This window comes from Pseudoalteromonas sp. SG41-5, from assembly GCF_014164495.1.
GTDB classification, from domain to species: Bacteria; Pseudomonadota; Gammaproteobacteria; order Enterobacterales; family Alteromonadaceae; genus Pseudoalteromonas; species Pseudoalteromonas rhizosphaerae.
Window position 1 is genome coordinate 57,672 of record NZ_JACJFH010000004.1, and the last position, 57,671, is coordinate 115,342.

Consider the following 57,671-nt stretch of genomic DNA (forward strand, 5'->3'; position numbering starts at 1 on the left):
ATGGTTCACAAAGTAAGCCGAGGCAATAAGTAACAGCACACTGATAGTGCCACCAATTAATAACAGGATTTTTTTTCGTAATGATAGATTTTGTAACATAAGTGCACACATTCTTATTATTTAGTAGAGTAAGCACTCTTATCTAATCATATCTTTATCTTAATCGCTATTGTGTGCGATGAGAGAAGTGAACAAATTTCTATTTAATTGTAAGGGTGATGTTACGTGGCGGGTAAAAATAAAGACCAATTAATAGTATTGGGCGCAGGTTGGTTGGGTCAGCCATTGTGCTTACAACAGCTCGCAAAAGGTTGGGATGTTCAAGGCACCCATCGCAGCGCAGAGCATCAATATGCTTTTCAGCGCCAGTTAGTATTTGCAGATCAGCAATTAGCTCATCAACTAGATTTACATAATGCGTGGTGGGTGTGTGCTATACCACCACGTAGTCGCCACGCTGATAGCCATTATTTAGCCACGTTAAAATTAGCCATTGAACTGGCAGGCACCATGAATGCAAAAGGCTTTTTGTTGTGTTCATCAACGGCTGTGTATGCTCAAGATAATCTAACCTATACAGAGCAAAGTGAGATTAAAGTAAGCACTGCACGCCAACAGCCATTAATTGATGCTGAGCAACTGGTATTAAATGCGGGTGGAAAAGTACTTAGACTCGGTGGTTTAATTGGGCCAGAGCGAGAGCCTGGGCGTTTTGTGGCAGGCAAAGAACTACAAAGTTCGAGCAACCAAACCGTTAATATGGTGCAGCAACAAGATGTTATTAATGCGATTGTTACTGTGTTGGAGAATTGGCAAGTTGCAGCGTCAATTTACAATGTAGTCAACCCAGCTCATCCAACCAAAGCAGATTACTATCAGCAAAAATGCCAGCAATACGGAACAACCCCCCCTACATTTACGAGTGACGAAAGCGCCGAACGCATCATTGATGGTTCGGCTATTGAATCACTTGGTTTTAACTATCAGTTTGCTATTTAAAACGACGGTAATACGCCTTTAGGTAATAAATTACACAACTCACCTTGCTGTAATAATAAATTAGCTGCTTCGATATCTGGGCCAAAATAACGGTCTTTATCGTAGTAGCTCACTTTTGTACGCAGTGTTGCTTTAGCTTGTTCAACTTTGGCTGATGCCTGCAATGGCTTTCTAAATTCTAACCCTTGTGCAGATGCCAACCATTCAATTGCCAGTACGCCTTGCGTGTTATCAGCCATTTCTTGCAGACGACGTGCTGCAAAAGTTGCCATAGAAACATGGTCTTCTTGGTTCGCTGAAGTTGGTAAGCTATCCACAGAAGCAGGGTGCGCCAATGATTTATTTTCAGACGCTAATGCTGCTGCGGTTACTTGTGCAATCATAAAGCCTGAATTAACGCCGCCGTTTTCAACTAAGAAAGGTGGCAACTTTGATAAGTTTGAATCAATCAGTAACGCAATACGACGCTCAGCTAGTGCACCAATTTCGGCAATCGCTAATGCTAAATTGTCGGCTGCCATAGCCACAGGCTCGGCGTGGAAGTTACCTCCCGAAATAATATCGCCTACATCAGCAAATACTAATGGGTTGTCGGTTACACCATTAGATTCACACAACAACACTTCGGCGGCTTGGCGAATTTGTGTTAAGCATGCACCAAGTACTTGTGGCTGACAGCGTAGGCAATACGGGTCTTGTACTTTTTCACAATCCACATGAGCTTCGCTGATCTGTGAATGTTCACCGAGCATATCGCGAAACATTGCCGCGGTATCGATTTGACCAAGTTGGCCACGAATTTCATGAATACGTGCATCAAATGGCGAACGACTCCCCATTGCAGCTTCAATACTAATTGAGCCAATCGCGCAGCTTTGTGCATATAAATCTTCAGCCCGAAATAGACCTTGAAGCGCAAATGCGGTAGAGGCTTGAGTGCCATTTAACAAAGCCAAGCCTTCTTTAGCGGCCAGTGTTAATGGCTCAAGACCGGCTATTTTAAGACCTTCATTGGCGCTAATGAGTTTACCTTGATAGCGCATTTCGCCTTCGCCGAGCAGTGGTAAACACATATGTGAAAGTGGCGCTAAATCGCCAGATGCACCTACCGAGCCTTTTTTTGGCACGCATGGATAGACTTGTGCAGCAAGTAACTGCATAAAGAATTCGATCACTTTTAGGCGAATGCCAGAAAAGCCACGTGATAATGAATTAATTTTCAATACCATCATCAATCGTACTGTGCTGTCATCCATATAAGCACCGATGCCCGCAGCATGGGAAAGTACAATGGATCGCTGGAGTAACTCTAATTCATGTTCAGCAATTTTAGTATTAGCGAGTAAGCCAAAACCGGTATTAATGCCATATACCGTTCTGTGTTGATCAATCACGTCTTGCACGGTTTGTGCACTGGCTGCTATTTTTATCTCGCTATCTTTGGCGAGCGTTAACGTCACTGGTGATAAATTAATTTGGCGCAGTGTTGCTAAATCGAGCTTTCCAGGTGTTAGGGTGAGTTTAAACATGATTATTCCTTATTTAACATTGGCAGGTCGAGGCCTTGCTCGGTCGCACAATTAATTGCAATATCGTAACCTGCATCCGCGTGGCGCATAACGCCCGTTGCAGGATCATTCCATAATACGCGGCCAACCCGCGCAGCTGCTTCGTCGGTGCCATCAGCAACAATGACTACGCCAGAATGTTGGCTAAAGCCCATACCTACACCACCACCATGATGAAGTGACACCCATGTTGCACCTCCTGCGGTATTCAGTAATGCATTAAGTAATGGCCAATCTGATACTGCATCTGAGCCGTCTTTCATTGCTTCGGTTTCACGGTTTGGACTCGCAACTGAGCCTGAGTCTAAATGGTCACGGCCGATCACAATCGGTGCTTTAAGCTCACCATTTTTGACCATCTCATTAAACGCCAGCGCTAAACGAGCGCGGTCTTTTAAGCCAACCCAGCAAATACGAGCAGGTAAGCCCTGGAATTGAATACGTTCACGAGCCATATCAAGCCAGTTATGTAAGTGTTTGTCGTCAGGAATAAGCTCTTTCACTTTTGCGTCGGTTTTATAAATATCTTCAGGATCGCCTGATAATGCCACCCAACGGAATGGACCAATTCCTTCGCAAAATAATGGACGAATATAAGCTGGCACAAAACCTGGGAAATCAAAGGCATTTGTTACGCCTTCGTCAAATGCCATTTGACGAATGTTATTGCCGTAGTCAGTTGTTGCAGCACCAGCTTGTTGTAGTGCTAACATTGCGTTGACTTGCACAGCCATAGATTGCTTAGCTGCTTTGACAACCGCTTGTGGATCTTGTTCACGCATTTTAGCCGCGTGTTGCATGCTCCAACCTTGCGGTAAATAGCCATTCAACGGGTCGTGAGCAGAGGTTTGATCGGTCACTACATCGGGAGTAATAGCTCGGTTAACAAGCTCACTAAATACATCAGCGGCATTACCAAGTAAGCCGACTGACAGCGCTTCGCCTTTGCCACACGCCTCGTTGATAAGCTCCAGTGCATGATCTAAATCGGTTGCTTTAACATCCACATAGCGGGTTTTGATCCGAAAATCGATACGCGTTTCATCGCATTCAACTACGAGTGCGCTAAATCCCGCCATGGTTGCCGCAAGTGGCTGCGCGCCGCCCATACCGCCTAAGCCACCGGTTAGCACCCACTTTCCAGCAGCGTCACCATTAAAATGTTGTTTTGCCATTGCTACAAAGGTTTCGTAGGTACCTTGTACTATGCCTTGTGATCCAATGTAGATCCATGATCCCGCAGTCATTTGCCCATACATCATCAAACCAAGTTTATCGAGCTCGTTAAAATGCTCCCAATTAGCCCAGTGAGGTACTAAGTTTGAGTTGGCAATTAATACTCGCGGTGCATTACTGTGAGTTTTAAATACCCCAACAGGTTTGCCTGATTGTACGAGTAGCGTTTCGTCGTCTTCGAGTCTGTCGAGAGTTTCGATGATTTTATCAAAGCAAGGCCAATCACGCGCTGCACGACCAATCCCACCGTACACAACTAAAGCATGTGGATGTTCGGCTACTTCAGGATCTAAATTATTCATTAACATGCGCTTAGCTGCTTCGGTGAGCCAGCTCTTAGCGCTGATTTTATCGCCGTGTGGGGCGCGAATAACGCGAGATTCATCAAGTCTGTTGTTCATAGATTACTCCTGTTGTATATACAAGCTTATTGGTTTCAAAAAATACGCTGTGAAGCGCATCATTTTGATTTTTATATTCTTTCTAATGTTATTTTTTACATATTACTTTTTAAAAGTTAAATGTCCGCCTAAGCGATACTTACTACCCGGTGATACTAAACGGGCAAAGCTAACAATCCCAGATGATGACCAAGTACGCCTAATCACCTGTAAGCATGGCTCTTCATGGTATAAATTAAGCCATTGGCACATTTCGCTGTTAGGCATTATTGCTTCTACCGTATGGCGCGCTTCAGTTAATGGTGCGACGCTCGATAAATATTCGTGCGGAGTTAACGCAGTAAAATCTTGTTGAAGGTAGCTTGTTGCTAGGGCCGGGTTAACAAAGCGCTCCTCAACTTGCAGTGGCTGTTCGTTTTCGTTATGCACTAATACACTGCGATACACCACGCTATCTACTTCAACACCCAGTGCAATCGCAATTGGCGCAATGGCGCTGATAGATTCAAGCACTAATACTGTACAGCTGTAATTGCCGTTACGGGCTTTGACTTCATCTGCTATATTTTTAATTTCAAGCAATGATGATTGTGATTTAAAACTGGCAACAAACGTGCCTAAACCTTGGCTACGAGTAAGAATACCTGCTTCGGTTAATTCGCTTAACGCTCGGCGCGCAGTCATTCGACTAACACTAAATTGTTCGGCCAATTCATTTTCAGAAGCCACACGTTGGTTTTCAAGCCATGCGCCGCTGCGGATATTATCAACAATAAATTGCTTTATTTGTGCGAACTTAGGTGTCGTCATTAAATTATTATGGTCTTTTAAATTTACTATTAACTATAAGATGGCATATTTACCTTGTATATACAAGATGACTTGTTAGACTGAGAGAAAATAATTTTCGGAGTTAATATGACAACAATCACTGCAAATGATCCGGCTAATGACTGGGATTTATTGATCACCGATGCCAATATCGCAACTATGGATTGCAGTATTGCAGCACCTTATGGCGCCATCGAAAATGCAGCGCTGGCAATCCGTAAAGGTGTCATTGTGTGGTTGGGTAAACAGGCCGATTTACCTAAATTCGACGTATTAGCAACGCCGATGCTTTCAGCAAAAGGGCAGTGGCTAACACCTGGTTTAATTGATTGTCATACCCACTTAGTGTTTGCCGGCTCAAGAGCTGAAGAGTTTGAACAGCGTTTACAAGGTGTTAGTTACGAGCAAATAGCAGCGCAAGGTGGGGGGATCGCTAGTACGGTAGCAGCCACACGAGCTGCGGATCATGAGGCTTTATTTGTGCTCGCGAAGGATCGTCTCAATGCCCTCTATGCCGAGGGAGTGAGTACCGTTGAGATCAAATCTGGTTACGGACTTGATTGCGAAAATGAAGTTAAAATCCTCGAAGTGGCACGTTTGTTAGGTGAAAATCACCCGATTGATGTAAAAACGACATTTTTGGGGGCGCATGCCCTACCTTTGGAATATAAAGGTCGCAGTGATGAGTATATCGATCTGGTTTGTAATGAGATGCTTGAGCAAGTGGTCACTGCAAATTTAGCCGATGCTGTCGATGTGTTTTGCGAAAATGTTGGTTTTAGTAATGAGCAAACTCGACGAGTTTTTAATGCCGCAAAAAAACATAATTTGCCAGTGAAATGTCATGCTGAACAGCTTTCAAATCAGCAAGGAGCACAATTAGTCGCTGAATTTAATGGGTTATCTGCTGATCATATTGAACATTTAGATGAAGCTGGAGTAAAGGCCATGGCTGCAGCAGGCGCTGTGGCGGTATTATTACCCGGGGCATTTTATTTTTTACGCGAAACCAAACAGCCGCCAATTGAGCTATTAAAACAGTATCAAGTACCAATAGCGATTTCGACAGACTTTAATCCAGGTACATCACCCTTGTGTTCTTTGCAATTAATGATGAATATGGGGTGTACTTTATTTCGCTTAACTCCTGAAGAAACTCTCGCCGGAGTTACGCGTAATGCCGCCAAAGCATTGGGTTTAACTGATCGCGGAGTGTTAAAAGTCGGCATGCGTGCCGATATAGCTCATTGGCAAATATCCCACCCAGCACAATTAAGTTATCAATTTGGCGTGAATAAACTGTTAAATCTGTGGATTTTGGGTAGACTAAATTAGTCTGTTGTAATGTTGTGCTCAAAAAATGATTTTAATCGCGCTATTAACAAATACGGGACTTGAATATTCTGCAGGGAGCGCTTTTTTAAACAATATATTGACGCCTACTTTTTTAGCCGGCGCTATTTTTATGGCGATGATCTGTGCCTTGTGCGTGGTTAAAAAGCCATTACTGCGCTTTAGCTATCTCAGCAATGGGGTACTTGGGCTGGCAGTATTAAGCGGCGGCTTTAACTTTTTGGAGTTACTATTTGCACTGAGTATTGGTTTGCATTTATGGCTGGCATTTTCGCAAAATAAATGGACTATGCTCACTTTGAGCTGTTGCTCAGCACTTGTATTTACGGTGTGCTTAGCGGCTCATTTACTACTTGAGTTACCTCTTTATTTAATTGTACTGGCGAGCATTGTACTGGCTATGTCTGGCTATTTTGATGATGAAGAGCTTGTTGCTGAGGCTGATGACGCAGCGCATATAAATCACTTTATGGAGCCTGCGCCGTTATTAAATCTTCCCGATATTAAGCAGTTACGACAAGGTTATTTCGACTGGCGTAAAAACAATCAACAACGAGCTGCGTTGGTGGTTATCCGGTTGGAGGGGTTTGCTCAGGTTAATCAGCATATTGGCCGAGACTTTGGGGATTTACTATTAGCGCAGTCTGCAAACCGTATTAAGCAACTACTGCTTATTGAAGAAGTGATTAATTTAGCTGGGGAACAAAAATTAGCTCACCTTGGTGGCCTTAATTTTGCATTTATATGTAATTTAGCGCAGCAAAAACATTTACATGAGCAATTAATCAATCAAATACTAGGGGCCACCTTGAAGCCGTTTAATGTGGCTAATTGCACTATTAAAGTCAATGCACGGGCCAGTTTCGTTGATTGCGATGAACAAGAAAATAGCTTTGATAATTTAATTTCGTTTGCTTACCTCGCTTTAGATAGCCACCCAAAACAACAAGTGGTGGTGTACCATCAACAAATGAGAATAGAGCAATTAGAACAGCAAGCGCGTTTGCAAGAATTAGCAAATATCGATTTTTCTAGCGAACTTGAATTGTACTTCCAACCCATCATTTGCAATCACGATGAAAAAATTGAATTTTTAGAGTTGTTACTACGTTGGCAACATCCCAGACAAGGGATTTTATCGGCTAATCGATTTATTGATGATATACGTGTTGCAGGGCTTGCTTATCCATTAGCCACATTTGTTATTGAACGCGCCGCAGAGCTTGCAATGGCATTGCGCATGGAAGGCATAACGATGCCTTTGAGTATCAATTTATTTGGCTCTGAAATGCTAAATGAAGAATTTATCGAATTCCTTGATCACATTTTTATCGAACATCAACTACAAGCTGGCGATTTAATTGTCGAGTGTCCACTTAATCTGTTTATGAGTTTAGATAAGCAAGGTAAAGCAATGGTCGCACGCATAAATAGCATTGGTATTAAAGTCTGCGTGGATGGCCTTGGTGATAGCCCTATTTGGCTTGCTAAGTTACCAAATTTAGCCGTTGCATATGTAAAAATAGCGCCTTCATTAACAGCTGATTTCAGTCATCAAAGCCATGTTCGTAGTTTGATCAGCGGTATGGTTGATATGCATAACCAACAAAATGCGAAGGTAATTTGCGAAGGGGTAGAAACACTGGAGCAGCTTAATTTTGTAAAAAGTTTAAACGCCTATGCCGCGCAGGGTTATTACTATAGTCATCCACTGAGCAGTGTTGGCATGATCTCTTGGTTAAAACAATGGCAAATAGAGCATCCGTAATCGTTTTTTAGTTTGCTTTGGCTTGTAAATAAGCATTCACGAGAGCTGTGATTATTTGCCCTGCATCGCTCATTCCAGCCTGTATACCACTAGGATGTTGGTTGGGGGCTGCTTCACATAAATGCAAGTATTGGCTGTTTACTTGACTGGCAGCTAAATGCACAAAGTGTTCGGCATCGCTAACACTAAAACCACAATTGGTATACGCACTGACGGGCATTAATGAAATGCTATCAAGATCCACTTCAACCCCAAGTGGTGCATCAATTAGATTATATAGTGCCTGCTGGCATGCTTCAGTTAAGGTTTTTTCGCGCCTCACTTGCAGCGCTTGGTAGCTATCATAACTAAATTGGGCAGCAGCTAAAGCATCAATAATTGCTTGATTGTTTTTCAGCTCGTGCATGCCAATAACATGATAATTATTTAAGTGTTGCTCGTTATATGCATAGCGAAAACCATTACCACTATGGCGGCCTTCACAGTCACGGAAATCGGCATGAGGGTCAAAGTTGATCGCGTTTATTGGGCGCTGTTTATGCTTGCTTAATGCGCGAATAATACCAAGGCAGTTATTATGGCCACCGCCAATAACGATTGGCTCTAACCCTGCAGCAAAAATTAAGCTCAGCACTTGCTCAACACGTTGATCAAGCTGGGCGCATAACTGGCGTAATTGTGTTAGTTGCTGAGGATTTTGGTTTGATAAATCGCGCGCCGCAAGAGTCAAATCGCTGATCGCTACTTCGCCTAATAACAAAACTTTTTCGTTCGCTAAAAATTGGTTATCAGGTTGATTTAAAAAGCGTTTAAGAAATGCTTGCCAGCCATCTTCGGCACCACCATTGCCTAAGTTGGCGCGTGGCCCGATATCTTCGCAAATACCTAGTAATACATACTTAATACCAAATTGCGCGGCATCGCGCATGGCTTGTAAAGGATCAACACCAGTGTCAAGTAGGGCTATTGACTGCCATGCTTTTCTTTCATTAGCGCGACTGCTACACCAAGCTTTTACAGTCGCTTCATCATAGATATGTAGGTGGTTTGACACTCGTTATTCTTCTACGATTTCCAGTTCAAGTTCTTCACCAGATAATACAATACCGGTGCTATCTGCATAGATAAAGTCGTCATCAAAAAATGATACACCAGCGAAGTTAACGCCAATGCCGTCTTCACCAGCACCGGTGCTGTCTGCTGCAACAGGGATTGAAGCAATTGCTTGAATACCTAAATCAAGCTCTTCAAGTTCATCAACATGACGTACTGCACCGTATACCACAATGCCTTGCCAGTTATTTTCTACAGCTAGTTCAGCAAGCTCGATATCGATTAATGCGCGACGAGTTGAACCACCCCCATCAATTAATAATACACATTCTTCGCCGTCTTGAGAGAGTATGTCGCGGATCAGTTCATTATTTTCAAAACATTTGACGGTTTTAATACGGCCACTAAAATTGTGGCGACCACCAAAGTTAATAAACATAGGTTCGAGCACATCGACCACATCGGCAAAGTGATCGCATAAATCTGAAGTGCTGTAATCCATTTTTCTATCCTTTCTAAAGATACGTGAGCTGATGTTCAGTATACCTTTCTTAAATGCAATAACAACGACTTAATAACAGTAAATTGCGCTCTTTTTAAACAATTATTGCGCTAAAACAGGAAAAGCAATATTAGTGTCTTAAAAGCGTCACTCAATTGTTATTTTCACCGCCTAAGCTGAAATTGTGTACAGAGTTTGCACAATTAAAGGAGCAAGTAATGAGTGAGAACAACATGCTAAAAAAAGTTGTCCAACTGGACCAAAGTTTGTTTTTGATGCTATTTAATGGCAATGCCCCAAAATGGTTAAAAAATTCAGCTTTAGGTTTCTCAAAAACAGGCAATGGAGGGCTTTATGTATTAATCGCTGTTGGTTTTGGCTGGCTTAGCAGTGAAGCTGAATTACGGCTTATGGCGATGACTCTATTGCTGGGCTTTTTAATTGAGCGACCCATTTATTACGTGGCTAAAAATAGTTTTGCCAGAATTCGGCCATGTGATTGTTTAGTAAAAGGCGCTTACATTACGCCCAGCGATAAATTTAGTTTACCGTCAGGGCACAGTGCTGGCGCATTTTTAGTTGCCGTTATCTTAGCGCAGTATTTCCCGCAATTCGCAGAGTTATGTTTTTTGTGGGCAACGGGGGTCGCAGCATCGCGGGTGTTACTTGGGGTACATTTTCCTGTTGATGTAGTGCTTGGTGCATTGATGGGGGGAAGCTGTGGTTTATTGGCAATCTTGATAGTGGCTACCTTATGAAAATACTTTATGGCATTCAAGGGACCGGTAATGGTCATATAACCCGAGCAAGGGTGATGGCGAATGCGTTTAAGCAAATGGGGATTGCTGTAGATTATGTGTTTTCAGGGCGAGCCCAGCAGAATTACTTTGATATGGACGAGTTTACTAATTATCGCAGCTTTCGGGGGTTATCTTTTACTACTCAAAATGGTCAAGTCAATAGTTACCAAACAGTGAAAAATAGCCGTATATGTAGATTACTAAAAGACATAAAGCAGTTAGATGTATCGGGTTATGATTTTGTGTTTAATGACTTTGAACCGATCACTGCATGGGCAGCAAAACGCCAAGCAGTGCCAGTAATAGGCATGAGTCATCAAGCTGCATTTTTATCACCCAAAGTACCAATGTTTGGCCATAGTTTACTGCGCCGCTCATTAATAAAATATTATGCTCCTGCTGATACCTATTTAGGCGTGCATTGGCAGCCATTCGCACAAAATATCATCCCTCCTTTTATTGCTCATCATCGACATGATAATCCGGTCAATGTTGACAATAAAGTATTGGTATATTTACCTTTTGAAGAACTGCGAAGTGTGATTGATTACTTACAAGATTTTCCTGAAAAAGAATTTTATTGTTACCACCCGCAAGCTCAGGATAGTTCATCCGCTAATATTCATCTACGAGCCCCTTCACGTGGTGGCTTTTTAAATGATTTAGCCAATGCCAGTGGCGTGATCGCAAATGCGGGTTTTGAGCTCTCTAGCGAAGCACTAAAATTAGGTAAAAAACTGTTATTGAAACCATTGTCAGGGCAGTTTGAACAAGACGCCAATGCACAAACATTATTAGCAATGAAAGCCGCGCACGTAATGAATTACTTAAACCCCAATGCGTTGGATGACTGGCTCAATAGTACATCACAAAAACAGATTAATTTTCCAAGTGATCCACAGCCATTAGTTGAGTGGTTAGCAGCTAAACAGTGGCATAACACACAGGAATTACATCAAAATTTGTGGGCTTCGGTAGGTTAAATTCAAAATCAACGGATTTTTTAAAGCACTGTAGTAAAAAACAATAATAATGTAAGCCAATTGTTAGTTATTTAACTATACTATCTTGCAGTGATTTATTTTATAGGCTGTTGTTAATGAGTTTACTCCAAAATTTGACTATTAAACGTCGTTTACAAGTCAATGCATTAGTTGTTGGTCTCGCTATGGTCGTTATGTTGTGCGTCATTATCTATGAGGCACGCATTATGCTGAAACTAAATGAAACGATTCAGTATGCTGAAGAGCTTGATATACACGAACTGTCAATGCGTAAGTACGAAAAAGACTTTTTGTTTTATAAGCAAGAAGGCAGCTTAGAGTTATTCGATCAAGAATATGAGCAGCTACAGGTTAAAATAAAAATGTTGGCTCAGTTATCAGCCGAGCTTGATATTGCCACTGCGCAAGTCGAGCAATTTGTAGCACTTGCTAAGCAGTATAATGACGACTTTCAAAAAGTTGTAAAATTACAAAAGAAAATTGGTTTGCACCCTAAAGATGCGCTTTATGGCGAACTACGAGATGCTGTACATCAAATGGAAACGCTGTTAAATAAGCAAGATAACTATCATTTACTCACTTTGATGTTGCAGCTTAGACGCTCTGAAAAAGATTTTATGCTGCGTTTTGACCTAAAATATTTAACTCGTTTTGAAGACGGCGTATCGCAGCTAGAACGTCAAATTCGCAACGAAAACTTGGCTTCAAGTGACCAGTCTGAGCTGTTACGTTTACTTGCAATTTATAAAAGTAAGTTTAAGTCGTTAGTTGATGCGCAAGTTGCATTAGGTCTGGATTTAGGTTCAGGTGCACTTGGTAAAATGAGAGACAGCGTTAAACAAAGTGATGATTTAGTCACTTTAATTACGACTGCAACGAAACAACAAGTTGAGTCTACTGCTGCACAAGCACAAATGATTGCTATCGCAATTTTTATTGTTGCCAGCTTACTGGTGATGATTTTGGTGTACTTTACAAGTCGCTCGATTATCGTGCCGATTGAACGGGTGTATCACACCATCAATGAAATTCGTCGCAACAATGATTTACGACTTGTTATAGAACACAGTGGTAAAGACGAAGTTACTACCATGACGATCGATTTTAATAGTCTCATAAATGATTTTAAAGAACTGATCTACGAAGTGAATACAGCTTTAACAACTTTAAATATCGCTACCGATCATTTATCGGAGACTACTGCTGCAACCAGCTCGGGCATGCAAGAGCAGTTGCATGAAGCTGATATGGTTGCAACCGCCGCAACTGAAATGCAAGCTACCATTCAAGACATTTCTCATAATACCGAGGCTGCAGCCAAAAAAGCAGAATCAACCAATCAAAGTGCTCAACAGGGACGCAAGGAAGTTGAAGCAACGGTTAAGCAGATCAATCAATTATCTGATTCACTGGGTAATGCCACTACCGTAGTATCACAGCTTGAAAAAGACGGTGAAACCATTGGCTCAGTATTGGATGTTATTCGTGGTATTGCTGAACAAACTAATTTACTAGCACTCAATGCCGCAATCGAAGCTGCGCGCGCCGGAGAGCAAGGCCGTGGCTTTGCTGTTGTTGCTGATGAAGTGCGTTCACTTGCACAGCGTACTCAAGAGTCAACCAAAGAGATTGAGAGCATTATCTCGATTTTACAAGGGCGTACTCAAGAAGTCGTAAGCATAATGCAACGATGCCGAACACAAGGCGGCGAAAGCGCAGCACAAGCAACAAAAGCGGGTGAACTACTGAACTCTATTACCGAAGATGTGCAAACTATTATGGAAATGAGCACGCATATTGCCACCGCAATTGACGAGCAAAGCCAAGTTGCTTCTGAGGTGAATAAAAACGTCGTGCGTATTCGTGATATCGCCGAAGATGCCTCAGCTCATTCATCAAAAAATGCACAAACTAGCGAAGAGGTATCAGAGCAAGCAAGAGTGCTTTACGCCGCGATAGATAAGTTTAAGGTTTAAAAACAGAAGCTAGGTTCTAGGATTTAGGTTCTAGGAATTAGCTGAGCTTTAAGCGCTAAGCCATAAGTTTTAAGCAGCCCTGAGTTGTTTGAAAGTTATGGCTTTTTTGTTTGGATAATTAAATAAGCGCCGCGCCTCTGAGCCTCTTTGTAAATATTTCAATTAAAGATCTTTTGCACAAAGAGAAGGGAGTGAAAAGCTTCGGGTTTTGAGCAACGAGCTGCGGGTATACGCATAGCTCCATTGTAGGTCGTCATTTATGGCGAAAATCAATTAACTATTGGAATTGACTGCTAAAGCACGACCTACGCCAACCTCAGCCTTTAGGCCCTACCTCTAAAACGCAGCGTCTCTTGACCTCTTTGTGAATAATTCACTAAATTTTTTTGCACACAGAGAAGGGAATGAGCAGTAAATGAAGGAAACTTAGCGCTTAGTATTGGCATGCTTAAATAACTGATAATCTAACATGAATATTACTAAGCGATTGAATCAAAATAGCAACTCCGCTATGGTTAAACCATCAATAACAATAAATTAAAAACGAGTTATTCTACAGGCTCGTTAGGATTACGAGAGTATCAATGAAACTTTTAAGCTGGATTTTACTGATATTATTTATATTATCTTATGGTGGTTCTGCATTATTTTGTTCAGGTTTTGTTGATATTATTGAGCCAAATTTTGGTGAATGCTTTAACAGTGGTGTTTCATATTTTGATTATTTTCCAAAAGGTCAGTCTCCTCTTGAAATGTTAGGTGTAAAACTAATTGCGGCATGCTTAGTAATATCATTTGTTATTGGTTTTATTTATCATAAGTTTAAAGTCAGAAAGCAACCCTAACATATATGAGCCTTAACTCAGTCAATAGGCAATAGTATTACCTTTGACGGTTTAAATTCGGTAACGGCCAAACTTAAAATCAATAAACAAATTTGTTTACATCGTCTGTCGATGCAGCTGCAAGTAGCTTACGGTAATCATACTATTTTAGGACTTATTAAAAACCTAGTTACCTAGCACCTTCTCGTTACGCTTCGCTACACTCAACCAGAATGACATAGTTAACTTTAACGCCGAGCTGCGCTAACTTTCACCTTGAACCTTTTAACTCGCAAACTCGCTAAGGTACAAACTTGATCGGTACACTGTCTTTATTGGCTTGATGTTCTGCGAGGCGTTGTTGGTAGGTTTGCCATAAATCGTCATGTTGGGCTTGTAGATGGCTGAAATATGCCCAGCTAAATAAACCGCTGTTGTGGCCATCGTCAAAGTCTAAACGCAGTGCGTAGTGGCCGACTGGCTCGATGCTTTTGATGCTAACCTGCGATTTACCGAGTACCAATTTCATTTGTTCGTTACCATGGCCTTGTACTTCGGCAGACGGTGAATGAACACGTAAAAACTCACTACTAAAAGTACAGTGGGTGTCATCGTCAAAATAGACATCAAGGGTTTTGCTAACGGTATGATGATGTACCTTGATCACTTGCTTCATTGTTATGCCTGTGTATTGAGCCTAGAACCAAGAACTTAGAGCCTGGGCCCTAAGTTCTAGTTTTAAAATTAAAGAATAAAGCGACTTAGGTCTTCATCTTCCACCAGTGCACCTAAATGCTTCTCAACATAGGCGGCATCAATGACTAAACTGGTGCCAGCTTGCTCTGATGCATCATAGGAAATTTCTTCCATCAGTTTTTCCATTACCGTATGTAGGCGACGTGCACCAATGTTTTCGGTTTTTTCATTAACTTGCCATGCCGCTTTGGCAATGCGCTCGATGGCGTCATCGCTAAACTCTACACTTACTTGCTCTGTTTTAAGTAGTGCATGTTGTTGCTCGGTCAGTGAGGCATGTGGTTCGGTTAAAATACGTTTAAAGTCGTCAGCGGTTAATGCTTCAAGCTCTACACGAATAGGTAAGCGACCTTGTAGCTCTGGGATCATGTCAGATGGTTTTGCCATTTGGAATGCGCCAGAGGCAATAAACAACATATGGTCAGTTTTCACCATGCCATGCTTAGTGCTCACGGTTGAGCCCTCAATCAGTGGCAGTAAGTCACGCTGTACGCCTTCACGGCTTACATCTGGACCTGATGATTCACCGCGTTTACAGATTTTGTCTATCTCGTCGATAAACACAATACCGTTTTGTTCGGCTGCGAAGATTGCTTGCTCTTTTAGCTCTTCAGGGTTTACTAATTTAGAGGCTTCTTCTTCAACCAATAATTTAAACGCTTCTTTAATTTTAAGTTTGCGTTTAGTGCGCTTGTCACCCGCCATATTTTGGAACATGCCTTGCAGCTGGTTGGTCATTTCTTCCATACCAGGTGGTGCCATGATCTCAACATTTGGTTGTGCTTGGGCTAAATCAATATCAATTTCTTTATCGTCTAATTGACCTTCGCGTAATTTTTTACGGAAGATCTGACGCGTTGAAGATCCTTCATCGCGTTGGCTTTCACCAGACGAATCTTTAGCAGGAGTCAGTAGTGCATCTAAAATACGTTCTTCGGCAGCTTCTTCTGCGCGATGTTTGAATTTTTTAGTTTGTTGTTCACGGGTCATTTTGATTGATACATCAACCAAGTCGCGAATGATGGTTTCAACCTCTTTACCAACATAGCCCACTTCAGTGAACTTAGTCGCTTCGACTTTAATGAAAGGCGCGTTGGCAAGTTTTGCTAAACGACGGGCAATTTCAGTTTTACCAACACCGGTTGGACCGATCATCAGAATATTCTTCGGCGTTACTTCAGCGCGAAGATCTTCATCTAATTGCATGCGGCGCCAGCGATTACGAAGGGCAATAGCCACTGCTTTTTTTGCTTTTGCTTGACCAATTATATGCAGGTCAAGTTCATGAACGATTTCTCTGGGAGTCATATCAGACATAGCAGTTCCTATTACAATTCTTCGATGGTTTGAAAGTTATTTGTGAATACACAAATGTTGCCGGCAATTGTCAGGCTTTTTTCAACAATTTCGCGGGCGCTTAAATCGGTGTTTTCAAGTAGGGCAGTTGCAGCTGATTGGGCAAAGTTACCACCACTACCAATGGCAATTAAATCATTTTCAGGCTGCACAACATCACCGTTACCAGTAATTATCAGTGAGGCTGTGGAGTCGGCAACAGCAAGCAATGCTTCGAGTTTGCGCAAGGCGCGATCGCTACGCCAATCTTTAGCCATTTCAACAGCGGCTTTGGTTAGGTTGCCTTGGTGCATTTCAAGCTTGCTTTCAAAACGTTCGAACAGGGTGAAGGCATCAGCAGTGCCGCCAGCAAAACCGGCGATCACTTTGCCATTATAAAGGCGTCGAACTTTGCGGGCGTTGCCCTTCATTACGGTGTTACCAAGTGAAACTTGGCCATCGCCACCAATGACGACTTTATCGCCGCGACGTACACTTACAATAGTGGTCATGTTATTCCTCATCATCGAGTCGCAGGGGCGACTCGTTAAAAGCGATTGATGATGAGTTAATATGGGTTAATGGGCTAAAATCAAGTCCAATTCCAAATTCCGCAACCAGTTATTTTGCTACGCTTTAGTTTGTTTTTATCACTTTCGGCTAAACGTTTGGTTTTATAAGGACCTAAACGCACTTTATACCAGACACCGTTAGTGCCAGTTGTTTCACGAATTTCGGCGATTAATCCGGCAAATGCAATTTTAGCTTTTAAGGTTTCTGCTTGGCCATGGGTTCTGAACGAGCCGCATTGCATTACATAAGGGCCTTTTTGTTCAAGCTCTCTTACTTCAACTTGAATTTCATGCTCTTTGATTTCTTTTATGAATTCAGGAGGGCGTGGTTTAGGCAACTCTTGTTGCACTTTTGCAGGTGTTGGGTTTGCTTGTTGTTCAACCAGCTTTGGATCTGCATTGGTTTTGACATACCATAAACCAAAACTAAAACCGCCAACAAGTAGTACGGTAACCAGTACTAATAATACGGGGAATGGTTTTTTCGGTGGCGCTGTTTTTTTGCTATTACGGTTGCCCGGTTTTTTATTAATAAAATCGTGTTGTGCCATGGTGGTATTGGGCTTCTAACCTTAAATCATATCTATTGGATCTACATCTAAGCTCCATCGCACCTTTTGCGCTAATTTACTGGTACTTAAGTAGTCTACCATTTGCGCGAGATATTGGTGTAATAGAGGGCGTTCGAGCGCTTGAATATGCAATTGAAAGCGATATTTCCCCGCAATTCGCTCGAGCGGTGCAGGGATCGGACCTAGCAATTGTATACCAGTTAGACCTTGGACTGGAACTAAATCTGTTAAAAAATCGACCACTTGCTTTATGTTGTGACCTTCAGCGCGGACAATCGCCATATTAGTTATTGGTGGTAGCTGTGCGTCATCGCGCTCTTGCAGTGCAAAACGGGCGAAATCTTGATAACCATTATTGACTAAATCTTGTAATAAAGGATGTTCGGGAAAGTGAGTTTGCAATAATACATGACCTGGTTCGCCACTGCGCCCAGCACGGCCAGCCACCTGAGTAACCAATTGTGCTAAATGCTCTGTGGCGCGAAAGTCGCACGAGTACAAGCCGCCGTCGACATCAAGGATCAATACTAAGCTCACATCAGCAAAGTGATGACCTTTGGCAAGCATTTGGGTGCCAACTAAAATCCTTGCACCGCCTTGGTTTATATCGTCTAGGGCTTTTTCTAAACTGCCTTTACGACGCGTTGAGTCGCGGTCAATCCGGCTAATCGGGGTATCAGGAAACTCGGTTGTTAAAAACTCTTCTATTTGTTCGGTGCCTTTGCCGTTAGGAAATATTTGTGTACTGCCGCAGTCTGGACACTGATGCGGCACGCGTTCTTGCTCACCGCAGTGATGGCAAATCATTTGGCCGATGGCTTTGTGAAAAGTCGCACTGGTGCTGCAACGTGTGCACTCACTTAACCAACCACATTCATGGCAAATCAGGGTAGGTGAAAAACCGCGACGGTTTAGAAATACCATCACTTGTTTGCCTCGTTTTAAATGCTGACGCATAGTGGCAAGACTGGCATGGGCTATACCAGCTTGATCCGGCTGGCCTTTCATATCAATCAGCTGAAATTTATTGTCGGTACTGGTTTGCGCACGTTGCGTTAGGCTCAGCAGTTGGTATTTATTATGAATTGCCTTATGCAAGGTTTCGAGCGCCGGGGTTGCTGAGCCTAAGATCAGCGGTATTTTATGTTGAAAAGCGCGGTATGCGGCTAAATCACGGGCATGGTAACGTAAGGTATCTTGTTGTTTAAATGAACCGTCATGTTCTTCATCAACAATGATCATACCAAGCTTTAAAAATGGTAAAAAGATACTCGAACGTGTACCAATCACAATTGCGCAACTGGCTTTTTCACAAAAGCGCCAAGTTTGTAAGCGTTCGTTATCGGTCAGTGCTGAATGCCACAGCATAATCGGCGTATCAGGAAAGCGACGACGAAATCGATTAACCGTTTGTGGCGTAAGGCCAATTTCAGGCACTAGTACGAGTGCTTGTTCACCGCGTTTTAAAACCTCTTCAAGGCATTGTAAGTAAACCTCGGTTTTACCACTGCCAGTAACACCTTCTAGTAAAAAGCTATTGAAACCGACCGCTTGATTAATGGTGGTACAGGCTACTGCTTGCTCTTTATTTAGAGTCGGCTTAGTGCCTACGGTGGGGAGTTGTTGTTGCCATTGGTTGTCGTGTTCAATCGTTTGGCTGATCAGCTCTTTGTTAAGTAAGCTGTCGATAGTTTTTTTACTAAACCCCAGCGCTTTTAATTCTGTAAGTGATGATTTACCCGAATCTGCCAGTTGTTTGAGTAAGCTTAGTTGGCTCTTTGCTTTTAAAGACGGTAATTTAGCGCCTTTTGCAGTTAGTGCCACCATACTAATACTGCTTTTATCTGGGCACAGTCCTTGACGCAGCGCGCCAGGCAGGGCGATATGAATTGTTTCACCTAGTGGGTAGCAATAATAGCGCGCAGTAAAACGCAATAATTCGATATGTCGCTCTGATAAAACAGCTTCATCATCAATCACTTCAAGCACTGCTTTAAGTTTATTAACCGGCACATCGGTGTTGGTTTTTAGCGCCAGTACGACCGCAACTTTGCGCTGATTACCAAATGGCACCCATACCCGCGCACCGACTTTAGGCATCACCGATAAACCATCGAGTTGCTCTGGAATGCGATAATCAAAGGTGCGATGCAACGGTACTTTTATAGCAACTTCAACAAAACTCATAACAACCCAAACAAGAACGAATAAGGGAGTTAATGTACTAAAATTATGGCTGAAAACCTACCTGCAAATACCTTCTTTAAAACTTTTGTTCATTTTATTAGCAAAAACGACATTTAAAGCTTGTAGCAAGTGGGGTTGTTGCTTAGAATACGCGTCCTAAATAATTTGTTTTAACGACGTATGGTGCCAGACTCCGGGTTTGGAGAGCGATGCGGCCTTAACTAGAGGTTTCTATGAAAGAAGGTATTCACCCTAAGTACGAAGTAATTTCAGCATCATGTTCATGTGGAAATAAATTCGAAACTCGTTCTACTCTGTGTAAAGACATTCACTTAGACGTATGTTCTGCGTGTCACCCGTTTTACACTGGTAAGCAAAAAGTTTTAGACACAGGTGGCCGTGTTGATCGCTTTAACAAGCGTTTCGGTTCACTTAGCAGCAAGTAATTCTTGTTGTTTTGTCGGAAAAAGCACCTTAGGGTGCTTTTTTTTATGCCTGCTATTTATTAAAAACACCGCCTTTTAGTCTTTATTTCTTGCTCTAGTGCTCCAGCTTTACGCATTCATTATGTTGTGACTATTTCCCACTTTTATATCCAGTATAGCGAGTAAATAACAGACAAATAGTGATTTGTTGACTATATTGTCATTCTCGTTAAAGCGATAAATTAAACGTTTTTGTCGGTAAAGTTAGGTCTTTTGCGGTTAAATGTTGTTAACGTCTTACTTTGATGGTTTTTAGTCATAGGTCATTATTTTTGCTTTAAAGCGTTGCATAATGAGCATTTTAAGATGGGTTTTTTGATGCTTTGTGGCGTTTTTATAGCCGAAAATTGAAGCTTTTTTGCAAAAAATGCTGACAAAACGCATAAAATTAACGGATATAGCATATAACAGGATAGACCTGATATTGCTTGAATTTAATTATAATATAGGTATCGTTCCCTATAAGATATAAGAACTGCTTACTCTCACTTTCAACTTAACTTACTTGCAGGATAAAATCGCGTTATGTCAGACTTTCGTGAACAAGCTTTACATTACCATTCGCACCCCGTTCCAGGAAAAATTAGCGTTGAGCTTACAAAGCCAGCTGAAACCGTACAAGATCTTGCACTCGCATACAGCCCCGGTGTTGCAGAACCGGTACGTGAAATAGCTGCTGATCCCGCTAATGCCTACAAATACACCGGTAAAGGCAATATGGTTGCGGTTATTACTAACGGCACCGCTATTTTAGGTTTAGGTAACTTAGGTCCATTGGCTTCAAAACCGGTTATGGAAGGTAAAGCGTTATTATTTAAACGCTTTGCGGGTCTAGATTCGATAGATATTGAGGTGAAACACAATACCACCGAAGATTTCATCAATACAGTTGCTAACATCGCTGATACGTTTGGCGGTATTAACTTAGAAGACATTAAAGCGCCAGAGTGTTTTGAAATAGAAAAAGCATTGATCGAGCGTTGTAGCATTCCAGTGTTCCACGACGATCAACACGGTACCGCGATTGTAACGGCTGCTGGTATGATCAACGCACTTGAAGTACAAGGCAAAGAAATCGAAGATGCGATTATCGTTTGTTTAGGAGCCGGTGCCGCAGCGGTTGCGTGTATGGAGCTACTGATCAAGTGTGGTGCATTGCGTGAACATATTTACATGTTAGATCGTAAAGGCGTTATTCATACTCGTCGTGATGATTTAAACGAGTACAAACAGTTATTCGCTAACAATACAGATAAGCGCACACTGCAAGATGTTATTGCTGATGCCGATGTATTTGTTGGTGTATCTGGCCCGAATTTACTTTCTCCTGACGATCTTAAGTTAATGGCTGATCGACCTGTAGTGTTTGCCTGTTCAAACCCAGATCCAGAAATCTCACCAGTGCTTGCTCATGGTGCTCGCGATGATTTAATCATGGCAACGGGTCGTTCAGATTATCCAAACCAAGTTAACAACGTGCTGTGTTTCCCATTTATTTTCCGTGGTGCGCTAGATGTGCGTGCAAGCAAAATTAATGATGAAATGAAAATTGCTGCGGTTGACGCTATTCGTAGCATTGCTAAAGAACCAGTACCAGCGGAAGTATTAAAAGCGGCGGGTGTTGAGACACTTGAATTTGGTGCGCAGTATATTATTCCAAAACCGATGGATCCGCGTCTATTACCGCGCATTGCCAAAGCAGTAGCGCAAGCGGCAATTGATTCTGGTGTTGCACAAATTGATATGCCGGAAAACTACATGGAGTAGCTGCTTCGCTGCAATTGGTAATGGCACAATAATAAAAACCTCAGCAACTTACGTTACTGAGGTTTTTTTGTAGCCAATTCCTGAAGCAGGAATATATACAAATGATAACTTAATCTTCGTTGAGTACAGGTACTTCGAGACCCATTTCAAGCATGATTTTTTTCACTTCTTCAGGCACTTTCTCTGGATTATCTTTACGTAAATCTTCATCGTTTGGCAGTGGTTGGCCAGTAAATGCGTGTAAAAATGCTTCACAAAGTAATTCGCTATTTGTTGCATGGCGAAGATTATTAATTTGACGACGAGTGCGCTCATCAGTCAAAACTTTTAATACATTTAGCGGGATCGAAACGGTGATCTTTTTAACTTGTTCTGATTTTTTCCCGTGTTCTGCGTATGGGTGAATATATTCACCATTCCATTTAGCCATAGGATGTATCGTTGCCTCAGGTTGTTAATTGTTTGCGCGACCTTTTGCAGCGCAAAGATGGCGAAATTCTATCGTGTTAAAAAAGATAGTCAAATACTTGTTTTTTAGCCATCTAGAGGCTTAAATGTTTTTACTTCTAATCTTGCGGCTAAAACCGCATAAATGCTTTGACTTATTAAATTTGATCCTCTAACCTTTTAGACGTCTAAACATCCATTTAATTGTAGGTGACGGTATGAGTCAAAAGAATAAAGCAACCATTGCAGTACGCAATGGTATTGATGCAGATAAACATCACGGCGCGGTTGTGCCTCCCATTCATTTATCGACCACCTACTCATTTGCTGATTTTGATAAAAAGCGCCAATATGATTATGGCCGTAGCGGCAACCCAAACCGTGATTTACTCGCTGAAACGCTCGCTAAGCTTGAAGGTGGCGCTAAGGGGATTATCACTGCAACGGGCATGGCTGCGGTGCATTTAGCTACTCAGCTGCTAAACAGTGACGATACCTTAGTGATCCCACATGATTGCTATGGCGGTAGTTACCGCTTATTCACCTCACTTGAAAAGCGTGGCTTATTAAAGTTAGTGGTTTTAGATTTAACTAAATCTGAAAATCATCAAAAAATTCTTGAGATAAAACCAAAGCTAATTTGGATTGAAACACCGAGTAATCCTATCTTACGGTTAACCGATATTAAAGCGATCACCACGATTGCTAAGCAGTGCGGTGCGTTGGTTGGTGCCGATAACACATTTTTATCACCTGCTTTGCAAAACCCAATTGAGTTTGGTGTTGATATTGTGGTGCATTCGACCACTAAATATATTAACGGTCACTCAGATGTTGTTGGTGGTGCGGTCATCGCCGCTACCCAAGAGTTGGGTGATGAGCTTGCTTGGTGGGCTAATAACATTGGCATTACCGGTGCCCCGTTTGATAGCTACTTAACGTTACGTGGTTTACGTACTTTGAATGTTCGTTTACGTCAGCATCAAGAAAATGCCTTTATTATTGCCCAATATCTAGAAAACTCCCCTTATGTAAGCCAAGTATATTACCCTGGATTAGTATCTCATCCACAGCATGAACTCGCTAAACAGCAGCAACGTGGTTTTGGTGGCATGGTAAGCTTTGATATCAAAGGTGATATTAATGATGCTGCAGAATTTTTGACCAGCTTAGAAGAATTTAGCTTAGCTGAGTCATTAGGTGGGGTTGAGAGTTTGATTTGTCACCCTGCAACTATGACCCACGCAGGTATGGAGGCAACTGCTCGTCTTGCTGCGGGAGTAGGTGATACCCTGATCCGTATTTCGGTGGGCATTGAAGATGTAAAAGATTTAATCGCTGACTTAGATCGTGTATTCAATAAAGTGAAACCAGGTCAAGCTCAGCACGGCGCAAAAGTAATCGCTTCCTCTGTTCAACAACAAGATGATGAGCAATCAAGCTCATTTAAACTGACTCCTGCACATACGGCTTTGTGGTAATAAAAAATGGTAAATATAGTTCATAAATTTGGTGGTTCTAGCCTTAGTTCTGCAGAGCGTTATCAGGCCGTAGCAAATATTATTCTAGCCCATACGGAAGCCGGTGATTGTGTGGTGGTATCCGCAGCCGGTAAAACTACTAATACGTTAGTTACGCTATGGCAGAGTTACCAGCAAGGTGATCAACAGGCAGTGAGTGATATTTTATTGCAGCTTGATAATCATCAACGTACTTTGATCGAGCAGTTATTGAGTCCAGCAGCGCGACATACGGCATTAAACGTATTAGAACAAGAGCTAGCCTTAATTGCACAGCAAACTCAACAGCAAAGCTTACAGGAAGCCGCATTGCTTGCTCACGGTGAAGTTTGGTCGGCACGATTATTGGCTAGCTATTTAAAACAGTTAAATGTTGCAGCTCAAGATGTTGATGCTCGTCAATTGTTTACCCTTAATGATGGGCAATTATTACATCAAAAAAATCAACAAGCCTGTGCCGAGTTAATTTCAGCCAATTGCATTAATATTGTTACTGGTTTTATAGCCGCTGATTGCCAAGCAAATACAGTTACTTTGGGGCGCAATGGCAGTGATTACAGCGCGACTTTGTTAAGCAGTTATTGTCATGCTAGTCAGGTATCAATTTGGACTGATACCCAAGGGGTGTTTAGTACCGACCCTCGTAAAGTAAAAAAAGCGATTAAGTATTCTAAAGTATGTCGTGGCCAAGCAAACTTACTGGCGCGTTTGGGCAACCCAGTGTTACATGCTAAAACTCTCTCGCCATTAAAAAATACTGATATCAAATTAGTCGTTCGCAGTAGTTACGACAGCGAAGCTAGCGCGACAGAAATTGTCAAAGAAGGTTACAGCAAAGCTAAGCGTTTTATCACTACCTTAGAAAATATTGATTTACTGCGCATTGATCAGCTGCGTGGCGGTGAAATTGGCGAATTAAGTCAGCTTATTCAACACAGCTTGCATCATTTTATTAAAAACGGCGATACCTACTTACTAGTGCCGGCAGCAGCGACTCATCAGGTGGTGAGTCATTTGCAAGGGCGCGCTAATATTATTGAGTCGAACTTACATGGTTGCGCTGTTGTGGCGCCACGAAATGATGTAGCGCAATTATTTGAACAAGCAACGCAAGTGCTTAGTGAGCAAAGTTTAGTGCCGCGCTTTAGCCATCAAGACGCAGACTACATATTACTACTAACGGATCAATCTATTGATAGTGATGTATTGACCTTATTGCATGATAAGCTGATTAACAAAGGCCAAGAGCTTGCCATCATTGTTGCTGGCCTTGGTAATGTTGGTGAAGTATTTATTGAGCAACTAAGTCAGCAGCTTAATCGTTTGCAGCAACACTTCAGCGTTAAGCTGGTTGGTTTATTACGCTCGCGCTCTATGTTGTTCAGCCCAAGTGGTATCGTGCTTGAGCAATGGCAGTCACAGTGGCAAAACGAAGCAATAGATTACCAAGAAGCTGATTTACTGACACGTATCAGCGAACTCGATTACGAACACAAAGTGCTGATTGATATTACTGCTAGTGAAGCGTTTAGTAAGCTTTACCCGGCGTTTGTTAATTTAGATTGTCACCTGATCAGTGCTAATAAATATGCGGGCACTGCAAATAATGACTGGTATCAAAATTTACGCCGTAATTTAGCTGAACGTAACTTACTATGGCGTTATAACACCAGTGTTGGTGCGGGTTTACCAATTAATTTTGCGTTAGCTGATTTACAAAACAGTGGCGACAGTATTACCCATATTGAAGGCGTGTTCTCAGGCACTTTATCGTGGTTGTGTAGCAGTTATGATGGCTGTGTGGCGTTTTCCGATTTAGTGTTGCAAGCGCAGCAAATGGGTTACACCGAGCCTGATCCACGAGAAGATTTATCAGGGCGTGATATGCAGCGCAAACTGCTTATTTTAGCCCGTGAATTAGGGCTCACCTTAGAGCTTGATGAGATTGGCTTAACACCGTTGATGCCAGAGCAACTAGCGCAAGGTGATTGGCAGTTTTTTTTAGCTAATAAGCAGTTGCTTGATGACTTTATTGCTGAAAAAGCGCAGTTAGCTGCTAAAGAAAACAAAGTACTGCGTTATACCGGTGCGTTAACAATTGCTGATGGCAAAGTAACCGCTAAAGTCGGTTTGGCTTATGCAACACAGGGTGATGCCTTAGCTAACTTAACTCCAGGTGATAATATCTTTGTTATCAACAGTCAGTGGTATAGCGATAATGCGTTGGTGATCCAAGGTCCTGGTGCAGGCAAAGAAGTTACCGCAGCAGGCGTGCATTCTGATTTATATTGGTTAATACAAAACTTAAAATGAGCTCTGAGTTTGTAAAATAAAAAAAGCGCCGATTGGCGCTTTTTTTATGTAGCAGCGATTTTATATCGCGATAGAGTAATATTAAAACAGCTCTTCTTCTGTTTTAGTTTCTTCTTCAAAAACGTTTTCTACATGCTGCATCACATACTTAGTGGGCGAGGTGCCTTTTTCAAAGTATTCAAAGCGACTAGTGTAATCGTTCTTTTGACTCAAGAGTCCCGTTGCTAGATCGATTCGTACCGACACTAATCCTTCAGGTGGCTCGATTGGTGCTTCTGGCTTATCTTTGAGTGCTACTCGCATAAAGTCAATCCATGCTGGTTGAGCTGTTTTAGCACCAGATTCTGCACCAGAGATCTGGGTATTATCCATGTTGTTATTATACGTCGAGCGACCAAGCGGGTTACCTGGATTATCAAATCCAACCCAGACCGAGGTCATAACATTACGGTTAAAGCCGCTAAACCAAGTATCGACAGAGTCATTAGTAGTACCCGTTTTACCGGAAAGATCGCGACGATCTAAGGCCTGAGCACGCCAGCCTGTGCCACTCCAACCCGTTTTATGAGCCCAACTACCGCCTCCCCAAATTGCGCTATTCATCGCATCGGCTATCAAAAACGCGTTTTGTTTAGATATGATGCGCGGTGCACAATGATTTGCAGCTTGGCTGGTATTTAACTCAGAAGTAGACTCAAATTGAGTCGTTGTTAGCGGAGGAGTAACGGGATCACACGCTAATAGTGGTTCTGTTTTAAATAACACATTACCTGCAGAGTCTTGAATCTCATTAATGAAATAAGGGGTGATCAAATGACCGCCATTGGCAAATGTGCTCATGCCACGGGCAAGCTCTAAAGGAGTAATTGACGCACTACCTAAAGCTAGCGATTCACTGCGATTGATATCATTATTTTGAAAGCCAAATTTTAATAGGTGATCAGCTGTGCGCTGCAAGCCTACCCCGCGTAGTAAGCGCACCGAAATAACGTTTTTCGATTGTGCTAAAGCACGACGAATACGGATTGGGCCGTTATATATCGCAGGGCTGTTTTTTGGTCGCCATGCGACCCCTAGGCTCTTGTCCCATTGATTGATTGGTGCATCATTTAAAATAGACGCTAAGGTATAACCATTATTCAGCGCCGCTGAATAAATAAACGGCTTAATGTTAGAACCTACCTGACGTTTTGCTTGCACGGCTCGGTTATATTGGCTTTGTTCAAAGCTATAGCCACCAACAATCGCTTTAATGCGACCATCATTCGGATCCAGCGATACTAATGCACTTGACGCTTCAGGCAATTGGCTGAGTAGATAACTACCATCGTCATTTTTACGTAGCCAAATTTGCTCCCCTGGATTGAGTATGTCGGTAGCGGTTTTTGGAGGAAAACCTTGACGGTAACGGGTAATGTATTTGCGTGCCCATTTGAGATTATCCCAGTCTAGAGTGGCTTGCTCACCACTTTTTAATAACACTGTTGCCGTTTGATCTGCTACAGACAAAACTGCTGCTGTTAATAACGGGGCAATTTCTTTTACCGGTTTTAGCTTTGCTAAAATTTCACTAGAACTTAGGGCTGGTTGCGTTTCAAAATCCCACAGTTGCTGCTCTGGGCCACGATAGCCATGGCGCATATCGTATGCATGGAGATTATTAACGAGTGCTTTTTGCGCTGCGGCTTGTACGTCAGATTCAACACTGGTGTAAACTTTAAAGCCGGTATTATAGGCTTTTTCGTAGCCATAACGAGCGACCATTTCTGCACGCACCATTTCAGATATATAAGGCGCATATAAGTCTATTTCGGCACCATGAAATTTTGCCGTAATTGGTTCTTGAGAGCTCTGGTTGTAGTCTGCTTGAGAGATATAACCTTCATCGAGCATACGTCTGAGTACCACATTACGGCGTGCCTTGGCGCGAACTGGGTTTCTTATCGGATTTAAAGCTGACGGCGCTTTTGGTAAGCCTGCAATCATTGCCATTTGCGCTAAAGTTAACTCGTTTAGTTGCTTACCATAATAGACTTGTGCAGCGGCTCCGATACCAAAAGCACGATTACCTAACTCTATTTTATTTAGGTATAAAGCGAGTATTTCATCCTTGGTAAGTAAGTTCTCAATGTGTAACGCAATGAAGATCTCTTTTACTTTACGAATATAGGCCTTTTCACGTGTTAAGAAGAAGTTACGAGCTAACTGCATTGTTATAGTACTTGCGCCTTGTTTTTTCTCACCAGTTGAAATTAATACGAGCGCTGAACGTAAAATACCTATAGGATCTATACCTATATGGTCATAAAAACGGTTATCTTCAGTAGCTAAAATAGCATTTATGAGTGGTTGTGGGATCTCTTCTATAGTCACTGGAATGCGACGTTTTTCACCGAACTGGTTGATTAACAAACCATCTTTCGAAAAGACTTGCATAGGAGTTTGTAATTGCACGTCTTTTAAAACTTGCACACTGGGGATATCAGATTTAACGTAATAATAAAGGCTTACTAAGGTAATGAGCCCTAAAAACGCGCAGATGATAAAAAATTGTAAAGTTCGTTTCAATAAAATCACTTATATTTTCCCTAAATGGACTCCCAATTAGAATCGGAGACTGCTAGTATATATTGATTAAAAAATGAATAGTATTTTTTCATATAAAAATTATAACTTGTTTATTCTTAAAACAAAGGCCAAGTTGCGAACATGCTAAGTCAACTATTGAGTAAGTCTTCATCGATGATGGTAGGGATAGATATCGGTTCACATGCTATAAAAGCGGTGTTGCTGAATGAAACGGACAGTGGCTACAGGCTCGAAGCGCTAGCAATTGAGCCAATGCCAAAAGGTACAATGGCTGAGCGCAATATTCAAGATATTGAGGCAATTGGTAATATCATTACTAAGCTAAAGCGTAAGTTACCTAAGTCAATTCGTTCGGCAGCAGTGGCTGTATCGGGACAAACCGTCATTACTAAAGTAATTTTTATGGATGTTACGCTTAGCGATGCAGAGCTTGAGTCGCAAATAGAAATCGAGGCGGACAGCCTTATTCCCTATCCTTTAGATGAAGTTAGCCTAGATTTTGAAAAGCTCAGTACCAACGAAGCCGATCCTTCCAAAATGAATGTGTTGCTTTCAGCTGCGCGTACCGAAAGTGTTGAAGCTCGTGTTGGTGCATTAGAATCAGCTGGTTTAATAGCAAAAGTAGTTGATGTAGAAAGCTATGCGCTGAGTCGCGCAATGGATGTGTATTATCAGCAATTACCAAGCGATGCATTTAATAAGTGTGTAGCAGTGGTCGATATTGGCGCGGTACTTATGTTGGTAAGTGTGGTACTTGGCGGTGAAACGATTTACACCCGAGACCAAGTATTTGGTGGCGATCAATACACCAACAGCATAGTGGCTTATTACAATAAAAGTTTTGATGAAGCTGAAATAGGCAAAACTACTGGCGATCTTCCGCCTAACTATACGTTTGAAGTATTGGCACCATTTCAAACCTCATTATTACAGCAAGTGCGCCGCGCAGTGCAGATGTTTTTAACTACCAGTGGCAAAGATCAAATCGATTACATTGTGCTTACTGGTGGCACAGCGATGATTGATGGCCTTGATCGATTGCTAATTGAAGAACTAGGTATTCATACCATAGTGGCTGAGCCTTTTGAAAATATGGATATTTCCCACCATGTCGATCGCAATGTGTTACAGCGTCATCGTACTCAATTTGCAATAGCGACAGGTTTGGCATTAAGGAGTTTTTCATCATGCCACATATAAATCTACTGCCGTGGCGCGAACAGCAGCGAAAACAATCGCAGAATAAATTTGTCACTATTTTATTTTTCGTGGTGCTTGGCAGTTTTATCAGTATGTATTTACTCAGTAGCTATTACGGTGGTTTACGAGACGGTCAAAATATTAAAAATAATTACCTTTCAACTGAAATAGGGCAATTAGATCGGCGTATTAGTGAAATTCGTGAGTTAGATAAAAAGAAAGAAAACTTACAGCAACGTATGCGCTTAATTGAAGAGCTGCAAAGTAGTCGTAATTTAGGCACACAAATTATGGATGAAGTTGCCAAAATTGTACCAACGGGTGTTTATCTAACTAAGTTAGAACGCCGTGGTAGTGCAATTCATGTGGTTGGGCGTAGCGAATCAAATAATTATTTGTCAAACATGTTGCGCCAAGTACAAAACTCCTATCTGCTCGAAAAGCCGACAATGCAAGGCATTATTGCAGGGGAGAAATCGTCTCGTTTATTGAGTGATTTTAATATGGAATTTTATGTAAAACCCTTTGATAAGATTGGAGAGGTTAAATAATGAACCTTGATATCAAAGCGTTAACAGAGATTGAATGGAACGAAATTGAGCTTGAAAATATCGGCGATTGGCCAATAGTTGTCAAGGTTATTTGCTGTACTTTTGTAGCTGCCTTGGTGCTGTTTTTTAGTTACAGCTTATTGGTTTCAGATGAAATAGATAGCTACCACAATGCAGTTAGTAAAGAAGTTGAGTTACGCAGTACCTATCGAGTGAAATATGCTGTGGCCAGTAATCTAGAAATTTACCGTCAACAAATGGTTGAAATGGAAGAAAAGTTTTCTTTACTACTAAAGCGCTTACCGACTTCAAACGAAACACCAGGCTTACTTGATGATTTATCTTATGTGGGCACGACCAGTGGCTTAACCTTTCTTAAAATTGGCTGGTTACCAGAAGTGGAAAAAGAATTTTATACTGAGTTACCGATTAAAATTGAAGTAATAGGTAGCTACCATGAGTTTGGTGATTTTGTTGGTAAAGTGGCGCAACTTCCTCGTATAGTAAGTTTGCATGACTTTTCAATTAATAGTTCAGACTCAGGCAAACTGACATTTAGCGTGGTCGCTAAAACTTATCGCTATGAAGGCGGCGTGAAGAAAGTAGGGGCTAAAAAATGAAAAAACTAGCCTTGGTTTTACTCAGCGGTATTTTGGTGAGCGCATGTAACGATGATACTTCTGAGCAAAAAGAATTTATTGATCAGGTAAAAGCCAGCACTACACCTAAGGTAGAGGCCATTCCAAAACTGACCCAATTTGAGCACTTTGAATACAATGCACAGCAACTACGTAGTCCTTTTGTTGCGCCGCAACCGGAAATTATTCAAAATAACATGATCCAAGTTAAAAACTGCTTACACCCTGATCCTGACCGTACGCGTGAAGTATTAGAGAAATATCCGTTGGATAACCTAGCAATGAAAGGCACGCTGGGTTCTGGTGGCCAAACATGGGCATTAATTAAAGCTGCAGATGATACTTTACACCGAGTTACTATCGGTAATCATATTGGTTTGTATCATGGTGTTGTACAAGATGTTAAAAGTGATTATATAGAATTGTTAGAATTAATACCCGACGGGTCTGGTTGTTGGAAAGAGCGCCTGACGAAGCTGGAAATGTTAGAGGCGGGATCCAATGGCACTAGTTAAAAATAAAAAAGGTAAAATTAAAATGCATAAGGGAGTATCTTGGAGTAATCGCATTCAGCAGGCTTTGTTTGTTGTTATTGCCCTTTTTATCACGCAATCAGCAATGGCTACGCCGCTATTGTATGATGTTCGTTATAGCCCGCTAATAGCTGGAGAAACACAGTTACAGCTGGTATTTGATGAAGAGCTGACTGAAGAGCCAAAAGTTCAGGTATTTAATAACCCGGCCCGTATTGAAATGCGCTTTAATGCAGCTAGTGTTGAACAAGGTTTAAGTGAAGTACAAATCAACCAAGCAGGTATTGAAAAAGTTAATAGTGTAGCTGTTGATGGTAACTTGATTGTCACTGTTCATTTAGAGCGTTTAAAAATTTACCAAACAACGGTGAACAATAACCTTGTTTCATTACACGTCTCAGATAATCCGATCACGTCACAACAAGATGCTAATACCGCTAAAGAAGTGACTGGCAATTACATTAACTCAATCCAGTCTATTGATTTTCGTCGCGGTGAAAAAGGTGAAGCGCGAGTCTTAGTCTTTTTACAAGATACTCAAGCTGCGATTGATGTGCATGAAAGTGGCGGTAAAATTATTGCTGAGTTTCATCATACCGATATTTTAGATGACTTATTATATGAGCTAGATGTGCTAGATTTTGGCACTGTAGTGAGCTCAATTGAGACATTTAAAGAAAATAATATGAGTAGGGTAGTGATAACCCCTAATGCCGCGTTTAAATTCACTTATCAACAAATTGAAAATATTCTTACACTTACAGTTGAAAAAGATGAATCGCAACGTTCATATTTAGAAGGTGGTAAAGAATACCAAGGTCGCCCAATGACCCTAAACTTTCAAGACATCTCTGTGCGTGCCGTATTGCAAATTATTGCCGGCTATAATGATTTCAACCTAGTAACCAGTGACTCAGTCAGTGGCAACATAACTCTGCGTTTAGATGGTGTGCCTTGGGATCAAGCTCTTGACGTGGTATTACGCGTTAAAGGTTTAGATAAGCGTATGGATGGCTCTATATTAATGGTGGCACCATCTGAAGAGCTTGCCGCCCGCGAAGCGAAAGATCTAAAAGCCAAACAACAAGTTGAAGACTTAGAGCCGCTTTATAGTGAATATATTCGTTTGAATTATGCTAAAGCGGAAGAGTTTGCTGATTTACTGAAAACCGACACTAACAGCATTATTAGTGCTCGCGGCAGTGTATCCGTTGATAAACGTACCAATACCTTGTTAATTAAAGACACCGTTAAAAGCATTGCAAGTGTTCGCCGTATGGTCGAAACTTTGGATATAGCGGTTAGACAAGTTATTATTGAGGCACGTATGGTTACTGTACGTGATAACGTAAAAGAAGACTTAGGAGTACGTTGGGGGTTTAGTGATCAACAAGGCACTGATGGTATTTCAGGTACCTTAGAAGGTGCTAATACGATTTCTAACGGCACCATTCCAAGTATTTCTGATCGCCTTAATGTAAACTTGCCTATCACAGGTGCCGCTGGCAGTATTGGTATGCACGTTGCTAAATTAGCAAATGGCACGTTACTTGATTTAGAGCTAACCGCGCTTGAAGAAGAAAACCGTGGTGAAATTATCGCAAGTCCGCGCATTACGACTGCCAACCAGAAAAAAGCACGTATTGAACAAGGTACCGAAATACCGTATGTTGAATCTGCTTCAAGTGGTGCTACAACTGTTAGCTTTAAAAAGGCAGTATTGAGTCTTGAGGTAACACCACACATCACCCCAGATAATAAAGTTATCTTGGATTTAATCATTACCCAAGATACCCGAGGTGATACGGTACAAACTGGAACTGGTCCTGCAGTTGCAATTGATACCCAAGAAATTCAAACCCAAGTACTGGTTGAGAATGGTCAAACCGTGGTACTTGGTGGTATATTCCAGCAGCAAATCATTAACTCAGTTAAAAAAGTACCATTATTAGGTGATATTCCTTACCTAGGAGTGCTGTTTAGAAGCACTAGTGAGTTCAATGAAAAGAAAGAATTGCTGATTTTCGTTACTCCGAAAATCCAAATAGAGTAATTTACACTGATTTATTCTTACACAATGGGCAATTATTGACTTTAATTGCTCGTTAATTGGCTTTTTGTTCTAATTGACTTGAAATACCCAATCAATTACTGAGATAATCCCCTCCTTAATTTTGGGGCCAGGTCGTTAGGCGGGGTTTTATTTCAAATTTTAGAGTTCGTTTGTACTAAAAGATATGGCTGAAAAACGTAATATATTTCTAGTTGGCCCTATGGGGGCTGGCAAAAGCACAATTGGTCGTCACATTGCAGATCAATTGCACCTTGAATTTGTCGATTCTGATCAAGAAATCGAACGCCGTACCGGTGCAGATATTGCCTGGGTGTTCGATCTTGAAGGTGAAGAAGGCTTTCGACTTCGTGAAGAATCTGTCATTGGCGATCTAACAGAAATGCAAGGTATTGTACTTGCAACTGGTGGTGGTTCTGTGATGAGTAAAGAAGTACGAAACAAGCTTTCGGCTCGTGGTATTGTTGTATACCTAGAGACACCTATCGAAAAGCAAGTTGCACGCACGCAGCGCGACAAGCGTCGCCCATTACTGCAAACAGAAGAAGCACCTCGTGATGTATTAGAGCGCTTAGCTGAAGAACGCGAACCGTTGTATAAAGAAGTAGCTGATTTTGTTGTACGCACTGATGAGCAAAGCGCTAAAGTTGTCGCTAATCAAATCATCGAGAAATTAGATTTTTAAATACCAATAAGAAAGGATACTAGCGATGCTTGAATTAACAGTTAATTTAGACGAGCGAAGTTATCCTATTTATATTGGTCAATCTGCTCTTCAACAGACTGACAGGCTGCATCATCATATTGGTGATTGTCGACCTATCATTATCACTAATGACACCATTGCACCTTTGTACTTAAGCGATGCAATGGCGTTATTAGCTGATTTAAATCCGCTAAGTTTTATTATTCCTGATGGTGAGCAATATAAATCACTGGAATGGTTTGAGAAAATTTCGGCTTTTTTGCTTGAAAACAATTGCGGCAGAGATACTTGCTTAATCGCCCTTGGTGGTGGTGTGGTCGGTGATCTGACTGGTTTTGTTGCGGCCTGCTATCAACGCGGAGTACCGTTTATTCAAGTACCCACTACCTTATTATCGCAAGTTGATTCATCAGTTGGCGGTAAAACGGCGGTTAACCATCCTTTGGGTAAAAACATGATTGGGGCTTTTTATCAGCCGCAAGCCGTGTTTATTGATACTCAATCATTGCATACACTTCCTGCTCGTGAATTTGCAGCCGGTATGGCTGAAGTTATTAAATATGGCTTAATTTACGATACAGAATTATTTACTTTTCTAGAAAACAACACCGCGCAATTACAGGCTTTGGATGAAGAAACCATTCAGCATGTGATTTTTCGTTGTTGTGAAATTAAAGCACTGATTGTCGCTCAGGATGAAAAAGAAGCAGGACTACGAGCGTTACTTAATTTAGGCCATACCTTTGCACATGCTATCGAAGCGCAAATGGGATACGGCCAATGGCTACATGGTGAAGCTGTTGCTACTGGCATGGTATTAGCAGCACAGCTAGCTCATACTCGTGGTGATTTAAGTGCACAAGAAGTTGCAAGGATCGTTACCTTAATAGCGCAATATAATTTGCCTAGTGAGATCCCTGATGTGATGACTGCTGAACATTTCCTTCATCATATGCGTAAAGATAAAAAGAATAAAAAAGGCACGATCCGTTTTATTCTTCCTACTCAGTTTGGTCAATGCGCGTTGGTTGATGATGTCTCAGATCAACAGGTCCGAGATTTAATAGGGCGCTAATGCAATCGCAAATCTTACCTAGCCGTGCGGCTTTGGTTGATCGGATTGCCCTACAGTTTGAATATGGGCAAAATTTAATTGTCTTACTGGGTCCTTCTGGACTTGGTAAAAGTTATCTTCTCGAAACCTTCATTACTGATAAATACAGTGATTTTAATAAGTCATTTGTGCAGCTAAGTGCGCGTATGAGTGATATGCAATTGATGAGTGAGTTACTGGAACAAAGCTTCCGCTCGCCGTTAATTGATCAAAACCTAAGCCTGTCAGAAAATTTCTACCAACTAGCTAAACAGCAAAACTGTGGTCCATGTTTATGGGTGTTAGATGGTGGACGGCATTTATCTGAAGAAATGGTCGAAGAGTTAACAGCGCTTACCAAGCATAGTCCTACTACTTTATATGTCTTACTGGCATCGCAATCAGTGGGGCAATTTAAAAGCGCTGTTGAAATTCATCTTGAAGCACTTTCAATAGCAGAAAGTAAACAGTTGATGAAGTGCTATTTTAATGATTTACCTTATGATGAAGACCCGGTATTTCAAACCTTTTTGCGCGAAGCACACGGTAATCCGAGTTTATTGTTAGCGTGGCAACCAACACAGCATACAGCTAAGGTTGTAGTCACTGATAAAGTATCTTGGCGAGTACATTTAATAACGCTGCTAGTGATTATTATGTTACTCATCATTGGCTTTTTATATAAATCTGATATGACCCGTTGGTGGTATGATTTTTATCAGCCACAACCTGAAACTCCAGTGGCGACGGCAATCGCAGTCGATACTTTAAAGCAAGCTGTAACAGAACCAGCGGTGACAATAGATTCCTCACAAGTAGAAGCTGCAGATGCTCAATCAGCTGATCAACAAGCTCAACCAGAGCAAGACAAGCCGCTTATTGATAATCCTACTCAGGAAAATAATGTTGCGGCAATACTCGATAGTTTAGCGCCAGTTGCAGAGCCTGTTGATATCACGACTAGCTTGGCTGAAGAACCCACTGTGGTAGAGCCTGTTCCTCAAGCGCAGCAAATTATGCCAGCAGATAATGCTTGGTATCTACAACAGCCGGATAGTAAGGTCGTGATCCAGTTACTAGCGGTAACTCAGCAAACAATCGCCGAGCAGTTTGTTGCTAAACAGTCGCTGCAAGTACTTGGTAAAGTCTATCAAACACGCCGCAACGATAAAATTTGGTGGGTGGTAACCTATGGCAGCTTTGATAACTTAAATGCTGCTCGCGAAGTGCTAGCAAGCCTACCTGAAGCGGTGCGTAAAAATCAGCCGTTTTATAAAAAAATCAGTAAAATAAAACAAGAAATCGCGTTACTAGATCAGTAAATTTACACTGTTTAGTGTAAAATCGCGGCACACCAGTTTGAAGTAAAGAGCCGATGCAGAAAAAGACCAGAGCCTTCCTTAAATGGGCTGGCGGAAAATACAGCTTAGTTGAAGATATTAGCGCGCGCTTAAATGAAGCGAGCAAACACGCTGATACCTTAGTTGAACCGTTTGTAGGTGCTGGCTCGGTATTTTTAAACACAGATTTTAAAGATTATATTCTTAATGATATTAATGCTGATCTCATTAACTTGTATAACGAATTAAAAAACTCTCCAGATGAATTCATCAGCGATGCTAAAAAGCTGTTTGTTGATTTAAACAACCAGCCTGACGCATATTATGATTATCGCGTACAGTTTAATCAAAGTAATGACATTTACGAGCGAGCGATTTTATTTTTATATATGAATCGCCACGGCTACAACGGTTTATGCCGCTATAACCTGAAAGGAATTTTTAATGTTCCGTTCGGTAAGTATAAACGTCCGTATTTTCCTGAAAAAGAAATGTACTTTTTTGCCGAAAAAGCGCAACAAGCCACGTTTACTTGTTTAGGTTATGACGATGTATTTAAATTAGTACCCGATAACGCAGTGATCTATTGCGATCCACCTTATGTGCCTTTGAGTAAAACGGCGTCGTTTACCTCTTATGCTAAGGGTGGCTTTAATTTAGATGATCAGGCGAATCTAGCTAATTTAGCTGAGCAAGCGGCATTTGAAAACAAAACACCTGTATTGATCTCCAATCATGACACTGTATGGACACGTAAAATATATAGCCAAGCAACGTTAGCTGAAATTCAAGTTAAGCGGACGATTAGCCCAAAAGGTGGTTCGCGCAATAAAGTTAATGAGTTGATGGCTATGTACTTAGCACCCAAGTCACCACGCCATAGATAGCGGTTACAAAAAATATAAATAAAATAATAGCGATGATAATAATACTGGTAGGCGAGTGTTGTTTAAAGTCAGCGTGACGCTTGTGTTCAGATTGCACGCCAAAAAATGCCGCAACAACACTTTGTATAGCGCTGATCAGTTGCCGCATTTTATTAAAACCTAGGGCTAAGTGAACGCGCTTTTTGTGGTTCGTCTGAGCTGGTTAATAATTCAAGTAAATCTAAATAATGAAATTGTGCACTGCGACTATCACCAGTGATCCATGACATCCAACTTGATTCTTGTTCGACCTTCATACATTGCACTGCATTATTAATTTTTAAATGGCCTGAGCTACATTCGCAATCGTTAGCTGCGATAAGTGTATTATCACTTTTTGAAAAGTAGCTTAGTGTACCGATAGTTATAGTAGCCGCAGTTAAGATCCCGATTTTAAAAGCACGCATTTTACTAAGTCCATAATAGTGTTACTCACTAGAGCATACATAAAAAATGCTCAAATAACAAACTTAATTTATCCTTAACAAATATAAAAAATTAATAAAATTAAAAGGTTAAGGTAAAAATAATGTTTATATTTAGCTGTTTAAAATATAACCGTTGCAAAACTTCAAATAGAGTTAAAGCTTTAATTAGCTGGGATTCTTGGGGAATAGCTTGATTTAGGTTACATTATGGCAATTAACGGCCCTGCTATTTTGCGCATTTTTAATATCACTAAGGATTGTTTATGTTAGAAACACTACAAAAGTACCTTATCGCCCCGTCTATTTTATCTGCTGATTTTGCCCGTTTGGGCGAAGATGTTGAGCGTGTTTTAGCTTCTGGTGCAGATGTAGTTCATTTTGACGTGATGGATAATCACTATGTGCCAAACTTAACAATTGGGCCTATGGTGTGCAAAGCGCTACGTGATTATGGTATTACTGCGCCTATTGATGTGCATTTAATGGTTAAACCGGTCGATAGTTTAATACCGCAATTTGCTGATGCTGGTGCTTCAATCATTACTTTTCATCCTGAAGCGAGTGAACATATTGATCGCACTTTACAGCTGATCAAAGATCATGGTTGCCAAGCTGGTTTAGTCTTTAACCCTGCGACGAGTTTAAGCTATTTAGAACATGTGATTGATAAGCTTGATGTGATTTTATTAATGTCGGTTAATCCAGGTTTTGGCGGTCAAAGTTTTATTCCTCATACTTTGGAAAAACTACGCCAAGCACGGAAAATAATTGATGATTCAGGTCGTGCTATTCGTTTAGAAGTAGATGGTGGTATTAAAGTCGATAATATTGCGGCGGCGGCTCAAGCCGGTGCTGACATGTTTGTTGCCGGCTCTGCTATTTTTAATCAGCCAGATTACCAACAAGTAATTGAGCAAATGCGTGCCCAGTTAGAGGGTGTAAAATAATGAAGTATGAAGCCGCTTTATTTGATCTTGATGGTACTTTAGTTGATAGTGTTTATGATTTATATATAGCGATGAATCTGACTTTATCTGATTTAGCTTTTCCAATTGTAAGTCAGGGGTTGGTACAAAGCTGGGTTGGTAACGGCATTGAAATGCTGGTTAAGCGAGGCCTCAGTGGCGACATGAAAGTCAGTGAACACCTAGATCCAGCATTAGCAGATAAAGCAATTGCGCTTTTTTATGATCATTATGAGCAACAAGTAGGTGAATACAGTGTGCTTTATCAACACGTAGAAACAGGCCTTGCGGCGTTACGTGGTATACCAAAAGCGTTGATCACTAACAAAGCCCGCTGCTTTACTGAAAAGCTACTTGATAAGCTCGCTTTAAGAAGTCATTTTGAGGTGATAGTGTGTGGTGATGACATGGCCAAAAAGCCTTCACCAGAGCCTCTTTTATTTGCTTGTCAGCAATTAAATGTACCAGTGAGTCAAGCAATTATGATTGGTGACTCAAAAAGTGATATCTTAGCGGCGCAAGCGGCACATATAGACGTACTTGCCGTTAATTATGGTTATAACCAAGGTGAAAATCTTGCTGATTTGAATCCACAGTACCTCTGTGAGAATTTCTTAGATATAATACCTGTTCTTACCCAGCGTTAAGCGATTTTTTAATTTTAGCATTTTTTATTTTTGTAATATAAAGGAACATCATGAGTAAACCAGTAGTGTTAAGTGGCATGCAGCCAACCGGTGGAATGACAATAGGCAACTATGTTGGCGCTATTAACCAGTGGGTAAAGCTACAGGAAGAGTATGATAGTCACTTTATGTTAGCTGATTTGCACGCGATTACGTTACGCCAAGATCCAGAGCTTTTAAAAACCCGTGTATTAGATGGTATAGCTTTGTATGTTGCATGTGGTATTGATCCAGATAAAGCTGCTTTATTTGTGCAGTCGCAAGTGCCTGAACATGCACAGCTAGGTTGGGTACTAAACTGTTATGCGCAAATGGGTGAGCTTAACCGCATGACCCAGTTTAAAGATAAGTCAGCAAAGAACACCAGCAACGTAAACGTTGGTTTGTTTGCTTATCCGGTATTACAAGCAGCTGATATTTTACTTTATCAAGCGGCGCAAGTACCAGTAGGTGATGATCAAAAGCAGCACCTTGAACTAACACGCGATATCGCAACGCGCTTTAATAACTTATATGGTGAAGTTTTCACGATCCCAGAACCTTACATTCCAGAGTTTGGTGCGCGAGTAATGAGCCTGCAAGATCCACTGAAAAAAATGTCTAAATCAGATGAAAACCCAAATGGTTTTATCATGATGTTAGACGAACCAAAAAAGATCGAGAAAAAGCTTAAAAAAGCAGTAACCGATTCAGACGAGCAAGCGCGTATTTATTTTGATCGCACTGAAAAACCAGGTGTATCAAACTTACTAACACTTATGTCTGTTGCAACCAAGCGCTCAATTGAAGAGTTAGTGCCTGAATACGAAGATAAAATGTATGGCCATCTGAAAAAAGACACCGCTGACGCAGTAGTAAGCATGATCGAGCCAATCCAAGCGCGCTTTAAGGAGATCCGTGAAGATCAAGCATTGCTCAACAACATCATGAAAACCGGTGCTGAAAAAGCCAGCGCACGTGCAGAGATAACCTTAAAGTCTGTTTACAACGCGTTAGGATTTATTCCACGTCCGTAACGCTTGCTAATAACTAATCATATAAAGCCAGATGGTTCCAACTACAACGTAATATCTGGCTTTTTTGTAACTGCTATATACCGATTACAGCTCAATGAAGAGCGTAGGCAATCAATTTTTTGTTGTTTTAATGCTCTAAATTCTGTTCAATAGAAAAGTAATAGATATTGAGCAGTGCAGGGGCTGCTTAGATACAACAAGCACACAATTACATTTGTTTGATTTAGTTTATACTAAAAAGACTTTCCATAAATTTAAAACCCTTAGCATAAACGACAGCAACTCTGACAGATCGAGCATGTAGCGCCTCAGTCTACGAGCGACACTAAAATATAAACTGCGTGTTGCATAAAAACTAAAATGTTATATTTAAGGATAAAAAAATTGGGTCTTGGCGGGTGGGATGATGCAATACTAAAAAGCCTCTTATATGTGGGACTAGGTATTGCTATTTACGCTTTATTTAATAGTTTTACATCATTATCAGAGAACGATACTTTAGGCTTTGTTGTTACGTTATTGCTATACATCGGTGTGTATTTGCTTATTTCTATTGTTGGATGGTTAGTAATTGGATTCCCTCTCCATTTTGTAATCAGCAAATATACTAATGGTTCTTATTTATACTACGCTGCTTTGCCAAGTGTATTTGTTATACCGTGCTTGTTTTATAAAGGTTCGTTGTTGTTTGGTCTCGCAGCATTATTTCAAGCTTTAATATTTCGTTTTTTCGTTTACAAAAAAGCCTAATCAGATAGCCGGAGGTCACTAAACTCCAGAGTCTACATCATCCATCAAGCACTTTTATTATAAAGAAGTGGTATAGGCGGTTCATCTTCCGTAATAAATATTTATCCAAATATCTTTCAGTAACGTTAAACCTCGTGAAGCTAAATAGTCATTACCTAGTACAGCGTTAATTCCTTTTGTTTTGAGCTTCTACAAGGACCTCACTTCCAACGCTTACTTTTGGTACTTTGATACTAGTGCTCCCACATGATATGGCTAGTTGCTCGCTGGCACCCAGTTTCATTAAACCATCACACATGGCGAGACAATTATGAAGTGTAAAACAATACGTCAAGCGGTATCTTAATACATTGAAGTTGATTACAACAAATCAAGAAGGCATAGTATTTCTGGGCTATCTCAGCTCAGAAGTATTTTAACTAAAGAACATCGCTTAGTGCTGCGTTCAGTTCTAGTGCAAGGGACTAGACTTTAATTAAGATGGTGTTGAAGGAAATCAAATTTAGTGGATGATGTGATTTATGAGCAGAATTAATGTAACCGTCGATGAAGTGTATTTATCTTATAAGTTTAAGGGAGCTATTCTCTGTCATTTTGCTCTGGTTTTATTAGTAAGCACTTTTTGTTTTTTGTTATTTGAGTGGAGCTATTTGTCAGTCGATTTAATTCAGCTATTAAATAGATTGCCGATCTTTATAAATATCAATAATGCCTCTGCAAAGCCCGACTTTTATAATTGGCTTGCCTTTTGTGTGCTGGTTGATATGCCAATATACGTGTGTCAGTTATTTTTTTTAACGAAAGGGTTTGGCTTTGTTTATTTTGGCCCTAGCAATTGGGTTGTTCGCCTCAAGATAATCCTAGCTTTTGTTGTTCTATTGAGTGTGTTGCTTTTTTGGGTATTTGGCTGGGTTTTTACTTGGGACTTTAAAGGCCACAAAACGGATGACCTCTATAATCAAAAAGGTACCTTCATCTTATTAAATGTGTTGAATTTTTATTTATTTTGGTTACTGGTTTTTAGTTTAAAGACAGCGAAAAAGTATTAATAAATGAATACAAAGAAGATGAGTATAAAAAAGACGCCCATCAAGCGCTTTTTTATTAGCGGGGAGTGCAATGGGCGGTTTACCTCCCGCGATGGGGATTACCGTTTTACTTTAATTCACTGGCTTTAGTATTTTCCGCAGCTCGCAGCTCGCAACCCGCAGCCGCTATGGCGCTTTAATGCCTGGCGATTGGCAGGCTTTTACCGTAAAGCTGTAACCGTAAGGTTTGCTGTTATCTGGTGCAATTTCAACAATTTCGTAGTCGTTAATCTCAATCGATTTACTGTCGTCAGATTTTTTGCAACGGGAGTATTGGTCTGCTTCGTAGGTGTAAGCAAACATAGCAATTAACCGTTTGCTGCGTTCAAAGTAACCTTTGGTGTTAAAGAATAATCGTACGGATTGAGTGGTTTCATCTTCTTCCGTCGGAGTTACTGGCAGTGTGGAAGGTGTTTGGGTAATATTTTCACTTGGTAGTTGCCCATGTATTTTTTGGCTGAGCTCTTCTACAACTTCAACTTCTTGTTGCTTTGTTAGTGCTCGACTTGAGAGCTGCTTGCTGCTGACGAAGTTGCTTACTATGTCATCAAAAACGGCACCGGTATCTTTGTCATCAACAAAAGACATTAGATTGATTATTACAATCGTTGATAAAAAAAACCGTATAGAAGCTGTAAGTAAAGGTGAATAGCTTTGGCTAATAAACTTTACCCGCTGTGAACCAAACGGTTTGATGATTAAGAGCATAAAAATATAGAACGGCAATATCAATTGTAATAATAGTAATGTCGATAGAGAGATGCCCAACGCCCAGGGTGGTAAATAAAGTAGCGTGGCAAAATTGTGGGTGTAATTAAAATGTGTTGCTGAAACATGAGTTACATTATTCACAATGCCACTGGCATTGGCCAGTACAAAGTTGGCGATACTGGCATAGAAAATAAGTATAAGTGCTTTGCCAGCAAGTGAATGCCAGAGCTTATTGAACTTTGGCCAAAACTCAATAGTAAGCGCTACGATAGTGATACTGGCGCATAGCCAACCACTTTGAAAGATGATTAGGCAGATTAACGCCAATAAGTAGAGCTTTTGCGCGGTGTTAAGATTAAACCAAATAGCTTTACCTTGCTCATAAAAGCGCAGTTTATGAGGTTGCAAATTTTGCTGTTGTTGCCTCAGCTGTTTGTTTGCACGCCATCTGGCAATTTTTATGTATCTTAACACCGGCCAACCTTAGTACATAAAGCGAAAACCCTATTTTGATAATAGGGGTTTTAAATAGTGGCCAGTATGTGAACGCTCACATTCGGCTACTTCATCCGGCGTGCCTGCAATGAGGATCTCACCGCCGCCAGCACCACCTTCGGGACCTAGATCAATGATCCAATCGGCTGTTTTTATTACATCAAGATTATGCTCAATAACCACAATCGTATTACCGTGGTCACGCAGGCGATGCAGTACTACTAATAATTGTTCAATATCAGCAAAGTGCAAGCCTGTGGTTGGTTCATCTAAAATGTATAAGGTTTTACCTGTGTCACGTTTAGATAACTCGCGGGCGAGTTTAACCCGTTGCGCTTCACCACCAGAGAGCGTTGTCGCGGCTTGGCCTAAGCGAATATAAGACAGGCCCACATCCATTAAGGTTTTTAGTTTACGCGCAATGGCGGGTATTTTATCAAAATAGTCGTGTGCGTCTTCCACCGTCATTTCTAATACTTGATGGATGTTTTTGCCTTTATACTGCACTTCTAACGTTTCACGGTTATAACGTTGCCCTTTACAGACATCACATGGCACATATACATCAGGTAAAAAGTGCATTTCGACTTTGATCACGCCATCGCCTTGGCAAGCTTCACAGCGGCCACCTTTTACATTAAAGCTAAAGCGACCGACTTTGTAACCACGAGAGCGAGATTCCTGCGTGCCTACAAACAGTTCACGAATGCCAGTAAAAATACCGGTATATGTGGCTGGGTTTGAGCGTGGGGTACGGCCAATCGGGCTTTGGTCAATATCGATGACTTTATCAAAATGCTCAAGGCCGCTAATTGATTTGTACGGTGCGGCTTCGGCGGTGGTCGCTCCGTTTAGTTCGGTATGAGCAAGTTTGAATAAGGTATCGTTGATAAGCGTTGACTTACCAGAGCCTGATACGCCAGTAATACAGGTCATTAAACCAAAAGGTATTTTTAAATCGACATTTTTTAAGTTATTACCGCTAGCGCCAAACAGCTCTAACCACTTATCGTTGATTTTATGACGCTCTTTGGGAACTTCAATTTTGCGTCGGCCAGATAAAAATTGCCCTGTTACTGACTCTTCGCTAGCTAAAATGTCATCACGAGTACCTTGGGCAATGATATAACCGCCATGCACGCCAGCTCCAGGGCCTATATCAATAATATGATCGGCGGCACGTATGGCATCTTCGTCGTGCTCTACCACAATCACGGTATTACCTAAGTCGCGTAGATGGATCAGCGTTTGTAGTAAACGGTCATTATCACGTTGATGCAAACCAATCGATGGTTCATCAAGTACATACATTACGCCTACTAAGCCTGCGCCAATTTGGCTGGCTAAGCGAATACGTTGAGCCTCACCGCCAGATAAAGTATCAGCACTGCGCTCTAAAGAGAGATAATTTAGCCCTACGTTGATCAAAAACGATAAACGGTCGCGAATTTCTTTTAAGATTTTCTCAGCTATCTGGCCTTTTTGGCCCGTTAAGCTTAGTTGCTCAAAAAAGCTCATTGCTTCACCAATACTCATACTGGTGATAGCGGGTAAGTTAGTCTGACCGATAAATACACTGCGCGCTTCTTGGCGTAGGCGCGACCCTTTACAACTTGGGCAAGCTTGGCTGGTTTGATATTTAGCCAGTTCTTCGCGCACGGAATTTGATTCTGTCTCACGATAGCGGCGGTTCATGTTATTTAACACGCCTTCAAACTCATGGTTACGAGTGATCAGGTCGCCACGGTCGTTGCGGTAGTTAAAAGCAATTTTTGTATCGCCAGAACCTTCTAAAATGATTTTTTTAGCATCTTTAGATAGTTCCTGAAATGGCATTTCTAAATCAAATTTATAGTGCTCAGCAACGGCTTGTAGCATCTGGAAATAGTAAAAACTGCGTTTATCCCAGCCTTTTATGGCACCGCCAGATAAACTAAGCTCTGGGTTTTGAATCACTCGATTTGGGTCGAAATACTGACGAACTCCTAAACCATCACAACTTTGGCATGCGCCTGCCGGATTATTAAATGAGAATAACCGAGGTTCAAGTTCGGTCATGGCGTAGCCACACGTTGGGCAAGCGAAGTTGGCGGAGAGCAGCAGCTCTTCGGCGTTTGCGTCATCCATCGATGCAATAGTTGCTACACCGGCTGACAGCTCTAACGCGGTTTCAAACGATTCGGCTAAACGCTGTTGTAAGCCATCTTTCACTTTAAAACGATCGACCACGACTTCAATAGTGTGTTTTTTATGTAGTTCTAAAGTCGGTGGATCAGAAAGGTCGCATACTTCCCCGTCAATACGGGCGCGAATATAACCTTGGCTGGCTAGTTGCTCTAACAACTTAACGTGCTCACCTTTGCGCTCTTTCACAACAGGGGCTAGCAACATCAGCTTGCTGCCCTCTGGGAACGCCAGCACAGTGTCGACCATTTGGCTAACGGTTTGTGCAGCGAGTGGCAAATCGTGAGTAGGGCAACGCGGTTCACCGACACGGGCAAACATTAAGCGCAGGTAATCATATATTTCGGTAATGGTGCCAACGGTGGAGCGGGGATTATGTGACGTTGATTTTTGTTCAATTGAAATTGCCGGCGACAACCCTTCAATATGATCAACATCCGGTTTTTCCATTAAAGATAAAAATTGTCTGGCATAGGCCGATAAAGATTCTACATACCGACGCTGCCCTTCTGCATATAAGGTATCAAATGCTAAAGACGATTTACCCGAACCAGATAGACCGGTGATAACAATTAATTTATCACGGGGAATGGTTAGGCTGATGTCTTTTAAATTGTGCGTGCGGGCGCCTCGGACTTCAATGTTTTCCATGCTATCTCGTTTCATTACCAAATTGATTTACTGAGTATCTCATAATACGTGCGAAGATTAATCCTTGATCAATGAAAAATCATCGCATTGGGACGATTATTTCTCTGTAAGCTTGTGGTAGAATCCCTGCTCAAATTTTAATAGACAGCAAGAACACGCGAATCATGACAGCTTCTTCACTCAATTCACGAGAAAAACGCGCCGCAGTTTCCTTAGCGAGTGTGTTTGCATTTCGTATGCTTGGCCTATTTATGTTGATGCCAGTATTGGCGATTTATGGGCAAGAATTATCAGGATTTTCACCTATATGGATTGGTTTTGCGATTGGCGCCTATGGTTTAACGCAAGCTGTGTTACAAATTCCCATGGGTTGGTTATCGGATAAAATTGGCCGTAAAAAAGTCATTGTTGGCGGTTTAACTGTTTTTGCCATCGGTTCGGTGATTGCTGCCACGGCTGATTCAATGCAAATGGTCACGTTAGGGCGAGCATTACAAGGGATGGGCGCAATTGCCAGCTCGTTATTAGCTTTTGCTTCTGATTTGAGCCGCGATGAGCAACGACCAAAAGTGATGGCCGTGATTGGTATGAGCATAGGCATGAGCTTTGCTATTGCTATGTTACTTGGTCCAATGGTTGCCGCAGCGTGGGGCCTTGCTGGAGTGTTCTGGTTAACCGCTATTTTGGCAGTTGCGGGTATTTTTATTGTGTTGTTTTTGGTCCCCAAAGCGGTTAGCAAAGCCCCTAAAGGCGATACCTTAGCAAGCGTTAGCGATATTAAAAAACTCATTAAGCACCCGCAATTAGCGCGTTTAGATTTAGGGGTGATGCTATTACATTTGACCTTGACGACGATTTTTGTCGCCTTACCAGGGCAGTTAATTGCCAAAGGTTTAGCAGCACAAGCGCATTGGCAAGTATATATTCCCGTTTTATTACTGGCATTTTTATTAATGGCGCCAGTGATGATCATTGCGATCCGCAAAGAAAAAGAGAAACAGGCATTTGTTGGCTCTATCGCAGTGCTCGCTCTAAGTATGTTGGCAATGGCAATTGGTGTTGACTCAATCATCGGCATGGCGATGTGTATGCTGGCGTATTTTGTTGCCTTTAACTTTTTAGAAGCGACAATGCCGGCATTAGTATCGCGCTTAGCACCTGCTAGCCAAAAAGGCTCGGCGATGGGAGTGTTTTCGTCAGGACAATTTTTTGGTGCATTTTTAGGTGGTATTTTAGGCGGTTACGTTGCGCAATCAACAACGCCGCAAGCAGTGTTTGCCGCAGCCGCAGTTGTTGGGGTAATATGGCTTATCCTTGCGTGGAATATGCAAGTCCCGCCACGCAGTAAAATGATAAGCTTAATGACAGAATTAAGTAACGAGCAGCAAGCGCAAACCCTTGCTTCTCGTTTAGTTGCTTTACCAGGCGTAATTGAAGCAACAGTAGTCTGTGATGAAAATCGCAGTTATTTAAAGATTGATGATAAAGAATTTGACCTAGACCAAGCCCGCAAAGTGGCTGGTTTAATATAACGTTTATAGGAGAAAGGTCCATGGCACGCGGTGTGAACAAAGTAATCTTGGTTGGTAATTTAGGTCAAGATCCAGAAGTGCGTTATATGCCTAACGGCAATGGTGTAGCGAATATTACTCTAGCTACGTCAGATAGCTATAAAGACAAAAACACCGGTCAAATGGTTGATAAAACAGAATGGCACCGTGTTGTGTTTTTTGGCAAGTTAGCTGAAATTGTTGGTGAATATTGCCGTAAAGGTTCACAAATTTACGTTGAAGGCAAACTTCAAACCCGTAAATGGACTGACCAACAAGGCCAAGAGAAATTCACCACTGAAATCGTAGTGGATGGTTTCACTGGTCAAATGCAAATGTTAGGTGCCCGTGGTGGCGACCAACAAAGTGGCGGTTACCAAGGTGGCCAACAGCAAAGCCACGGTGGTCAATCTCAAGGTGGTTACGGCCAACAACAGAGCGCACCGCAGCAAAGCGCACCACAACAAGGTGGTGGGTATGCTCAGCAGCAAAGTGCAGCACAGCAAAGCGGCGGGTATGCACCAGCGCCACAACAAGCGCCAGCAGCTCGTCAGCAACCAGCTGCAGCACCACAGCAAAGTAATCAATACCAAGGTGGCGGCGGCTATGCTCCACAAGGTGGTGGACAAGCGCAAGGTGGTTTTGCACCTAAGCCACAAAGTGCTCCGCAAGGCGGCGCATCAAATCCAATGGAACCACCTATCGATTTTGATGACGATATCCCGTTCTAACCAAAGACAAAAGTAAAAATGTTTAAAAAATCCTTTGAAGCCACTGTTTAGTGGCTTTTTCAATTTCATAAGTATTTATAATTTTATTAGTACTTATGAAATAATGTGGTAATTATTAATGAAAGCCTCTTTAAATATTAAGTTTAAAGGTTTTTTTTGTTATTACGCAAACAAGAATAAGCAGGGGGATTAAACATTTTTTAAATCTCCAGCTTAACCTGAAAATCATTTAATTTAATAATATAACTGATAGTTTAATAATAGTTTGCAGACTAAATTGTGCTTTTAGAATATTAAATCAAAATTTGCCTCATGATGAATCTCAAGGCAATATTAAAGAAAGCGTAAAATTGTGTCTAAAACAAAAGATGAATACCATCGTAGGCATTAAGTAAAGGAATACATTTATTTCTAAGTCATTGACTATTATTGAAGACAATCTAGAACTTGCAGCATTGCTTAAGAGTTTTTTTGAAAAGCATGGCTTTTTGGTTAACACGATATATAGCGGTTCTAGTGGCTTAGAGTATGTGCTGTTACATCAACCTGATTTTGTCCTATTAGATTTGATGCTTCCCGAAGTGGATGGCTTTGAGGTGTGTCGTGCTTTACAGAATAAGTATTTTGGTAAAGTGATTATCTTAACGGCTAGTAATGACGACATCGATGAGATCACCTTACTGGAAATGGGGGCTGATGACTTTATTCAAAAGCCGGTTAATCCTCGAATTATATTGGCTAGATTTCGCAAGTTGCTCAGATTAGCTCAAGGAGTTGAGAGTAAAAGAAAATTGGATCATATACTCAATGTTGGGCCGTTTAAATTTAATTTGCTCACCAGAGTTGTAAGCCAATCCGATATCAAACTTGAGATGTCGGATAGTGAATTTGATCTCTTCTATTTTTTAGCTTCACATGTAGATTCTATAATTAGTCGCGATGATATTTCTCGGCAATTATATGGCAGGGAATTTGATGGATTAGATCGCACAATTGACAATAAAATAATGAAAATACGCAAAGTCATTGGGGATAATATACCTTATCGCCACCTCATTACAGTTAGGGGGAAGGGGTACATTATTGTCAATAGCAAGGAAACCGAATGTTGTTAATACGCTTTGGGGTAAAGAGCTTAATTTTCATTTTGATATTTTTAACGATTAATCCCCTTTTAACTTCACTTGCTACGGATTATTTTTCTACTGAATTGAAGCAAGATGTGGAATTAGACTATAGAGCCTACATTTATGCTTTAGATGCAGCTCGCCCAGCACTGAGCAATGAACAATGGCTTGCTTTGCTAAAGCGAATCTCGGAGCAAAGCAACCTAACTGTTAAAACTATTAGTACCCCAGCTTCAGAACAGACGCAAACTATACTTGTAGAAAATGTTCATGATGGGAATTTGCAAGCTGTTACAGCAAAAATACAGGGGAATGAGTTAATTCAATTTTCAGCATTTAGAGTGAAAGATAATGTCGAGACCATTCTGTTTTTTATTCAATATGGGCTGCCTTTGGGTTTAATATTATTTCTTTTTTTATTGCATACACTTTGGCTGCAATACAGACTTTTTAGATTAGAGCTTGCAAGCAAACTAATTGCAAAGGGCCAATTATCGGGGCGTGCTGATACTGGACTTTTCGCTATTGGACGTGTAAATGAAACTTTCAACCACATGGCAGAGAAGTTGGAGCGCTTGTTTGCTCAGCAAAGGCATATGATAAGAGCAATTTCTCACGAACTAAAAACCCCTATTTTTCGATTGCAACTGAAGCTTGAGCTGTTAGATAAGTCCTCAAATAATGAAAAGCTTATTTACGAGTTATTTGAGGAATGTGACGAACTGGATACTTTAGTCCATGAAATATTAGAATATAGTAAAGTAGAGCAGTTTTCTTCATCTTTGAATTTTACTGAAATTAATTTGAGCAATTCACTTCAAAACTATGCGAAGTCTATAGAAAAGTACTGTAACCATCCTATTATTTTGGATGTCCAACAATCTATATTTGCGCGAGTAGATAACGCTGGTATCAAAAGAGTTATACATAATTTAGTTGTTAACGCGGATAAGTACGCTGTAGAGCAGATTCATGTGTCACTACTTAGGCAAGGTAGACGTTTGCTGTTGACAGTTGAGGATGATGGAATAGGAATTGCCAAGGGCAAACGAGAGTTAGTTTTTCAACCCTTTTATACCGTTGATGAAAGTAGGACAGGTAAGCGCCATGGTGTGGGTCTAGGGCTTGCAATCGTAAAAGAAATTTTGTCTAGCCATGATGCGAATGTAAAAATAAGTAAAAGCCAGTTTGGTGGCGCTTGTTTGACTATTGATTTGTCTAGTTGTTTTGTCGAATAGGCATTACGAAACTCTGACATTAAAGTGACAAACCGAGAGTGCTTTGAATATTAGAATAACTTCTTATTTCAATTTATAGGAAGTTGTAATGATCAAATGTATTGCTAAATTAGTCGTCACCATATTTTGTATCAGCTTACTTGGATGTAACTCTGATAGTGATCAAAGTGACATTATAAAAGAGCAGCGAAATGAGCTTTGGTATTCGGATATTTATGGTGAAATAAAACAGATCAGCGGTGATTCCGTTGTTACTTGGCAGGTAACAGGAGCTTTCTGTTATCCAATAATTACTTTAGACCCCTTGCCACTTTTTGATTCTTTTAGCCAAAAGTATAAAGACCAACTTATTTATGAACGACCGTATGATAGTGGTCCTGCTTCATATAGATCTATACAAAACATTGAAGATGTTTGCACTGACGGCATACTAGATACAATCGCCGGTAACAGCTATGAATTTGATGCCGAAGTTATTTTTCAGTTGTTTTGGCTAGATATGCAAAATCACTACGCCTTTTTTAAGGAGCGTAACATTGATTGGGAGCATATCTATGAAGTGTACGCTCCTAAGTTACATGGAAATGACGAAGAGCAGTTAATTAATATAATTAGTGAAATATTAGAAATTTTGAGTGATGGTCATACTCGCTTGTATTATAACTTAGACGAAGAGCCAATAAGCTTTGAAGCTAAGTTAACACTTGCAAAACGACTGGAACAAGAAGCGCATGATTTAGAGTTGAAAGGCGAAGCTGCTGAGAATTATATTATCGAGCAAACTGTACTTGTTAGAGAAAATATTACGCAGTACCTAAATAAAGCAACTCAGCCAGCGTTTATTGCACGTAATACACTGAACTCATTTAGCCCAAACTGGGGGATCATTGATGTTGAAGGTATTCAAGTTGGATATCTATCACTTCCTCACTTTGTAAACTTTATTGAAACAGAGAGCCTCGAGCGCCAAGATATCAGTTATGCGAACGAAGCATTTAATAACTTGCTCGATGAGGTTTTTATTGCATTGGATGGTACGCAAAAATTGATAATTGATATTCGTGATAATGAAGGCGGCTATGATATTCAAGCCTTGGAATTAATCAAAAGGTTTATATCTGGTAATACCTTAGTTTGGGATATTAGTACTTTTTATGCTGGTAGCCTTCATGAACTAGTTACTGTTTATGCGGAACCTGATAGCAGACCATACTATCAAAATGATATCTACTTACTAACGTCAAATGGTACTTTCAGTGCAGGCGAGAGTTTTGCGCTTGCTATGTCAACGCTTCCTAAGGTTACTTTGGTTGGAGAACCCACTGCAGGGGCCACATCAGATACCTTCCCTCGTATGTTACCTAATGGTTGGGCCTATGAACTTAGTAATGAATACTATAAAAATGGTGAGGGGCTAAATGCTGAAGTGCTCGGTGTGCCTGTTGATATTGAGGTTGACCCTTATGATAAATTCGCAAGAGGCGAGAAAAAGGACCTTACGATAGAGAAAATAATTACGCTGCTAACTGAAGACTAAACATAATATGGAACTCGTCTTTATTTGAGGTCTGTCTGTATAATGGCTTTTATGTTAGATAATAGCTTGTATTTATTTAGTAAATCTCGTTTTAAGAGTTTTTCGGTTGATGATGAACCTTTAGCTTTTACGTGTAATACTGGGGAGTTAAACGAATATCAATAAAATTGATGGCTTCAGAGTGATTGTAATAAACCTTTCGAAGTCATTACCATATTTGCTGTCTTAGATAACTGTTGACTAAATAGATAAAAATTACAAACAAGTGAAACATCATAAGTGTTTTGTTATTTTTAGGAGGCAATTGTGATGCGCTAAAAATTATAAATATTTATTCTGACTTAGGTAGCTAAAAATGCGATGGTTTTATTCATCATAATGTTCGTTAACATTTAAACACCGCTCTCAGCCTTGTGTTTATAAGGATCTTGAACAACACTTTAGCTATTGATACAAATAGCGTAATAGCCATGGTGACTCAATTTAAAAATGCTCAAGTGCGGATGTTCAGTCTTTATGTAATTGCTTTTATGCTTTTACTAACAGTATTTAATCTTTTTTTAGGGGAGATATTGCATCAAAAAGTACACATCACTGGGAGCCAATTAGCTAAACAGATCTACAACTTAAAATTGCAACCAATTGCAGATAAAGAGATCATTGCCGCACTTGCTGAAAGTCATGGTTTTATGCTTGAATCAGGCAGTGATTCGTTTCATTATTCTGCTTTTATGGCCCAAAAGAGTGATATCTTTAAATATAAAACGGTTAGTTTAAAGCTTTATCATTTGCCTTTTTGGGTTGTTGAAAGCCCACTATTTATTTTATTAAACCTAGTGATGATTGGCGCTGCTATTTGGAGTTATCGCTGGTGGCGACTGCTATTTAAACAGCGCGATGGTGTAGATTCAATTGCATTATTAACTGGTGGTAAAGTATCAAGCAGCCAACAAGCGCCTAAAGATGTGGTTAAATTAGCACTAAATGATATTGCTATTAATAGTACAAAAGTACTGACAGCCAAGCGAAAATTAAGTTCCGCTGACGATGTTGCAATTACCGCAATGTACGGTATCCAAAATAATCATAACCACCTTTTTGCTTTACTTTATTGGACACAGCCATTTCCAGATAACGTTGATTTAGAAAGCCACTTTAAACTTATTGTGAGCAAAGGCTTTAAAGAGTTATCTCGGGTATCAGTTAAGTTGTTATCTTCAGGTGGGCTGGCAATTACCTTGGAGAATATACCTCAACCTGATATCGATGCTTACACTAAGCGCTTGCATCAAATTATTTATCAGGCTTCTTTGCTTTATCGCGGTGATTTATCTCGCAAAGAAATTAAAATAGGCGTATGTAATTACCGCGATGGTGCCGATCAAACTGTGGTTTATCAGCTAACTAAATCAGCACTCGCATTAGCAAAACAAAGCCCATGGCAGCATACTCATCGGGTACCGTTTAACCATACGCGTTCAACGGTGCTGGCAAATAGCGATGAGAACTTAGCTGATTACATTGGCAAAAAGAAATTTATGTTGTTTTTTCAGCCGTTATTTGAGTTCGCCAGTGGTGATATTTTACAGCATGAAGCTTTGATCCGGGTTCGTCATAAGTCTTTAGGGATGCTTTCTGCTAAGCAATTTATTCCTCAACTAAAAAATGATTCAGCGATTGTTTTATTGGATAAAACAGTATTGGATCAAGTTGTTAAGTTATTAGAAAGTGAAACAAGTGCGTTAACCGTGAGTATTAACTTACACGCATTTAATTGGTTTTCTGATGATTATTGGCGCTGGTTTGGACAGAGAATGAAAAATGTAAAAGGCGCTGATAAACTACAGTTTGAGATATCGGAGGTGGATTTTTATCAACATCAACAGCGATTGAATTTTGCTTTTAGTACAATTAAATCAGTGGGAAGCTCAGTATCAATTGATAATGTTTCATCGCACGATAAAATCGCTTTATTAGCGCCTTACAAAGGGATCAAAGGACTCAAGCTTAGCTATGATTTAATCCACGACATTGATAAAAATGTAACGCAGCAAAAAGTGGTGCGCCAAATTGTAGCCAGTGCAGAGCGAGTGAACTTACCCGTATACGGTGTTGGCGTGGAAACCCAGCAAGAACTCAATATGCTTAAAAAGCAGGGCGTGCTTGGCGCACAAGGGTTTTACTTTACCGAACCTTTGCAAGAGTTTACTAATGTCACGGTAAATTGATTTTTAGCTCATTAAGTGCATGAACTCAAGTTATTAAGCCACGATAACGCAGCCCGTTTAATCCTTGCAGGCCACCGGTATGAATGGCAATGATGTTACTGCCTTTAGGAAAATAATCCTGAGCGATTAACTGCCATAAAGCGTGCATCATTTTTCCTGAGTAAATCGGCTCGAGCGGGAGTTGATGTTGGCTTTGCATCTGCAGGCAAAATTGCCAAAGTTCAGGGCTAAACTTGCCATAGCCACCGCCATGAAACTGGGTGAGTAATTGCCAGTTTTGCTGTTGTGCTGCTACCGGGCTGAGCGATTTTATTTCATCGATTAAATACTCAGCTTGCTTTAATACCGCGACTCCTAAAACCTGTGTGCTGTTATCGCAGCCTTCAATTAACCCTGCCAGTGTGCCTCCGCTCCCCGTTGGACAGATAACATAGTCGGCGACGGGTAATGACTGCGCAAGCTTTTTACAACCAAGTAGAGCGGCTGTGTTTGTACCGCCTTCTGGCAATAGGTAGGCATTAGGAAAGCGAGTTTGTAATTGCGCTAAATAATCAGCATTGTGTCGCTCACGATACTCTAAGCGGGTAACTGGGTGCAGTTGCATACCGCATTGTTTGGCGAATTGTAAGGTCGGGTTTTGCTGATCAAGTTCAGGGCCGCGAATAATGCCATGGGTTGTTAAGTTAAAATGCTTTCCTGCGGCAGCACAGGCATGGATATGATTTGAAAAAGCGCCACCAAACGTTACTAACTCCTGTTTATTTTGTGCTTGCATCTCAATTAAGTTGTACTTGAGTTTTCGCCATTTATTACCGCTAATGAGCGGGTGTAGCAGATCATCACGTTTAATGCATAATGAAATATTTCTTTTTTTTAACTTGGTACTATCTATTTGTTGTATCGGGCTATTTTCATCAATAGTGAAAGAGTTATGCATTCAAGTTCCTTTTTTCTTATGTGAAAACTTGCGGGCTAGTAAAAATATACGATACTTAAAAAATCAATAGCCAACATAAGTAGCTATATGAAAAAGAAGATTTTTTCATTATTTCCTTGGTTGCAACAAGGGTTAGATTCGAATTGTGTAATAGGGATAGCTACATATGCAAAAACAGTGAATGCTGTAAGCTTAAAACGCTTGCAGGGGCACTGGCAAATCGATAAAACCCACAGTGTTGTAGTGACAGAACCTCGGGATTATACAAAAGCAATTGTAACTTGTACAAATGAAGTTAGTAAGCTGCGTTGTGCGATTAATTTAGTGATACCTCACCACTATTATCAAATTGTGCAAATGGAAAAACCTAACCTGACAGATGACGAAATTGTGCAGTCGTTACCATGGACTACGAAAGACCTTGTCAACGTTGCGCCAGAGAATATCATCGCAGACTTTATTGATTATCCCATCTCATTACCAATGCAAGCGAATAAAATGAATGTGTTTATTACTGATAAAACACAGATTCAGCCGTTCATTAATAGCTTTGCAGATACCAACGCAATTTTACGCTCAATGACGTCAGAAGAAATGGTATTACTCACTTTATTTGGTAAAGATAAAGATGCGCATATGTTGGTGGTGCAGCATGTTGAACATGAGCCGAGAATATTGATTATTTGTGACGGTAAGCTTGTATTGGCAAGGCGGCTAAATGGCTTTGTAGGCATTACAGAAAAAGATCAAAATAGTGCGTTCATTGACGCTTTAGGTTTAGAGGTACAACGGTCGATGGATTTTTTTGAAAGTCAGCTTAAGCAGCCCCCTATACGCAGTATTCAGCTGCAATGCGACGATTTATCTTCTTTAACACTCAGAGCTGAGCTTGCAGAGCTATTACAAGTTAAGGTTGTTGATTTTCAACCTAACCTTGCCTTATCAGAGGGTTTAGATAGTCAGTACTTCTATGCCCTAGCTGCAGCTATATCTATGGCTGAAAGTAAAGAGCCGCGCAATGAAGAATAGAATTAATTTTTACCAAAAATCACTACGTCCTCGTCGTGACTTAATGCCATTGCAAAGTTTATTAGCTCTGTGGGGCATAGCGTTATTTGTTATTGCCATAAGTTGGGGTGGGTTTGCGTTATCAGTTCACTTTAACCAAATAGAGGCGCAACAAACTGAATTAACATTAAATGAAATGAGCACCCAGTTACAAGCTGTGAAAGCTAAATTAGATGAGAAACAAAATAAAGATCAGTTTGTTAAGCAGTTAAAAAAGATGGAACAAGAAATTGCCCACAAACAACAAGTGTTTGGTTACTTGGAGGCTGCACAAACTTTATCGAGTATGGACTATAGCCAAGTGATGCTTGATTTAGCGCGTTACCATGTGGCAAGTATTTGGTTAACCCAAGTAACGTTTTCTG

Annotated in this window: 50 protein-coding genes (2 of these 50 cut by a window edge); 32 read left to right on the plus strand and 18 right to left on the minus strand. The window is 40.9% G+C overall.

The genetic code is table 11. The features are described 5' to 3' along the window. Window positions 1-99, minus strand: the beginning of a protein-coding gene (locus H5232_RS01985; RefSeq protein ID WP_182830513.1) for a methyl-accepting chemotaxis protein. Its footprint begins 1,932 nt before the window's first position; only the first 99 of its 2,031 coding nucleotides appear in the window; its start codon is at window positions 97-99; its stop codon lies off the left edge, out of view. Window positions 100-225: 126 nt separating this feature from the next. On the opposite strand from H5232_RS01985, the gene H5232_RS01990 reads away from it, so the two are divergent. Continuing rightward, window positions 226-999 (plus strand): NADP-binding protein, encoded by a 774-nt coding sequence (locus H5232_RS01990; protein ID WP_182830514.1) that lies wholly within the window; start codon window positions 226-228, stop codon window positions 997-999. Here H5232_RS01990 and hutH read toward each other — a convergent pair. From hutH to hutC, 3 genes are all read right to left on the minus strand, one after another. Next, window positions 996-2,528, minus strand: a complete 1,533-nt coding sequence (hutH, locus tag H5232_RS01995; RefSeq protein ID WP_182740286.1) for a histidine ammonia-lyase — start codon at window positions 2,526-2,528, stop codon at window positions 996-998. The genes H5232_RS01990 and hutH overlap by 4 nt on opposite strands. Before the next feature lie 2 nt (window positions 2,529-2,530). Further along, window positions 2,531-4,204: a urocanate hydratase gene (gene hutU, locus H5232_RS02000; RefSeq protein ID WP_145238458.1), complete on the minus strand. Its 1,674-nt coding sequence runs from the start codon at window positions 4,202-4,204 to the stop codon at window positions 2,531-2,533. A 102-nt stretch (window positions 4,205-4,306) separates the two neighbouring features. Further along, the gene (hutC, locus tag H5232_RS02005) at window positions 4,307-5,014 is read right to left on the minus strand and encodes a histidine utilization repressor (protein ID WP_149982615.1); all 708 of its coding nucleotides are present in this window, start codon (window positions 5,012-5,014) and stop codon (window positions 4,307-4,309) included. A gap of 108 nt (window positions 5,015-5,122) precedes the next feature. On the opposite strand from hutC, the gene hutI reads away from it, so the two are divergent. Next, on the plus strand, window positions 5,123-6,370 hold the full coding sequence (gene hutI / locus H5232_RS02010; RefSeq protein ID WP_182717687.1) for an imidazolonepropionase: 1,248 nt from the start codon (window positions 5,123-5,125) through the stop codon (window positions 6,368-6,370). 130 nt (window positions 6,371-6,500) lie between these two features. Then, a complete protein-coding gene (locus H5232_RS02015) occupies window positions 6,501-8,156 on the plus strand; it encodes a GGDEF domain-containing phosphodiesterase (RefSeq protein ID WP_182830518.1) in 1,656 nt (551 codons plus the stop codon). Between the two features lie 7 nt (window positions 8,157-8,163). Here the strand turns inward: H5232_RS02015 and H5232_RS02020 are convergent, their stop codons facing one another. Next, the gene (locus tag H5232_RS02020; RefSeq protein ID WP_182740287.1) at window positions 8,164-9,210 is read right to left on the minus strand and encodes a formimidoylglutamase; all 1,047 of its coding nucleotides are present in this window, start codon (window positions 9,208-9,210) and stop codon (window positions 8,164-8,166) included. A gap of 3 nt (window positions 9,211-9,213) precedes the next feature. Then, the gene (rraA, locus tag H5232_RS02025; RefSeq protein ID WP_145238473.1) at window positions 9,214-9,711 is read right to left on the minus strand and encodes a ribonuclease E activity regulator RraA; all 498 of its coding nucleotides are present in this window, start codon (window positions 9,709-9,711) and stop codon (window positions 9,214-9,216) included. 218 nt (window positions 9,712-9,929) lie between these two features. Between rraA and H5232_RS02030 the strand changes: the two genes are divergently transcribed. The 4 genes from H5232_RS02030 to H5232_RS02045 all read left to right on the plus strand — a co-directional run bounded on the left by H5232_RS02030 (window position 9,930) and on the right by H5232_RS02045 (window position 14,336). Continuing rightward, window positions 9,930-10,469: a phosphatase PAP2 family protein gene (locus tag H5232_RS02030; protein WP_145238476.1), complete on the plus strand. Its 540-nt coding sequence runs from the start codon at window positions 9,930-9,932 to the stop codon at window positions 10,467-10,469. Then, window positions 10,466-11,494: an MJ1255/VC2487 family glycosyltransferase gene (locus H5232_RS02035; protein ID WP_149982619.1), complete on the plus strand. Its 1,029-nt coding sequence runs from the start codon at window positions 10,466-10,468 to the stop codon at window positions 11,492-11,494. Before H5232_RS02030 ends, H5232_RS02035 begins: the two co-directional genes overlap by 4 nt. Before the next feature lie 116 nt (window positions 11,495-11,610). Beyond that, on the plus strand, window positions 11,611-13,491 hold the full coding sequence (locus H5232_RS02040) for a methyl-accepting chemotaxis protein (protein WP_182717689.1): 1,881 nt from the start codon (window positions 11,611-11,613) through the stop codon (window positions 13,489-13,491). A gap of 584 nt (window positions 13,492-14,075) precedes the next feature. Then, window positions 14,076-14,336, plus strand: coding sequence for a hypothetical protein (locus H5232_RS02045; protein ID WP_149982621.1), 261 nt, complete (start codon window positions 14,076-14,078; stop codon window positions 14,334-14,336). A 280-nt stretch (window positions 14,337-14,616) separates the two neighbouring features. Here the strand turns inward: H5232_RS02045 and H5232_RS02050 are convergent, their stop codons facing one another. From H5232_RS02050 to priA, 5 genes are all read right to left on the minus strand, one after another. Continuing rightward, window positions 14,617-14,991 carry a gamma-butyrobetaine hydroxylase-like domain-containing protein gene (locus H5232_RS02050; protein WP_182717690.1) on the minus strand — a complete coding sequence of 125 codons (375 nt, stop codon included), beginning with the start codon at window positions 14,989-14,991 and terminating at the stop codon, window positions 14,617-14,619. A 68-nt stretch (window positions 14,992-15,059) separates the two neighbouring features. After that, window positions 15,060-16,388: an HslU--HslV peptidase ATPase subunit gene (hslU, locus tag H5232_RS02055; protein ID WP_182717691.1), complete on the minus strand. Its 1,329-nt coding sequence runs from the start codon at window positions 16,386-16,388 to the stop codon at window positions 15,060-15,062. 11 nt (window positions 16,389-16,399) lie between these two features. Next, a complete protein-coding gene (gene hslV / locus H5232_RS02060; protein ID WP_145238496.1) occupies window positions 16,400-16,918 on the minus strand; it encodes an ATP-dependent protease subunit HslV in 519 nt (172 codons plus the stop codon). A gap of 80 nt (window positions 16,919-16,998) precedes the next feature. Then, window positions 16,999-17,529 (minus strand): SPOR domain-containing protein, encoded by a 531-nt coding sequence (locus H5232_RS02065; protein ID WP_149982624.1) that lies wholly within the window; start codon window positions 17,527-17,529, stop codon window positions 16,999-17,001. A gap of 21 nt (window positions 17,530-17,550) precedes the next feature. Then, window positions 17,551-19,737 (minus strand): primosomal protein N', encoded by a 2,187-nt coding sequence (gene priA, locus H5232_RS02070; protein WP_182717693.1) that lies wholly within the window; start codon window positions 19,735-19,737, stop codon window positions 17,551-17,553. A gap of 233 nt (window positions 19,738-19,970) precedes the next feature. Here priA and rpmE point away from each other — a divergent pair, with 233 nt between their 5' ends. Together rpmE and H5232_RS02080 are read left to right on the plus strand one after the other, a co-directional pair. Next, window positions 19,971-20,183 (plus strand): 50S ribosomal protein L31, encoded by a 213-nt coding sequence (gene rpmE, locus H5232_RS02075; RefSeq protein WP_145238505.1) that lies wholly within the window; start codon window positions 19,971-19,973, stop codon window positions 20,181-20,183. A 564-nt stretch (window positions 20,184-20,747) separates the two neighbouring features. Then, entirely contained in the window at window positions 20,748-21,989 is a 1,242-nt protein-coding gene (locus H5232_RS02080; RefSeq protein WP_145238508.1) for a malic enzyme-like NAD(P)-binding protein, read from the plus strand. A 109-nt stretch (window positions 21,990-22,098) separates the two neighbouring features. Here H5232_RS02080 and metJ read toward each other — a convergent pair whose 3' ends face one another. Further along, entirely contained in the window at window positions 22,099-22,419 is a 321-nt protein-coding gene (metJ, locus tag H5232_RS02085) for a met regulon transcriptional regulator MetJ (RefSeq protein WP_016709540.1), read from the minus strand. A gap of 235 nt (window positions 22,420-22,654) precedes the next feature. Here metJ and metB point away from each other — a divergent pair, with 235 nt between their 5' ends. Both metB and metL read left to right on the plus strand, forming a co-directional pair. After that, window positions 22,655-23,917 (plus strand): cystathionine gamma-synthase, encoded by a 1,263-nt coding sequence (gene metB, locus H5232_RS02090; protein ID WP_145238511.1) that lies wholly within the window; start codon window positions 22,655-22,657, stop codon window positions 23,915-23,917. Window positions 23,918-23,923: 6 nt separating this feature from the next. Next, entirely contained in the window at window positions 23,924-26,269 is a 2,346-nt protein-coding gene (gene metL, locus H5232_RS02095; RefSeq protein ID WP_182830515.1) for a bifunctional aspartate kinase/homoserine dehydrogenase II, read from the plus strand. Between the two features lie 81 nt (window positions 26,270-26,350). Here the strand turns inward: metL and H5232_RS02100 are convergent, their stop codons facing one another. Further along, window positions 26,351-28,846 carry a penicillin-binding protein 1A gene (locus H5232_RS02100; RefSeq protein ID WP_182767493.1) on the minus strand — a complete coding sequence of 832 codons (2,496 nt, stop codon included), beginning with the start codon at window positions 28,844-28,846 and terminating at the stop codon, window positions 26,351-26,353. A gap of 132 nt (window positions 28,847-28,978) precedes the next feature. Here H5232_RS02100 and H5232_RS02105 point away from each other — a divergent pair, with 132 nt between their 5' ends. From H5232_RS02105 to H5232_RS02145, 9 genes are all read left to right on the plus strand, one after another. Then, entirely contained in the window at window positions 28,979-30,058 is a 1,080-nt protein-coding gene (locus tag H5232_RS02105; protein ID WP_145238520.1) for a pilus assembly protein PilM, read from the plus strand. Next, window positions 30,046-30,609: a PilN domain-containing protein gene (locus tag H5232_RS02110; protein ID WP_149982630.1), complete on the plus strand. Its 564-nt coding sequence runs from the start codon at window positions 30,046-30,048 to the stop codon at window positions 30,607-30,609. Before H5232_RS02105 ends, H5232_RS02110 begins: the two co-directional genes overlap by 13 nt. Continuing rightward, window positions 30,609-31,229 carry a type 4a pilus biogenesis protein PilO gene (locus H5232_RS02115; RefSeq protein WP_149982631.1) on the plus strand — a complete coding sequence of 207 codons (621 nt, stop codon included), beginning with the start codon at window positions 30,609-30,611 and terminating at the stop codon, window positions 31,227-31,229. Before H5232_RS02110 ends, H5232_RS02115 begins: the two co-directional genes overlap by 1 nt. Beyond that, a complete protein-coding gene (locus H5232_RS02120) occupies window positions 31,226-31,762 on the plus strand; it encodes a pilus assembly protein PilP (protein WP_149982632.1) in 537 nt (178 codons plus the stop codon). The genes H5232_RS02115 and H5232_RS02120 overlap by 4 nt, the downstream gene beginning before the upstream one ends. Further along, window positions 31,749-33,833, plus strand: coding sequence for a type IV pilus secretin PilQ (locus H5232_RS02125; protein WP_149982633.1), 2,085 nt, complete (start codon window positions 31,749-31,751; stop codon window positions 33,831-33,833). Before H5232_RS02120 ends, H5232_RS02125 begins: the two co-directional genes overlap by 14 nt. A gap of 184 nt (window positions 33,834-34,017) precedes the next feature. Then, window positions 34,018-34,536, plus strand: coding sequence for a shikimate kinase AroK (aroK, locus tag H5232_RS02130; protein ID WP_008466255.1), 519 nt, complete (start codon window positions 34,018-34,020; stop codon window positions 34,534-34,536). 25 nt (window positions 34,537-34,561) lie between these two features. Further along, window positions 34,562-35,632, plus strand: coding sequence for a 3-dehydroquinate synthase (aroB, locus tag H5232_RS02135; RefSeq protein WP_182735074.1), 1,071 nt, complete (start codon window positions 34,562-34,564; stop codon window positions 35,630-35,632). Then, window positions 35,632-36,972, plus strand: coding sequence for an AAA family ATPase (locus H5232_RS02140; RefSeq protein ID WP_182735075.1), 1,341 nt, complete (start codon window positions 35,632-35,634; stop codon window positions 36,970-36,972). Before aroB ends, H5232_RS02140 begins: the two co-directional genes overlap by 1 nt. 53 nt (window positions 36,973-37,025) lie before the next feature. Further along, the gene (locus tag H5232_RS02145; protein WP_149982636.1) at window positions 37,026-37,877 is read left to right on the plus strand and encodes a Dam family site-specific DNA-(adenine-N6)-methyltransferase; all 852 of its coding nucleotides are present in this window, start codon (window positions 37,026-37,028) and stop codon (window positions 37,875-37,877) included. Here the strand turns inward: H5232_RS02145 and H5232_RS02150 are convergent. After that, window positions 37,840-38,025 carry a DUF2970 domain-containing protein gene (locus H5232_RS02150; protein WP_145238545.1) on the minus strand — a complete coding sequence of 62 codons (186 nt, stop codon included), beginning with the start codon at window positions 38,023-38,025 and terminating at the stop codon, window positions 37,840-37,842. The two genes, H5232_RS02145 and H5232_RS02150, sit on opposite strands and share 38 nt — an antisense overlap. 4 nt (window positions 38,026-38,029) lie before the next feature. Then, window positions 38,030-38,323 (minus strand): hypothetical protein, encoded by a 294-nt coding sequence (locus tag H5232_RS02155; RefSeq protein ID WP_182767495.1) that lies wholly within the window; start codon window positions 38,321-38,323, stop codon window positions 38,030-38,032. Between the two features lie 284 nt (window positions 38,324-38,607). Between H5232_RS02155 and rpe the strand changes: the two genes are divergently transcribed. The 4 genes from rpe to H5232_RS02175 all read left to right on the plus strand — a co-directional run bounded on the left by rpe (window position 38,608) and on the right by H5232_RS02175 (window position 41,761). Further along, the gene (rpe, locus tag H5232_RS02160) at window positions 38,608-39,291 is read left to right on the plus strand and encodes a ribulose-phosphate 3-epimerase (protein ID WP_182717700.1); all 684 of its coding nucleotides are present in this window, start codon (window positions 38,608-38,610) and stop codon (window positions 39,289-39,291) included. Then, entirely contained in the window at window positions 39,291-39,956 is a 666-nt protein-coding gene (locus H5232_RS02165) for an HAD-IA family hydrolase (protein ID WP_182717701.1), read from the plus strand. The genes rpe and H5232_RS02165 overlap by 1 nt, the downstream gene beginning before the upstream one ends. 50 nt (window positions 39,957-40,006) lie before the next feature. After that, window positions 40,007-41,011, plus strand: coding sequence for a tryptophan--tRNA ligase (trpS, locus tag H5232_RS02170; RefSeq protein WP_145238557.1), 1,005 nt, complete (start codon window positions 40,007-40,009; stop codon window positions 41,009-41,011). Between the two features lie 384 nt (window positions 41,012-41,395). Then, a complete protein-coding gene (locus H5232_RS02175) occupies window positions 41,396-41,761 on the plus strand; it encodes a hypothetical protein (protein WP_149982639.1) in 366 nt (121 codons plus the stop codon). A 1,214-nt stretch (window positions 41,762-42,975) separates the two neighbouring features. On the opposite strand, the gene H5232_RS02180 is transcribed toward H5232_RS02175, so the two are convergent. Then, window positions 42,976-44,034 carry a hypothetical protein gene (locus H5232_RS02180; protein WP_182740298.1) on the minus strand — a complete coding sequence of 353 codons (1,059 nt, stop codon included), beginning with the start codon at window positions 44,032-44,034 and terminating at the stop codon, window positions 42,976-42,978. A 30-nt stretch (window positions 44,035-44,064) separates the two neighbouring features. Then, on the minus strand, window positions 44,065-46,890 hold the full coding sequence (gene uvrA, locus H5232_RS02185) for an excinuclease ABC subunit UvrA (RefSeq protein ID WP_149982641.1): 2,826 nt from the start codon (window positions 46,888-46,890) through the stop codon (window positions 44,065-44,067). A gap of 164 nt (window positions 46,891-47,054) precedes the next feature. On the opposite strand from uvrA, the gene H5232_RS02190 reads away from it, so the two are divergent. The 6 genes from H5232_RS02190 (at window position 47,055) to H5232_RS02215 (ending at window position 55,301) form a co-directional block, all read left to right on the plus strand. Then, window positions 47,055-48,422: an MFS transporter gene (locus tag H5232_RS02190; RefSeq protein WP_145238569.1), complete on the plus strand. Its 1,368-nt coding sequence runs from the start codon at window positions 47,055-47,057 to the stop codon at window positions 48,420-48,422. 20 nt (window positions 48,423-48,442) lie between these two features. Next, window positions 48,443-49,171 carry a single-stranded DNA-binding protein gene (gene ssb / locus H5232_RS02195; protein ID WP_149982642.1) on the plus strand — a complete coding sequence of 243 codons (729 nt, stop codon included), beginning with the start codon at window positions 48,443-48,445 and terminating at the stop codon, window positions 49,169-49,171. 419 nt (window positions 49,172-49,590) lie between these two features. Then, window positions 49,591-50,286, plus strand: a complete 696-nt coding sequence (locus H5232_RS02200; RefSeq protein ID WP_182740299.1) for a response regulator transcription factor — start codon at window positions 49,591-49,593, stop codon at window positions 50,284-50,286. Continuing rightward, window positions 50,277-51,536: an ATP-binding protein gene (locus tag H5232_RS02205; protein ID WP_182740300.1), complete on the plus strand. Its 1,260-nt coding sequence runs from the start codon at window positions 50,277-50,279 to the stop codon at window positions 51,534-51,536. The genes H5232_RS02200 and H5232_RS02205 overlap by 10 nt, the downstream gene beginning before the upstream one ends. 88 nt (window positions 51,537-51,624) lie before the next feature. Continuing rightward, window positions 51,625-53,073 carry a S41 family peptidase gene (locus H5232_RS02210; protein WP_182740301.1) on the plus strand — a complete coding sequence of 483 codons (1,449 nt, stop codon included), beginning with the start codon at window positions 51,625-51,627 and terminating at the stop codon, window positions 53,071-53,073. A 572-nt stretch (window positions 53,074-53,645) separates the two neighbouring features. Next, window positions 53,646-55,301, plus strand: coding sequence for an EAL domain-containing protein (locus tag H5232_RS02215; RefSeq protein ID WP_182760713.1), 1,656 nt, complete (start codon window positions 53,646-53,648; stop codon window positions 55,299-55,301). 25 nt (window positions 55,302-55,326) lie between these two features. Here H5232_RS02215 and H5232_RS02220 read toward each other — a convergent pair whose 3' ends face one another. Continuing rightward, window positions 55,327-56,238, minus strand: coding sequence for a 1-aminocyclopropane-1-carboxylate deaminase/D-cysteine desulfhydrase (locus H5232_RS02220; protein ID WP_182760714.1), 912 nt, complete (start codon window positions 56,236-56,238; stop codon window positions 55,327-55,329). 87 nt (window positions 56,239-56,325) lie between these two features. Here H5232_RS02220 and H5232_RS02225 point away from each other — a divergent pair, with 87 nt between their 5' ends. Together H5232_RS02225 and H5232_RS02230 are read left to right on the plus strand one after the other, a co-directional pair. Next, window positions 56,326-57,267, plus strand: coding sequence for an MSHA biogenesis protein MshI (locus tag H5232_RS02225; protein WP_182740304.1), 942 nt, complete (start codon window positions 56,326-56,328; stop codon window positions 57,265-57,267). Continuing rightward, window positions 57,257-57,671: the 5' portion of a PilN domain-containing protein gene (locus H5232_RS02230; protein ID WP_182717710.1), read on the plus strand. The gene runs 191 nt beyond the window's last position; only the first 415 of its 606 coding nucleotides appear in the window; it begins with the start codon at window positions 57,257-57,259; its stop codon lies off the right edge, out of view. The genes H5232_RS02225 and H5232_RS02230 overlap by 11 nt, the downstream gene beginning before the upstream one ends.

Excerpts from the sequence above, each read along its gene's own strand:
- metL (WP_182830515.1), top strand. The coding sequence starts at position 23,924 with ATGGTAAATATAGTTCATAAATTTGGTGGTTCTAGCCTTAGTTCTGCA.
- H5232_RS02040 (WP_182717689.1), top strand. The coding sequence starts at position 11,611 with ATGAGTTTACTCCAAAATTTGACTATTAAACGTCGTTTACAAGTCAAT.
- H5232_RS02140 (WP_182735075.1), top strand. The coding sequence starts at position 35,632 with ATGCAATCGCAAATCTTACCTAGCCGTGCGGCTTTGGTTGATCGGATT.
- hutI (WP_182717687.1), top strand. The coding sequence starts at position 5,123 with ATGACAACAATCACTGCAAATGATCCGGCTAATGACTGGGATTTATTG.
- metJ (WP_016709540.1), bottom strand. The coding sequence starts at position 22,419 with ATGGCTAAATGGAATGGTGAATATATTCACCCATACGCAGAACACGGG.
- hutH (WP_182740286.1), bottom strand. The coding sequence starts at position 2,528 with ATGTTTAAACTCACCCTAACACCTGGAAAGCTCGATTTAGCAACACTG.
- uvrA (WP_149982641.1), bottom strand. The coding sequence starts at position 46,890 with ATGGAAAACATTGAAGTCCGAGGCGCCCGCACGCACAATTTAAAAGAC.
- trpS (WP_145238557.1), top strand. The coding sequence starts at position 40,007 with ATGAGTAAACCAGTAGTGTTAAGTGGCATGCAGCCAACCGGTGGAATG.
- priA (WP_182717693.1), bottom strand. The coding sequence starts at position 19,737 with ATGAGTTTTGTTGAAGTTGCTATAAAAGTACCGTTGCATCGCACCTTT.
- hutU (WP_145238458.1), bottom strand. The coding sequence starts at position 4,204 with ATGAACAACAGACTTGATGAATCTCGCGTTATTCGCGCCCCACACGGC.
- ssb (WP_149982642.1), top strand. The coding sequence starts at position 48,443 with ATGGCACGCGGTGTGAACAAAGTAATCTTGGTTGGTAATTTAGGTCAA.
- H5232_RS02150 (WP_145238545.1), bottom strand. The coding sequence starts at position 38,025 with ATGCGGCAACTGATCAGCGCTATACAAAGTGTTGTTGCGGCATTTTTT.
- H5232_RS02065 (WP_149982624.1), bottom strand. The coding sequence starts at position 17,529 with ATGGCACAACACGATTTTATTAATAAAAAACCGGGCAACCGTAATAGC.
- H5232_RS02015 (WP_182830518.1), top strand. The coding sequence starts at position 6,501 with ATGGCGATGATCTGTGCCTTGTGCGTGGTTAAAAAGCCATTACTGCGC.
- H5232_RS02145 (WP_149982636.1), top strand. The coding sequence starts at position 37,026 with ATGCAGAAAAAGACCAGAGCCTTCCTTAAATGGGCTGGCGGAAAATAC.
- hslV (WP_145238496.1), bottom strand. The coding sequence starts at position 16,918 with ATGACCACTATTGTAAGTGTACGTCGCGGCGATAAAGTCGTCATTGGT.
- H5232_RS02105 (WP_145238520.1), top strand. The coding sequence starts at position 28,979 with ATGCTAAGTCAACTATTGAGTAAGTCTTCATCGATGATGGTAGGGATA.
- H5232_RS02035 (WP_149982619.1), top strand. The coding sequence starts at position 10,466 with ATGAAAATACTTTATGGCATTCAAGGGACCGGTAATGGTCATATAACC.
- H5232_RS02080 (WP_145238508.1), top strand. The coding sequence starts at position 20,748 with ATGTCAGACTTTCGTGAACAAGCTTTACATTACCATTCGCACCCCGTT.
- aroK (WP_008466255.1), top strand. The coding sequence starts at position 34,018 with ATGGCTGAAAAACGTAATATATTTCTAGTTGGCCCTATGGGGGCTGGC.
- H5232_RS02120 (WP_149982632.1), top strand. The coding sequence starts at position 31,226 with ATGAAAAAACTAGCCTTGGTTTTACTCAGCGGTATTTTGGTGAGCGCA.
- H5232_RS02190 (WP_145238569.1), top strand. The coding sequence starts at position 47,055 with ATGACAGCTTCTTCACTCAATTCACGAGAAAAACGCGCCGCAGTTTCC.
- H5232_RS02205 (WP_182740300.1), top strand. The coding sequence starts at position 50,277 with ATGTTGTTAATACGCTTTGGGGTAAAGAGCTTAATTTTCATTTTGATA.
- H5232_RS02115 (WP_149982631.1), top strand. The coding sequence starts at position 30,609 with ATGAACCTTGATATCAAAGCGTTAACAGAGATTGAATGGAACGAAATT.
- hslU (WP_182717691.1), bottom strand. The coding sequence starts at position 16,388 with ATGTCTGATATGACTCCCAGAGAAATCGTTCATGAACTTGACCTGCAT.
- H5232_RS02125 (WP_149982633.1), top strand. The coding sequence starts at position 31,749 with ATGGCACTAGTTAAAAATAAAAAAGGTAAAATTAAAATGCATAAGGGA.
- rpe (WP_182717700.1), top strand. The coding sequence starts at position 38,608 with ATGTTAGAAACACTACAAAAGTACCTTATCGCCCCGTCTATTTTATCT.
- H5232_RS02050 (WP_182717690.1), bottom strand. The coding sequence starts at position 14,991 with ATGAAGCAAGTGATCAAGGTACATCATCATACCGTTAGCAAAACCCTT.
- H5232_RS02110 (WP_149982630.1), top strand. The coding sequence starts at position 30,046 with ATGCCACATATAAATCTACTGCCGTGGCGCGAACAGCAGCGAAAACAA.
- hutC (WP_149982615.1), bottom strand. The coding sequence starts at position 5,014 with ATGACGACACCTAAGTTCGCACAAATAAAGCAATTTATTGTTGATAAT.
- H5232_RS02030 (WP_145238476.1), top strand. The coding sequence starts at position 9,930 with ATGAGTGAGAACAACATGCTAAAAAAAGTTGTCCAACTGGACCAAAGT.
- metB (WP_145238511.1), top strand. The coding sequence starts at position 22,655 with ATGAGTCAAAAGAATAAAGCAACCATTGCAGTACGCAATGGTATTGAT.
- H5232_RS02155 (WP_182767495.1), bottom strand. The coding sequence starts at position 38,323 with ATGCGTGCTTTTAAAATCGGGATCTTAACTGCGGCTACTATAACTATC.
- aroB (WP_182735074.1), top strand. The coding sequence starts at position 34,562 with ATGCTTGAATTAACAGTTAATTTAGACGAGCGAAGTTATCCTATTTAT.
- H5232_RS02210 (WP_182740301.1), top strand. The coding sequence starts at position 51,625 with ATGATCAAATGTATTGCTAAATTAGTCGTCACCATATTTTGTATCAGC.
- H5232_RS02045 (WP_149982621.1), top strand. The coding sequence starts at position 14,076 with ATGAAACTTTTAAGCTGGATTTTACTGATATTATTTATATTATCTTAT.
- H5232_RS02220 (WP_182760714.1), bottom strand. The coding sequence starts at position 56,238 with ATGCATAACTCTTTCACTATTGATGAAAATAGCCCGATACAACAAATA.
- H5232_RS02165 (WP_182717701.1), top strand. The coding sequence starts at position 39,291 with ATGAAGTATGAAGCCGCTTTATTTGATCTTGATGGTACTTTAGTTGAT.
- rpmE (WP_145238505.1), top strand. The coding sequence starts at position 19,971 with ATGAAAGAAGGTATTCACCCTAAGTACGAAGTAATTTCAGCATCATGT.
- rraA (WP_145238473.1), bottom strand. The coding sequence starts at position 9,711 with ATGGATTACAGCACTTCAGATTTATGCGATCACTTTGCCGATGTGGTC.
- H5232_RS02225 (WP_182740304.1), top strand. The coding sequence starts at position 56,326 with ATGAAAAAGAAGATTTTTTCATTATTTCCTTGGTTGCAACAAGGGTTA.